The 56,550-nt window shown below is 72.7% G+C and carries 51 protein-coding genes (2 of these 51 only partly in view); 37 read left to right on the top strand and 14 right to left on the bottom strand.

Annotated features, from left to right (window positions below; translation table 11 throughout):
• The 7 genes from rplT to ACGF2Y_RS09725 all read left to right on the top strand — a co-directional run.
• Positions 1–141, top strand: partial view of a 50S ribosomal protein L20 gene (gene rplT, locus ACGF2Y_RS09755; RefSeq protein ID WP_007457565.1) — the 3' end only. The gene continues 243 nt to the left of window position 1, outside the view; 141 of the gene's 384 nt are visible here — the last part of the coding sequence; the start codon falls outside the window, past its left edge; its stop codon occupies positions 139–141.
• A 127-nt stretch (positions 142–268) separates the two neighbouring features.
• Positions 269–1,114 (top strand): TrmH family RNA methyltransferase, encoded by an 846-nt coding sequence (locus tag ACGF2Y_RS09750; RefSeq protein ID WP_392944645.1) that lies wholly within the window; start codon positions 269–271, stop codon positions 1,112–1,114.
• 207 nt (positions 1,115–1,321) lie between these two features.
• Positions 1,322–2,464 (top strand): ATP-binding protein, encoded by a 1,143-nt coding sequence (locus ACGF2Y_RS09745; protein ID WP_392944643.1) that lies wholly within the window; start codon positions 1,322–1,324, stop codon positions 2,462–2,464.
• Between the two features lie 206 nt (positions 2,465–2,670).
• Positions 2,671–3,810 carry a phenylalanine--tRNA ligase subunit alpha gene (pheS, locus tag ACGF2Y_RS09740; RefSeq protein WP_392944641.1) on the top strand — a complete coding sequence of 380 codons (1,140 nt, stop codon included), beginning with the start codon at positions 2,671–2,673 and terminating at the stop codon, positions 3,808–3,810.
• Positions 3,810–6,323, top strand: coding sequence for a phenylalanine--tRNA ligase subunit beta (gene pheT, locus ACGF2Y_RS09735; protein WP_392944639.1), 2,514 nt, complete (start codon positions 3,810–3,812; stop codon positions 6,321–6,323). The genes pheS and pheT overlap by 1 nt, the downstream gene beginning before the upstream one ends.
• Before the next feature lie 420 nt (positions 6,324–6,743).
• Positions 6,744–8,093 (top strand): transcriptional regulator, encoded by a 1,350-nt coding sequence (locus tag ACGF2Y_RS09730; protein ID WP_392944637.1) that lies wholly within the window; start codon positions 6,744–6,746, stop codon positions 8,091–8,093.
• A gap of 86 nt (positions 8,094–8,179) precedes the next feature.
• On the top strand, positions 8,180–8,710 hold the full coding sequence (locus ACGF2Y_RS09725) for an NUDIX domain-containing protein (protein ID WP_392944635.1): 531 nt from the start codon (positions 8,180–8,182) through the stop codon (positions 8,708–8,710).
• 164 nt (positions 8,711–8,874) lie between these two features.
• On the opposite strand, the gene ACGF2Y_RS09720 is transcribed toward ACGF2Y_RS09725, so the two are convergent.
• Entirely contained in the window at positions 8,875–9,735 is an 861-nt protein-coding gene (locus tag ACGF2Y_RS09720; RefSeq protein ID WP_392944633.1) for a 3-hydroxybutyryl-CoA dehydrogenase, read from the bottom strand.
• A 234-nt stretch (positions 9,736–9,969) separates the two neighbouring features.
• On the opposite strand from ACGF2Y_RS09720, the gene ACGF2Y_RS09715 reads away from it, so the two are divergent.
• Positions 9,970–11,244 (top strand): glycoside hydrolase family 10 protein, encoded by a 1,275-nt coding sequence (locus ACGF2Y_RS09715; RefSeq protein ID WP_392944761.1) that lies wholly within the window; start codon positions 9,970–9,972, stop codon positions 11,242–11,244.
• A 114-nt stretch (positions 11,245–11,358) separates the two neighbouring features.
• Here ACGF2Y_RS09715 and ACGF2Y_RS09710 read toward each other — a convergent pair whose 3' ends face one another.
• Positions 11,359–11,565: a DUF1918 domain-containing protein gene (locus ACGF2Y_RS09710; RefSeq protein WP_392944631.1), complete on the bottom strand. Its 207-nt coding sequence runs from the start codon at positions 11,563–11,565 to the stop codon at positions 11,359–11,361.
• A gap of 47 nt (positions 11,566–11,612) precedes the next feature.
• Positions 11,613–12,641 (bottom strand): DMT family transporter, encoded by a 1,029-nt coding sequence (locus ACGF2Y_RS09705; RefSeq protein WP_392944629.1) that lies wholly within the window; start codon positions 12,639–12,641, stop codon positions 11,613–11,615.
• Between ACGF2Y_RS09705 and ACGF2Y_RS09700 the strand changes: the two genes are divergently transcribed.
• The 5 genes from ACGF2Y_RS09700 (at position 12,640) to ACGF2Y_RS09680 (ending at position 17,418) form a co-directional block, all read left to right on the top strand.
• On the top strand, positions 12,640–14,094 hold the full coding sequence (locus ACGF2Y_RS09700) for a PLP-dependent aminotransferase family protein (RefSeq protein WP_392944627.1): 1,455 nt from the start codon (positions 12,640–12,642) through the stop codon (positions 14,092–14,094). The genes ACGF2Y_RS09705 and ACGF2Y_RS09700 overlap by 2 nt on opposite strands.
• Before the next feature lie 140 nt (positions 14,095–14,234).
• Positions 14,235–14,810, top strand: a complete 576-nt coding sequence (locus ACGF2Y_RS09695) for a histidine phosphatase family protein (RefSeq protein WP_392944625.1) — start codon at positions 14,235–14,237, stop codon at positions 14,808–14,810.
• A 127-nt stretch (positions 14,811–14,937) separates the two neighbouring features.
• Entirely contained in the window at positions 14,938–16,107 is a 1,170-nt protein-coding gene (locus tag ACGF2Y_RS09690; protein WP_392944623.1) for a serine hydrolase domain-containing protein, read from the top strand.
• 75 nt (positions 16,108–16,182) lie between these two features.
• The gene (locus ACGF2Y_RS09685; protein ID WP_392944621.1) at positions 16,183–16,680 is read left to right on the top strand and encodes a peptidylprolyl isomerase; all 498 of its coding nucleotides are present in this window, start codon (positions 16,183–16,185) and stop codon (positions 16,678–16,680) included.
• 198 nt (positions 16,681–16,878) lie between these two features.
• The gene (locus ACGF2Y_RS09680; RefSeq protein ID WP_392944619.1) at positions 16,879–17,418 is read left to right on the top strand and encodes a hypothetical protein; all 540 of its coding nucleotides are present in this window, start codon (positions 16,879–16,881) and stop codon (positions 17,416–17,418) included.
• 24 nt (positions 17,419–17,442) lie between these two features.
• Here the strand turns inward: ACGF2Y_RS09680 and ACGF2Y_RS09675 are convergent, their stop codons facing one another.
• Positions 17,443–17,862: a DUF5997 family protein gene (locus ACGF2Y_RS09675; RefSeq protein ID WP_392944617.1), complete on the bottom strand. Its 420-nt coding sequence runs from the start codon at positions 17,860–17,862 to the stop codon at positions 17,443–17,445.
• 58 nt (positions 17,863–17,920) lie between these two features.
• On the opposite strand from ACGF2Y_RS09675, the gene ACGF2Y_RS09670 reads away from it, so the two are divergent.
• Entirely contained in the window at positions 17,921–18,736 is an 816-nt protein-coding gene (locus ACGF2Y_RS09670) for a LysR family substrate-binding domain-containing protein (RefSeq protein ID WP_392944615.1), read from the top strand.
• Between the two features lie 232 nt (positions 18,737–18,968).
• Complete coding sequence (locus ACGF2Y_RS09665) at positions 18,969–20,264, top strand: hypothetical protein (protein WP_392944759.1); 1,296 nt, start codon at positions 18,969–18,971, stop codon at positions 20,262–20,264.
• Between the two features lie 201 nt (positions 20,265–20,465).
• On the opposite strand, the gene ACGF2Y_RS09660 is transcribed toward ACGF2Y_RS09665, so the two are convergent.
• A complete protein-coding gene (locus tag ACGF2Y_RS09660) occupies positions 20,466–21,074 on the bottom strand; it encodes a GPP34 family phosphoprotein (protein ID WP_392944614.1) in 609 nt (202 codons plus the stop codon).
• Positions 21,075–21,625: 551 nt separating this feature from the next.
• Here ACGF2Y_RS09660 and ACGF2Y_RS09655 point away from each other — a divergent pair.
• From ACGF2Y_RS09655 to ACGF2Y_RS09630, 6 genes are all read left to right on the top strand, one after another.
• A complete protein-coding gene (locus ACGF2Y_RS09655) occupies positions 21,626–21,970 on the top strand; it encodes a hypothetical protein (RefSeq protein ID WP_392944612.1) in 345 nt (114 codons plus the stop codon).
• Between the two features lie 155 nt (positions 21,971–22,125).
• Positions 22,126–23,154, top strand: a complete 1,029-nt coding sequence (gene argC, locus ACGF2Y_RS09650; RefSeq protein ID WP_392944610.1) for an N-acetyl-gamma-glutamyl-phosphate reductase — start codon at positions 22,126–22,128, stop codon at positions 23,152–23,154.
• Positions 23,151–24,305: a bifunctional glutamate N-acetyltransferase/amino-acid acetyltransferase ArgJ gene (gene argJ, locus ACGF2Y_RS09645; RefSeq protein WP_392944608.1), complete on the top strand. Its 1,155-nt coding sequence runs from the start codon at positions 23,151–23,153 to the stop codon at positions 24,303–24,305. Before argC ends, argJ begins: the two co-directional genes overlap by 4 nt.
• 154 nt (positions 24,306–24,459) lie before the next feature.
• Positions 24,460–25,428: an acetylglutamate kinase gene (gene argB, locus ACGF2Y_RS09640; protein ID WP_392944606.1), complete on the top strand. Its 969-nt coding sequence runs from the start codon at positions 24,460–24,462 to the stop codon at positions 25,426–25,428.
• The gene (locus ACGF2Y_RS09635; protein WP_392944604.1) at positions 25,425–26,630 is read left to right on the top strand and encodes an acetylornithine transaminase; all 1,206 of its coding nucleotides are present in this window, start codon (positions 25,425–25,427) and stop codon (positions 26,628–26,630) included. Before argB ends, ACGF2Y_RS09635 begins: the two co-directional genes overlap by 4 nt.
• Before the next feature lie 25 nt (positions 26,631–26,655).
• Positions 26,656–27,192 carry an arginine repressor gene (locus ACGF2Y_RS09630; protein ID WP_019764598.1) on the top strand — a complete coding sequence of 179 codons (537 nt, stop codon included), beginning with the start codon at positions 26,656–26,658 and terminating at the stop codon, positions 27,190–27,192.
• Positions 27,193–27,197: 5 nt separating this feature from the next.
• Here the strand turns inward: ACGF2Y_RS09630 and ACGF2Y_RS09625 are convergent, their stop codons facing one another.
• The 3 genes from ACGF2Y_RS09625 to ACGF2Y_RS09615 all read right to left on the bottom strand — a co-directional run bounded on the left by ACGF2Y_RS09625 (position 27,198) and on the right by ACGF2Y_RS09615 (position 28,740).
• Positions 27,198–27,899 (bottom strand): L,D-transpeptidase, encoded by a 702-nt coding sequence (locus ACGF2Y_RS09625; RefSeq protein ID WP_392944602.1) that lies wholly within the window; start codon positions 27,897–27,899, stop codon positions 27,198–27,200.
• Positions 27,900–27,982: 83 nt separating this feature from the next.
• Positions 27,983–28,309, bottom strand: coding sequence for a HEAT repeat domain-containing protein (locus tag ACGF2Y_RS09620; protein WP_392944757.1), 327 nt, complete (start codon positions 28,307–28,309; stop codon positions 27,983–27,985).
• Positions 28,216–28,740: a hypothetical protein gene (locus ACGF2Y_RS09615; protein ID WP_392944769.1), complete on the bottom strand. Its 525-nt coding sequence runs from the start codon at positions 28,738–28,740 to the stop codon at positions 28,216–28,218. Before ACGF2Y_RS09615 ends, ACGF2Y_RS09620 begins: the two co-directional genes overlap by 94 nt.
• A gap of 337 nt (positions 28,741–29,077) precedes the next feature.
• Here ACGF2Y_RS09615 and ACGF2Y_RS09610 point away from each other — a divergent pair, with 337 nt between their 5' ends.
• From ACGF2Y_RS09610 to ACGF2Y_RS09600, 3 genes are all read left to right on the top strand, one after another.
• Positions 29,078–30,271 (top strand): argininosuccinate synthase, encoded by a 1,194-nt coding sequence (locus ACGF2Y_RS09610; protein ID WP_392944600.1) that lies wholly within the window; start codon positions 29,078–29,080, stop codon positions 30,269–30,271.
• 132 nt (positions 30,272–30,403) lie between these two features.
• Positions 30,404–31,831: an argininosuccinate lyase gene (gene argH / locus ACGF2Y_RS09605; protein ID WP_392944599.1), complete on the top strand. Its 1,428-nt coding sequence runs from the start codon at positions 30,404–30,406 to the stop codon at positions 31,829–31,831.
• 112 nt (positions 31,832–31,943) lie between these two features.
• Complete coding sequence (locus ACGF2Y_RS09600) at positions 31,944–32,915, top strand: aldo/keto reductase (RefSeq protein WP_392944596.1); 972 nt, start codon at positions 31,944–31,946, stop codon at positions 32,913–32,915.
• A gap of 18 nt (positions 32,916–32,933) precedes the next feature.
• On the opposite strand, the gene helR is transcribed toward ACGF2Y_RS09600, so the two are convergent.
• A complete protein-coding gene (gene helR / locus ACGF2Y_RS09595; protein WP_392944594.1) occupies positions 32,934–35,099 on the bottom strand; it encodes an RNA polymerase recycling motor ATPase HelR in 2,166 nt (721 codons plus the stop codon).
• A gap of 161 nt (positions 35,100–35,260) precedes the next feature.
• On the bottom strand, positions 35,261–36,688 hold the full coding sequence (rox, locus tag ACGF2Y_RS09590) for a rifampin monooxygenase (protein WP_392944592.1): 1,428 nt from the start codon (positions 36,686–36,688) through the stop codon (positions 35,261–35,263).
• Between the two features lie 255 nt (positions 36,689–36,943).
• Here rox and ACGF2Y_RS09585 point away from each other — a divergent pair, with 255 nt between their 5' ends.
• Together ACGF2Y_RS09585 and ACGF2Y_RS09580 are read left to right on the top strand one after the other, a co-directional pair.
• The gene (locus ACGF2Y_RS09585) at positions 36,944–37,495 is read left to right on the top strand and encodes a TetR/AcrR family transcriptional regulator (RefSeq protein ID WP_392944591.1); all 552 of its coding nucleotides are present in this window, start codon (positions 36,944–36,946) and stop codon (positions 37,493–37,495) included.
• The gene (locus ACGF2Y_RS09580) at positions 37,492–39,036 is read left to right on the top strand and encodes an MFS transporter (protein ID WP_392944589.1); all 1,545 of its coding nucleotides are present in this window, start codon (positions 37,492–37,494) and stop codon (positions 39,034–39,036) included. The genes ACGF2Y_RS09585 and ACGF2Y_RS09580 overlap by 4 nt, the downstream gene beginning before the upstream one ends.
• Positions 39,037–39,211: 175 nt before the next feature.
• On the opposite strand, the gene ACGF2Y_RS09575 is transcribed toward ACGF2Y_RS09580, so the two are convergent.
• Positions 39,212–39,883 (bottom strand): lysophospholipid acyltransferase family protein, encoded by a 672-nt coding sequence (locus tag ACGF2Y_RS09575; protein WP_392944587.1) that lies wholly within the window; start codon positions 39,881–39,883, stop codon positions 39,212–39,214.
• A 264-nt stretch (positions 39,884–40,147) separates the two neighbouring features.
• On the opposite strand from ACGF2Y_RS09575, the gene ACGF2Y_RS09570 reads away from it, so the two are divergent.
• The 3 genes from ACGF2Y_RS09570 to ACGF2Y_RS09560 all read left to right on the top strand — a co-directional run bounded on the left by ACGF2Y_RS09570 (position 40,148) and on the right by ACGF2Y_RS09560 (position 42,554).
• On the top strand, positions 40,148–41,323 hold the full coding sequence (locus ACGF2Y_RS09570) for a glycerophosphodiester phosphodiesterase (RefSeq protein ID WP_392944585.1): 1,176 nt from the start codon (positions 40,148–40,150) through the stop codon (positions 41,321–41,323).
• Between the two features lie 135 nt (positions 41,324–41,458).
• On the top strand, positions 41,459–42,004 hold the full coding sequence (locus ACGF2Y_RS09565) for a sigma-70 family RNA polymerase sigma factor (RefSeq protein ID WP_392944583.1): 546 nt from the start codon (positions 41,459–41,461) through the stop codon (positions 42,002–42,004).
• Positions 42,005–42,050: 46 nt separating this feature from the next.
• On the top strand, positions 42,051–42,554 hold the full coding sequence (locus ACGF2Y_RS09560; protein WP_392944582.1) for a GNAT family N-acetyltransferase: 504 nt from the start codon (positions 42,051–42,053) through the stop codon (positions 42,552–42,554).
• Between the two features lie 37 nt (positions 42,555–42,591).
• On the opposite strand, the gene ACGF2Y_RS09555 is transcribed toward ACGF2Y_RS09560, so the two are convergent.
• Complete coding sequence (locus ACGF2Y_RS09555) at positions 42,592–43,032, bottom strand: hypothetical protein (protein ID WP_392944580.1); 441 nt, start codon at positions 43,030–43,032, stop codon at positions 42,592–42,594.
• 1 nt (position 43,033) lies between these two features.
• Complete coding sequence (locus tag ACGF2Y_RS09550; protein ID WP_392944578.1) at positions 43,034–43,393, bottom strand: hypothetical protein; 360 nt, start codon at positions 43,391–43,393, stop codon at positions 43,034–43,036.
• 633 nt (positions 43,394–44,026) lie between these two features.
• Between ACGF2Y_RS09550 and ACGF2Y_RS09545 the strand changes: the two genes are divergently transcribed.
• The 8 genes from ACGF2Y_RS09545 to ACGF2Y_RS09510 all read left to right on the top strand — a co-directional run bounded on the left by ACGF2Y_RS09545 (position 44,027) and on the right by ACGF2Y_RS09510 (position 55,400).
• On the top strand, positions 44,027–45,139 hold the full coding sequence (locus ACGF2Y_RS09545; RefSeq protein ID WP_392944576.1) for a methionine ABC transporter ATP-binding protein: 1,113 nt from the start codon (positions 44,027–44,029) through the stop codon (positions 45,137–45,139).
• Positions 45,136–45,807 carry a methionine ABC transporter permease gene (locus tag ACGF2Y_RS09540; RefSeq protein ID WP_392944574.1) on the top strand — a complete coding sequence of 224 codons (672 nt, stop codon included), beginning with the start codon at positions 45,136–45,138 and terminating at the stop codon, positions 45,805–45,807. The genes ACGF2Y_RS09545 and ACGF2Y_RS09540 overlap by 4 nt, the downstream gene beginning before the upstream one ends.
• Before the next feature lie 84 nt (positions 45,808–45,891).
• Positions 45,892–46,761, top strand: a complete 870-nt coding sequence (locus ACGF2Y_RS09535; RefSeq protein WP_392944572.1) for a MetQ/NlpA family ABC transporter substrate-binding protein — start codon at positions 45,892–45,894, stop codon at positions 46,759–46,761.
• A 102-nt stretch (positions 46,762–46,863) separates the two neighbouring features.
• Positions 46,864–47,550 carry a GNAT family N-acetyltransferase gene (locus ACGF2Y_RS09530; RefSeq protein ID WP_392944570.1) on the top strand — a complete coding sequence of 229 codons (687 nt, stop codon included), beginning with the start codon at positions 46,864–46,866 and terminating at the stop codon, positions 47,548–47,550.
• Positions 47,551–47,659: 109 nt separating this feature from the next.
• Positions 47,660–48,898 carry a precorrin-6y C5,15-methyltransferase (decarboxylating) subunit CbiE gene (gene cbiE / locus ACGF2Y_RS09525; RefSeq protein WP_392944568.1) on the top strand — a complete coding sequence of 413 codons (1,239 nt, stop codon included), beginning with the start codon at positions 47,660–47,662 and terminating at the stop codon, positions 48,896–48,898.
• Positions 48,899–49,231: 333 nt separating this feature from the next.
• The gene (gene cobT, locus ACGF2Y_RS09520) at positions 49,232–52,954 is read left to right on the top strand and encodes a nicotinate-nucleotide--dimethylbenzimidazole phosphoribosyltransferase (protein ID WP_392944566.1); all 3,723 of its coding nucleotides are present in this window, start codon (positions 49,232–49,234) and stop codon (positions 52,952–52,954) included.
• A gap of 274 nt (positions 52,955–53,228) precedes the next feature.
• Positions 53,229–54,512 carry a uroporphyrinogen-III C-methyltransferase gene (gene cobA, locus ACGF2Y_RS09515; RefSeq protein WP_392944564.1) on the top strand — a complete coding sequence of 428 codons (1,284 nt, stop codon included), beginning with the start codon at positions 53,229–53,231 and terminating at the stop codon, positions 54,510–54,512.
• Between the two features lie 69 nt (positions 54,513–54,581).
• Positions 54,582–55,400: a TrmH family RNA methyltransferase gene (locus ACGF2Y_RS09510; protein WP_392944562.1), complete on the top strand. Its 819-nt coding sequence runs from the start codon at positions 54,582–54,584 to the stop codon at positions 55,398–55,400.
• Positions 55,401–55,428: 28 nt separating this feature from the next.
• Here ACGF2Y_RS09510 and ACGF2Y_RS09505 read toward each other — a convergent pair whose 3' ends face one another.
• Positions 55,429–56,550: the 3' portion of a protein kinase gene (locus ACGF2Y_RS09505; protein WP_392944560.1), read on the bottom strand. 234 nt of this gene lie beyond the right edge of the window; 1,122 of the gene's 1,356 nt are visible here — the last part of the coding sequence; its start codon lies beyond the right edge, outside the window — the gene reads right to left on this strand; the stop codon is at positions 55,429–55,431.

The following is a 56,550-nucleotide window of genomic DNA, read 5'->3' as shown; positions in this document are numbered from 1 at the left end:
GGTCTGAAGGCCGCCAACATCGAGGTGGACCGCAAGATCCTGGCCGAGCTCGCGGTCAACGACGCCAACGCGTTCGCCGCCCTCGTCGAGGTCGCTCAGAAGGCCCTCCCGAGCGACGTCAACGCCCCGAAGGCCGCCTGATCCAGGCACCCCCTTCCAGGTAGCGAACCGGACCCGCAGGCGCACGCCGTCTGCGGGTCCGGTGCGTTGACCCGCCGACGCACCCCCACACCGCCACAGCCGTACGCAGAGAGGCTCGCCGCCGACCATGGGCACCCCCGAACTGATCTCCCCGCGTTCCCCCCGTGTCGCCGCCGCCCGCCGGCTGGCCCGCCGCAACTTCCGCGGCAAGGAGCGCAGGTTCATCGCCGAGGGGCCCCAGGCCGTACGCGAGGCCGCCGCGCACCGGGGCGGCGACGGCGAGCCGACCCTCATCGAGCTGTTCGCCACCCCCGAGGCCGCCGACCGGTACGCCGACATCGTCGAGGCCGCCCACACGGCGGGCGCCCGGGTGCACCTGGCCGACGACGACGTCCTCGCCGACGTCTCGCAGACCGTCACCCCGCAGGGCCTCATCGGCGTCTGCCGCTTCCTGGACACCCCGTTCCAGGAGATCCTCGCCGCGAAGCCCACACTGGTGGCCGTTCTGGCCAACGTACGCGACCCCGGGAACGCCGGTACCGTACTGCGCTGCGCGGATGCCGCGGGCGCGGACGCGGTGATCCTGACCGACGCCTCCGTCGACCTCTACAACCCCAAGTCCGTACGCGCCTCGGTCGGTTCGCTCTACCACCTGCCCGTCGCCGTCGGCGTCCCCGTCGAACAGGCCGTGCAGGGCCTCCGCGAGGCCGGGGTGCGCATCCTCGCCGCCGACGGGGCCGGGGCCGACGACCTGGACGACGAGCTCGACGCGGGCACCATGGGCGGCCCCACCGCCTGGGTCTTCGGCAACGAGGCCTGGGGGCTCCCCGAGGAGACCCGCGCGCTCGCCGACGCCGTCGTCCGCGTCCCCATCCACGGCAAGGCGGAGAGCCTCAACCTCGCCACCGCCGCCGCCGTCTGCCTCTACGCCTCCGCCCGCGCGCAGCGCCCGCGGCGCGCCCCCGACGCGTAGGGCTGTCGGGTGACCTCGGGGCGGACAGCCTCTGACACCGCACCTCTCCCACGGCCCGTCAGCACATGATCCCGGCCATTCCCGCGCCCTTCCCACCGGCGCACTCCTCTCCGCGCCCCCGCAGGGTGTCGCCGGTTCGCCGCCGCCTAGTAGGGTGACGAACTCGGGGGCCCACTGCACCGGTTCGAGAGGTGGGGATACGGGAAGATGGCTGTCGGCATGAGCTCGCCGCGACCGGCGCACAGCACCGCACCACACGCTGCGGGCGAGGAGCCGGACGGTCCGGCGGCCGGCCTCGGCCTCGACCCGGACGACCTTCCCGACGGTCTCGTCGTCGCCGACGAGAGCGGCCACGTCATCTGCTTCAACGCCGCCGCCGCCCGCATCACCGCCACCCCGCGCGCCGAAGCGATCGGCCGCCCGCTGGAGGCCGCCCTCCCGCTGGAGGACCTCAAGGGCAAGCGCTGGTGGACGCTGACCGACCCGTACGGCGGTCTCGCCACCCGCGGCGGCCAGCCCGAGCGCAACCTGCTGCTGCCCGGCGGCAGCGAGGTGCTGGTCTCCGCCCGGTACGTCCGTGAGCATCCGCTCGGCCCGGTGCGCCGGGTCGTCGTCTCGCTGCGCGGCACCGAGGCCCGTCGGCGTACCGAACGCAGCCACGCCGAGCTGATCGCCACCGTCGCCCACGAGCTGCGCTCCCCGCTGACCTCGGTCAAAGGGTTCACCGCGACCCTGCTCGCCAAGTGGGAGAGGTTCACCGACGACCAGAAGCGGCTGATGCTGGAGACCGTCGACGCGGACGCGGGCCGGGTCACCCGGCTGATCGCCGAGCTGCTCGACATCTCCCGGATCGACTCCGGCCGGCTGGAGCTGCGCCGCCAGCCGGTCGATGTCTCCGCCGCCGTGGCACGGCACATCCAGGCGCTCATCACGGGCGGCCAGGCCCCCGAGCGTTTCCACGTCCGCGCCCGGGGGCCCCTGCCCGCCCTGTGGGCCGACCCCGACAAGGTCGACCAGGTCCTCGGGAACCTCCTGGAAAACGCGGTGCGCCACGGCGAGGGAACCGTCACCATTGAGATCGCCCCCGCACCCGCGCCGGGTGCGTGCGACGAGATGGGAACGGCGGTCACCGTGAGCGACGAAGGCCCCGGCATCCCCGAGGAGTCGATGGGCCGCGTCTTCACCCGCTTCTGGCGGGGAAGCAAGCGCGGCGGCACGGGCCTGGGCCTCTACATCGTCAAGGGCATCGTCGAAGCGCACGGCGGCACGATCACGGTCGACCGGGGACCCGGCGGCGGAGCCGAGTTCCGATTTATTCTGCCTGTGAGCATGCCCGCCTATCTGAGCTAGGGGCTGTCCCGCCAGGGATGACGGGACAGCCCTTGGAGGGGTTTGCGCAGCAATCAGGCAGGGTGGCGCGGTGGGCGACGGGAGGGCTGAGCTGCCCACAGGCTCCTCGACCGTCCTGCGGCCTTTAGACTCGACCTTTGGCACCTTTGCGTCCTCCAGTCGTCGAGCGGGGTCGCGCCATCAGCCAATCGGAAGCACGGGAAGAGATGTCGGCACCGAACAAGTCGTACGACCCAGTCGAGGTCGAGGCACTGAAACCGGAAGAGATCGAGCGCCTGCGGGACGAGGCGTTCGCCGCCTTCGCCGCCGCCGGTGACCTCGACGCGCTCGCCCAGGCGAAGACCGCGCACACCGGAGGTACCTCGCCGCTGTCCCTCGCCAACCGCGAGATCGGCGCCCTGCCCCCGCAGGCCAAGGCCGAGGCGGGCAAGCGCGTGGGCCAGGCCCGCGGCGCCGTCTCCAAGGCGCTGGCCGTCCGCCAGGCGGAGCTGGAGGCCGAGCGGGACGCCCGGGTGCTCGTCGAGGAGGCCGTGGACGTCACACTGCCCTACGACCGCATCCCGGCCGGCGCCCGCCACCCCCTGACGACCATCATGGAGCGCGTCGCGGACGTCTTCGTGGCCATGGGCTACGAGATCGCCGAGGGCCCCGAGGCCGAGGCGGAGTGGTTCAACTTCGACGCCCTGAACTTCGTGCCCGACCACCCGGCCCGCCAGATGCAGGACACCTTCTTCGTACAGGGCACCACGCCCGACGGGAAGGCGACCGAGGGTGACGAGTCCGGCGTCGTGCTGCGTACGCACACCTCGCCGGTCCAGGCCCGGTCGCTCCTGGAGCGCAAGCCCCCCGTCTACGTGGTCTGCCCCGGCCGGGTCTACCGCACCGACGAGCTGGACGCCACGCACACCCCGGTCTTCCACCAGATCGAGCTGCTCGCCGTCGACGAGGGCCTCACCATGGCCGACCTCAAGGGCACCCTCGACCACATGGTCCAGGCGCTCTTCGGACCGGACATGAAGACCCGGCTGCGGCCGAACTTCTTCCCGTTCACCGAGCCGTCCGCCGAGATGGACATGGTCTGCTACGTCTGCCGCGGCGAGTCCGTCGGCAACCCGGACCGTCCCTGCCGCACCTGCGGCAGCGAGGGCTGGATCGAGCTCGGCGGCTGCGGCATGGTCAACCCGAAGGTGCTCACCGCCTGCGGCGTCGACCCCCAGAAGTACAGCGGATTCGCCTTCGGGTTCGGCATCGAACGGATGCTGATGTTCCGCCACAACGTCGAAGACATGCGAGACATGGTCGAGGGTGACGTCCGGTTCACCCGGCCGTTCGGGATGGAGATCTGATGCGCGTCCCGCTTTCCTGGCTGCGGGAGTACGTCGACCTGCCGGCGACGGAGACCGGCCGTGACGTACAGGCCAAACTCGTCTCCGTCGGCCTTGAGGTCGAGACCGTCGAGCAGATCGGCGCGGGCCTCAAGGGCCCCCTGGTCGTCGGACAGGTCCTGACCAACGAGGAGCTGGAGGGCTTCAAGAAGCCCATCCGCTTCTGCACGGTCGACGTCGGCACGGCCAACGGCACCGGCGAACCGCAGGAGATCGTCTGCGGTGCCCGTAACTTCTCGGTCGGCGACAAGGTCGTCGTGGTCCTCCCGGGCGCGGTACTGCCCGGCGACTTCGCGATCGCCGCCCGCAAGACGTACGGCAAGACCTCGCACGGCATGATCTGCTCCACCGACGAGCTGGGCATGGGCGACGACGGCACGCACGGCATCATCGTGCTGCCGCCGGAGCACGAGGTCGGCACCGACGCGATCGAGCTGCTCCAGCTCGTCGACGAGGTCCTCGACATCGCCGTCACCCCGGACCGGGGCTACTGCCTGTCCATGCGCGGCGTCGCCCGCGAGACCGCCATCGCGTACGGGCTGCCGCTGCGCGACCCGGCGCTCCTGGACGTGCCCGCGCCGAACGCGTACGGCTACCCGGTCAAGATCTCCGACCCGTCCCGCTGCGACCGCTTCACCGCGCGCACCGTCACCGGTATCCAGCCGGAGGCCCGCTCCCCGATCTGGATGCGCCGCCGCCTCCAGAAGGCCGGGATGCGGCCCATCTCGCTGGCCGTCGACATCACCAACTACGTGATGCTGGAGCTGGGCCAGCCCCTGCACGTCTACGACCGCACCCGGGTCGAGGGAGCGATCGGCGTGCGCCGCGCCGCGCAGGGCGAGAAGCTCACCACGCTGGACGGCACCGTGCGCGTGCTGGACGCCGAGGACCTGGTCATCACCGACGACCGCGGGCCGATCGGCCTCGCGGGCGTCATGGGCGGCGCCAACACCGAGATCGCCGACGCGGACGGCGAGCACGCCCTCACCACCGAGGTCGTCATCGAGGCCGCGCACTTCGACGCGATCTCGATCGCCCGCACCGCGCGCCGCCACAAGCTGTCCTCCGAGGCGTCCAAGCGCTTCGAGCGCGGCGTCGACCCGCAGGCCGCCGCGGCAGCGGCGCAGCGGACGGTGGACCTGCTGGTCCTCCTCGCGGGCGGCACCGCCGAGGCCGGGGTCACCGAGATCACCGCGCCCTCCGCGCCGCGCACCATCGCGATGCCCGCCGACCACCCGGACCGGGTCGCCGGTGTGGGCTACGGCCGCGAGACCGTCGTCCGCCGCCTCCAGCAGGTCGGCTGCGACGTCTACGGGCAGGACGAGCTGATCGTCACCGTCCCGTCCTGGCGGCCCGACCTGAACGAGCCGAACGACCTCGCCGAAGAGGTCATCCGGCTGGAGGGCTACGAGAACCTGCCCTCCACCCTGCCGACGCCCCCCTCCGGCCGCGGTCTCACCGACCGCCAGCGGCTGCACCGCCGCATCGGCCGGGCGCTGGCCGGAGCCGGTTACGTCGAGGCGCTCAGCTACCCGTTCATCGGCGACGCGGTCCTGGACCAGCTCGGCCTGGAGGCGGACGACGCCCGCCGCCGTACGGTCAAGCTGGTCAACCCGATCTCCGACGAGGAGCCGGCGCTGCGCACCACGCTGCTGCCGGGCCTCCTCGGCGCACTGCGGCGCAACGACGGCCGCGGCAGCCACGACCTGGCGCTCTTCGAGACCGGTCTCGTCTTCAGGCCGACCGGCCAGGAGACGCCCGCGGTCCGGCTGCCCGTCGACCGCCGGCCCACCGACGAGGAGATCGCCGGACTCGACGCGGCCCTGCCGCGTCAGCCGCGCCGCGCCGCCGTCGTCCTCGCGGGCGCCCGCGAGCAGGCCGGCTGGTGGGGCAAGGGCACCCCGGCGACCTGGGCGGACGCCGTCGAGGCGGCCCGCTCGATCGCCGCGGAGGCCGGTGTGGAGGTCATCGTCCGCGCCGACCAGCACGCCCCGTGGCACCCGGGCCGCTGCGCCGCGCTGTACGTCACCGTGAACGGCGAGGAGACCCTCTTCGGACACGCGGGCGAACTGCACCCCCGGGTGATCAAGGCGCTCCACCTGCCCGAGCGGACCTGCGCCGCGGAGGTCGAGCTGGACGTTCTGGAGCGGGCCGTCGACGGAGCGCTCCAGGCGCCCCGGATCTCCGCCTTCCCGGTGGCCACCCAGGACGTCGCGCTCGTCGTCGCCGGGGACGTCCCGGCCGCCGACGTGGAGCGGGCGCTGCGCGAGGGCGCGGGTGAACTCCTCGAATCGCTGCGGCTGTTCGACGTCTTCACCGGCGAGCAGATCGGCGGGGGCAACAAGTCCCTGGCGTACGCGCTGCGCTTCCGCGCCGCCGACCGCACGCTGACCGTCGAGGAGGCCTCGGCCGCCCGCGACAGCGCGGTGGCCCTGGCCGCCGAGCGCACGGGCGCGGTGCTGCGAGGCGCGTAGCACCTGCGACAGCGTTGAGAAAGGGCGTATCCGGCCACCGGATACGCCCCTTCTCCGTCCCCGCCGAGCGACGGAGGGACCACACGCCGGACCCGGAGCGGAACCGGGAGGAACGCGGTTCCGGCCTCCGTTCCGCAGCCACCCTCCTTCGTCGTCGGTCAGTGGGCTGTGCGGTCCGGGCGCCGTCCGCGCCGCCTCGGAGTGTCGGGCAGGTCAGCAGCGCGGACGGCGCGGGTGCGGGTCGTGGGCCGTTTACGAGGGGGAGCCGACGACCCGGGCCGCCCTCTTGCGGGGAAGCTCATTCAACCGGCCCCGGGACCCGCGCGGCAGAGCGCACAGCAGGAGGGTTCGGGCCTTTTGTTCACACCCCGTGTGAACCGTGCTCCACTAGGCTCGTTCCGACACGCACCTGGGGGGACGATGGAGCCCAATGTCCTGCTCGAAGCTCTGATCGAGGAGGCCGGTGTGTCCCGTGCGGGCCTCGCCGGTCACGTCAACCGGGCGGGTCTGGTCCGCGGGCTGAGCCTGCGCTACGAACACACGGCGGTCTCCCGCTGGCTCAAGGGCCAGCGCCCGCGCGGGCAGGTGCCCGACCTGATCTGCGAGGTGCTGGCCGGCCGGCTGGGGCGTCCCGTCGGGCTCGACGACATCGGGATGGGCGCCTTCGCCGCCCCGGGGACGGAGGCCGGCGCCGGGGGCGGCTCCCTCTCCGGGTTCGTCGAGCGGGCCACCGCCCTGTGGCGCTGTGACGAACAGCGGCGCCCGCACCTGGCCACCGTGCCCGCCGTCACCGGCACCCCGGCGGTGATGCCGGTCTGGGAGTGGGAGAACCCGCCGGAGGACACCGACGTCTCGCGGCCGGGACCGGGCCGGGTGAGCGCGGCCGACATAGCGATGCTCAAGGCGGCCCGCGACCACTACGAGCAGATGTACCGCAAGGCGGGCGGCGTCGCGACCAGGTCCCGGATCGTCCGCTTCCTCAACGCGGAGGCCGCGCCGCTGCTGCGCGGCGGCCACAGCGACGCGCTCGGCCGGAGCCTGCACCGGGCGACCGCCGGGCTGGTGGCGGTGGCGGGCATCTGCGCCTATGACTCCGACGCCCACGGACTCGCCCAGCGCTACTTCCACCAGGCGCTGCGGCTCGCCAAGTCCAGCGGGGACCGGGGGCTCGGCGGCTATGTGATCGCCCTGCTGGTCACCCAGTCGCTGTTCCTCGGCGACCACCGCCGCTCCATCGCCTTCGCCGAGGCCGCGCTGCGGGCCGCCGGAGGCCACATCACCCCCGCGCTCGCCGCCGATCTGCACGCCATGCAGGCCAAGGCGTACGCCCGGCTCGGCGACGCGGCGAGCGCGCGGGCCTGTATCGGGCGGGCCGAGGCCCAGGCGGGCCGGATCCACACCGGCCGGGAGCCGGACGAGACGGGGTACGTCCAGCCGGGCCTGGTCGACGTCCAGGTGGCGGAGGCGCTGCTCGGTCTCGGGGATCTGCCGGCCGCCCGGGAGCACGCGGCCTCCGCGGTGCGCGCCCCGGCGCACGACCGGGGGCGCGTGCACCGTCTCGCGATGCTGAGTCATATCGAGCTGCTTCAGGGCGAGGCGGACCGCGCGGCCGGTACAGCTGCCGAAATGGCGATGAGAGCCCGGGGAATGGAGTCCCAGCGGCTGCGCGACCGGCTGCGGCAGGTCCGGAGCGAACTGGCCGCGAGCGGGTGCGCCGACGCCGTGGGGACCACCGACCTCATCGACGAGGCGCTCCGCGTGCCTCTGTGAGCTCCGCCGACGCCCCGTCGTCCGTTCCTCCCGGCAGCCGAGCCTGCTGACATGTTGACCCCAACATGTCGAAAGGCGGCACAACCGTGCAGTGGACGAACCTAAGCGAACAGAATGTGTATCAGAACCCGTGGTTCCGGGTGAATCTGGCGGACGTCCAGCTCCCCGACGGCAGCCATCTCGACCACTTCGTCATCCGGCTGCGCCCCGTCGCGGCCGCCACCGTCGTCAACGGGGCGAACGAGGTGCTGCTGCTCTGGCGGCACCGGTTCATCACCGACAGCTGGGGGTGGGAACTGGCCGCGGGCGTCGTCGATGACGGCGAGGACATCGCGGCGGCCGCCGCCCGCGAGATGGAGGAGGAGACCGGCTGGCGCCCCGGCGAACTGCGCCCGCTGCTCACGGTGGAGCCGTCGAACGGCCTCACCGACGCCCGCCACCACCTGTACTGGTCCGACGAGGCGCACTGGACCGGGCACCCCAGGGACGCCTTCGAGTCCTCACGCCGCGAGTGGATACCGCTCAAGGTGATCCCGGACATGATCGCCCGGGGCGAGGTGCCCGCCGCGAACATGGCGGCCGCCCTGCTGATGCTGCACCACCTGAGACTGGGCTGACCCCGGCCCCGTACGAGCGGCCCCGTACAGGTGCCCTGTACGCGCGAGGAGCCGGCCCCGGGGTGGCCGGGACCGGCTCCTGACAGCGAAAGGCACGTACGGACCCAGCCGTACAGGACTCAGCCCTACGGATCTCGGCCCTACGGATCTCAGGCGTACTGATCTCAGGCGTACGGGTAGAAGCCCGACCCCGTCTTACGGCCGAGGCGCCCCGCGTCCACCATCCGCTGGAGCAGCGGGGGAGCGGCGTACAGCGCCTCCTTGTACTCGGCGTACATCGAGTCCGCGACCGAGGCCACGGTGTCCAGGCCGATCAGATCGGCCAGCTTGAGCGGACCCATCGGGTGGGCGCAGCCCATCTCCATGCCGTTGTCGATGTCCTCGCGGCTGGCGATGCCCGACTCGAACATCCGGATCGCGGAGAGCAGGTACGGGATCAGCAGCGCGTTCACGACGAAGCCGGACCGGTCCTGGGCGCGGATCGGGTGCTTGCCGAGCACGTCCTGCACGACGGCCTCGGCGCGCGCGATCGTCTCGTCCGAGGTGGTCAGCGCCGGGATCAGCTCGACGAGCTTCTGCACCGGGGCCGGGTTGAAGAAGTGGATGCCGATGACCCGGTCCGGGCGCGAGGTGGCGACGGCCAGCTTCACCAGCGGGATCGAGGAGGTGTTGGAGGCCAGGATCGCGTCCTGCCGGGTCACCACCTGGTCGAGCACCTGGAAGATCTCGGTCTTGACCTGCTCGTTCTCCACGACGGCCTCGATGACGAGATCGCGGTCGGCGAACTCCCCGAGATCGGTCGTGAAGCTCAGGCGGCCAAGGGTCTCGTCCCGCTCCTCCGCGCTGATCTTGCCGCGCTCGGCGGCCTTCGAGAGGGAGTTGTGCAGACGGGTGCGGCCGATCTCCAGCGCTTCGCCGGTGGTCTCGGCGACCTTCACTTCGAGGCCGCTGCGCGCGCACACCTCCGCGATACCTGCGCCCATCTGGCCACAGCCCACCACTCCGACGCGTGCAATGTCGGCCATAGAGTCCGTCACCTCGTGCCTTTCGCTGTTCTCCGTATCGCAGGGTCCCGTGTGATTCCGGTGCCCGCCTCGACCCCACGACGTTACTCCGAATGCCGACGCGGACGTCCCGCGGGTCAGGACGGCCACGGACGGGCATGATGCGATGACACAGAGCTATCGAACTCGGGTGCGGGATGTGATGGAGAGAGGTGGACCAGGATGCGGCGAACGGGCGTGGCGAGAAGGGTGTTCGTGCTGAGCGCGGCCGGGCTGCTGGCGGCGATGACGACGGCCGGTGACGCGGTCGCCTCCCCGGTGGCGGGGAGAGCGAAGGGCGGCGGGCGGCCGGAGGCGGCGCCGGGGCGGGTGCGCGGCATGTGGATCGCCACGGTCGCCAACCTGGACTGGCCGTCCGCGCCGGGACTCACGGCGGCGCGCCAGGAGGCCGAGCTGTTCGCGTATCTGGACCGGGCGGTCGAGCTGCGGCTCAACGCGGTGGTGCTCCAGGTCCGGCCGACCGCCGACGCCCTGTGGCCCTCGCCGTACGAGCCGTGGGCCGCCTGCCTCACCGGGACCCAGGGCGAGGACCCGGGCTGGGACCCGCTCGGCACGGCGGTGCGCGCGGCACACGACCGGAGCCTGGAGCTGCACGCCTGGTTCAACCCCTACCGGGTGGCGAACCACACGGACCCCGGCCGCCTCGTCGCCTGCCACCCGGCCCGGCTGAACCCGGACTGGGGCGTGCCGTACGGCGGGAAGCTCTACTACAACCCCGGGCTGCCGGAGGTCCGCCGCTTCGTCCAGGACGCGATGCTGGACGCGGTGCGCCGCTACGACATCGACGCGGTGCACTGGGACGACTACTTCTACCCGTATCCGGTGGCCGGGCGGTCCTTCGACGACGACGCCGCGTTCGAGCGGTACGGCGGCGGCTTCGAGGACCGGGCGTCCTGGCGGCGCGACAACATCGACCGGCTCGTGCGCGAGACGGGGCAGCGGATCCGGCGGATCAAGCCGCACGTCCGCTTCGGCATCAGCCCCTTCGCGGTCTGGCGCAACGCGGCGACCGACCCGCGGGGTTCGGACACCCGGGCGGGCGTGCAGACCTACGACGACCTGTACGCCGACACCCGTAAGTGGATCAAGGAGGGGTGGATCGACTACATCTGCCCGCAGATCTACTGGCACATCGGCTTCGCCGCCGCCGACTACGCCAGGGTCCTCGCGTGGTGGAGCGAGACCGTCCGGGGCACGGGCGTCGACCTGTACGTGGGCGAGGCGCTGTACAAGGCGGGCGACCCCGCCCAGCCGGACCCCTGGCAGGACCCGGCGGAACTCTCCCGCCACCTCACCCTCGCCCGGGAGCACGAGGAGGTGGGAGGCCATGTCTTCTTCTCCGCGAAGAGAGTGATGGCCGACCGGATCGGCGCGATGCGGCGCGTGGTGGCCGATCACTACACGGGCCGGGTCCGGCTCTACCCGGACCGGGGCCGCACCTATCCGCACCGCGGCCGCCCTTCGGGGTGAGCCGGCGCCCGGCCGCCGGGCGGCGGCGACCCGCACGGGGGAGGCGGGCCGGGGCGGCGGCCGAGCGGCGCGGGGGCCGGAACCCGGGCGTGCGGTCCCGGCCCGGCGCTCGTACTACGGCTGCTCGTCCTTCGGCGCGTCCATGTGCTGGACGACGCTGTCCGGGCCCGGTGCCATCAGGTGTTCGTGTCCGTCGTCGAAGCGGAGCCGGTACGGGGGAGCGCCCCCGTCACCGAGCACCTCGATGATCTCGGCGACCCGGTCGTGCTGTCCCACGGTCCTGCCGTGCATCAGCAGCCGGTCGCCCGTGTGTGCCTCCATCGGGAGCGACCTCCTCACAGGGGAGACGGTGATCCGTGTCGACAAGTCTATGACCGTACGGGCCGGGACACCCCCGCTGCGCGGCGACCGGCCCGCTGAGTGGCGGCGATACAGACCAGCACGGCCACCGCCGCGACCGGGGCGGCGGCCGACATCTCCTCGCCGAGCAGGAGGAAGGACCACACGAGCGTCAGCAGCGGCTGGGCGAGCTGGAGCTGACTGGCGCGGGCGACCCCGATCGCCGCCATGCCCCGGTACCAGACGTACAGCCCGAGGAAGGCCGACCCGGCGGCGAGCCAGAGCAGGCCGATGACGCCGTGGGCGTTCAGGTGCACGGGTTCGAGCGGCAGGGCCACCAGGCTGCCCGCCAGCGCGAGCGGCAGGCACAGGACCAGCGCCCAGCCGATCACCTGCCACCCCGGTATCGTCCGGGCCAGCCGGCCGCCCTCGGTGTACCCGGCCGCGCACACGAGCAGCGCGCCGAACAGATACAGGTCGCCGGAGGCGAGGGCCCCGCCGCTCTGCCGCACGGTGAAGGCGATCACCACGGCCGCCCCGGCGAGAGCCGCGATCCAGAACGCGCGCGCGGGCCGTTCGCCGGTGCGCAGGGAACCCAGCACCGCCGTGGTCAGCGGCAGCAGGCCCACGACCACGGCCGCGTGCGAGGTGGTGGACGTCTGCAGGGCCAGCGTCGTCAGCAGCGGGAAGCCCACCACCACCCCGCCCCCGACGACCGCGAGCCCGGCCCAGTGCCGGCGCTCGGGCAGCGGCACCCGCGCGGCCAGCAGCACACTGCCCGCGATCAGGGCGGCGAGCACGCTGCGCAGAGCGACCAGGGACCAGGGGCCGAAGCTCTCCAGACCCCAGGCCGTGGCCGGGAAGGTGAGCGAGAACGCCACGACGCCGAGCCCGGCGAGCACGGTGCCGCCCCGGGCGGCCGGGGCCCCCGGCGCGGCCCTGTGCCCCGGCGTGTTCCCGGCCGCTGTCCGGGTGATCGCGGGGGCGGCCTGCGAGGTGACGCCCGGACCGGCGACCGCTATCGAAGAAGGCGTAGTAGCGCTATCCTGTACTCTCATGCAAGAGCGTAGCAGCGTCGCGGAACTGGTCACTTCCCTGCGGGTCGAGCTCAACCGCTACTCACCCGGTGGAAAGCTGCCGTCCAGCCGTGCGCTCGTCGAACGGTTCCGGGTCAGCCCCGTCACCGTCTCCCGCGCCATCGCCCGGCTCGCCGCCGAAGGGCTGGTCGTCACCCGGCCAGGCTCCGGCGCCTTCCGTGCGCATCCCCGCGCCGCCCTGCCCGCGCCGGGCGACACGTCCTGGCAGGAGGTGTCGCTGAGCGGCGACGGCGGGCCCGAGGTGGTGCCCCGTACCGTCGACGCCTCCGGGGTGCTGGTCACCCTCGCCGCACCGCCGCCCGGCGTCATCGAGTTCAACGGCGGCTATCTCCACGCCTCGCTCCAGCCCGAGCGGGCGCTCTCCGAGGCCCTGGCCCGCGCGGGCCGCAGACCGGGCGCCTGGGGCCGCCCCCCGACGGACGGACTGCCCGAACTGCGGTCCTGGTTCGCCCGCGAGATCGGCCCCGCCGTCTCCGGCACCGACGTCCTGATCACCGCGGGCGGCCAGAGCGCACTGGCCACCGCGCTGCGCGCGCTCGCCCCGCCCGGCGCCCCGGTCCTCGTGGAGTCGCCCACCTACCCCGGGATGCTCGCCGCCGCCCGCGCCACCGGACTGCGCCCCGTCCCCGTGCCGATGGATACCGACGGGGTGCGTCCCGAGCTGCTCGCCGACGCGTTCCGGGCCACCGGCGCCCGGGTCTTCGTCACCCAGCCGCTCTTCCAGAACCCCACCGGGGCCACGCTCGCACCCGCCCGCCGCCCCGAGATCCTGGCCATCGCCCGTGCGGCCGGCGCGTTCGTGGTCGAGGACGACTTCGCCCGCCGGCTCGTCCACGACGACGCCGGACCGCTCCCCGTGCCGCTGGCCGCCGAGGATCCCGACGGTGTCGTCGTCCACGTCTGCTCGCTGACCAAGGTCACCTCGCCCAGCCTCCGGGTCGGCGCCCTGGCCGCCCGCGGACCGGTGCTGGAGCGCCTGCGGGCGATCCAGGTCGTCGACAGCTTCTTCGTACCCCGGCCGCTCCAGGAAGCCGCGCTGGAACTCGTCGGCTCCCCGTCCTGGGGCCGCCACCTGGCCGCCGTCGCCACCGAGCTGGGACACCGCCGTACGGTCATGGCGGCCGCCCTGAGCAGCGAGCTGCCGGAACTCACGCTGCCGCACCTCCCGGCGGGCGGCGGCAGCCTCTGGCTCCGGCTCCCGGGCAGCGGCGCGGGAACGGGCACCGACGAGCCGGCCGTCGTCTCCGCCGCCCTGCGCGCCTCGGTCGCCATCGCCCCCGGCCGCCCCTACTTCTGCGCCGAACCCCCGGCCGGACACGTCCGCCTCAGCTTCGCGGCGGTGTCCGGAGCGCCCGAGATCGCGGAGGGCGTGCGCCGCCTCCGTACCGCCTTCGACGGCCTCCGGGGCTACTGAGGGCGTCCGGGACACGGGCGGCCTCCAGGCTGCTGAGGGCCTCCGGGGCTGCTGAGGGGTGGCCGTCCCGGGGGCCGTCCGTTCGGGCCGGGCTTGCGTGCCCCCTTGACCAGACAGGCGTTCGGCCCCACGATCCCGCCATGACGCTTCGGGTCTCCTTGGTCGCGGCGGCGCGCAGCTCCTCCCGGCTGGCCGAACGCTTCGACGACGACCGGCCGCTCGATCAGGCCGGCCGGCACGAGGTGTGGCTCGCCGCCCACACGCTCGTCCCGCTCGGCGCCGCCGAGCTGCGCTACTGCTCGCCCACCCCGCGCAGCCGTGCCACCGGGGACGCCCTCGGCTTCGCGCCGATGGCGCAGCCGGCCCTGCGCGACTGCGACATGGGCCGCTGGCGTGGGCTGACCCTGGGCGAGGTCACCGCCCGGGAGCCGGCCGCCGTGGACCTCTGGCTCACCGACCCGCGCAGCGCCCCGCACGGCGGTGAGTCGATGCTCGGCTTCATCGGGAGGGTGGGCGGCTGGCTGGACACCCGCCCGGCCGCCGACGGCCTCGTCGTCGCGGTCGCCGAACCCGCCGTGATCCGGGCGGCCCTCGTCTACGCCCTGAACGCCCCGCCCTTCGCGTACTGGAACGTCGACGTCCGCCCGCTGTCCACCATCACGCTGACCGGCCGTCCGGGCCGCTGGAGCCTGAGCCTGGAGGCGGGCATCCGCTGACCCGGGAGGGAACGGGGGAGCCGAGCCAATGGCGCCACCGACTCTTCCCTCCGGTCCGACCAGTCGGTACGTTGCGGGGGCATCCGGTTCCGATGCCGGACCCGCGCCCGCGACGAGGGAGGCCCCCGTGCCGCAGATCCACGGCCACTGCGACGACCGGTACGCCGGGGTCCGGGACGCCTTCGAGGAGAACTTCGCGGACCGCGGCGAACTGGGCGCGGCGGTGACCGTCCTCGTCGACGGCGAACCGGTGGCGGACCTGTGGGGCGGCTGGGCCGACGCGGCCCGCACCCGCCCCTGGGAGCGGGACACCCTGGTCAACGTCTGGTCCACCGGCAAGGGCCCGACCGCGCTCTGCGCCCATGTCCTGGCCGACCGGGGGCTGCTCGACCTGGACGCCCCGGTCGCCGCCTACTGGCCGGAGTTCGCCAGGAACGGCAAGGAATCCGTCCTCGTACGCCACCTCCTTTCGCACCGCTCCGGAGTGGCCGGGCCCGACACCCCGCTCATCCTGGAGGAGCTGTACGACTGGGAGACGGCCTGCGCCCGGCTCGCCGCCACCGCGCCCTGGTGGGAGCCGGGCACCCGCTCCGGCTACCACGCGATCAGTTACGGATTCCTCGTCGGCGAAGTGGTCCGCCGGATCACCGGGCTGCTGCCCGGGGCGTTCCTCCGGCAGGAGATCACCGGACCGCTGGGCATCGACTTCACCTTCGGCCTCCCGGAGAGCGAGACCCACCGGCTCGCCGAACTCGTCCAGGAACGCCCCGACCGGGCCGCCCAGGCCGCCCTCCTGAACCGGATGGCACCGGTCGCCGTCGCCTCCCTGCTCAACCCGCCCACCGGTCTGGCCGCCGCCAACACCCCCGCCTGGCGGGCCGCGGAGATCCCCGCCGCCAACGGCCACGGCACCGCCCGCGCGGTCGCCGCGCTCTACGGGATCCTGGCCGGTCGTGGCAGTCTCGACGGCCGCCGGATCCTCTCCGAGAAGGCCGCCGCCCGGGTCGGCGAAGGGCAGGGAGCCTGCCGCGACCTCGTCCTCGGCGACGGCTTCGCACACGAGACGGAGATCGGCCTCGGCCTCTGGCTGAGCGGTGCGAACCGCTCGTACGGCCCCGACCCGCGCGCGCTGGGCCACGACGGCGCGGGCGGCTCCTGCGGCCTGGCCGACCCGGATGCCTCAATCGCCCTCGGATACGTCATGAACCGGATGGGCTCCCGGCTCGCCGACGACCCGCGCAAGACGGCCCTGGTGAACGCCGTCTACGCGGCCCGCGGGGAGACCGCCGGGAGGTGAGCGGAACAGGACATCCGACGTACCGACCCAACCCCGGGTTTCACCTGCGGTTGCCAGGAATGTGAGGATGTCACCATGACAACCAAGGTCTACTTCGACATCACCATTGACGACGCGCCCGCAGGGCGGATCACGTTCAACCTGTTCGACGACGTCGTCCCCAAGACGGCGGAGAACTTCCGCGCGCTCGCCACCGGCGAGAAGGGCTTCGGCTACGCCGGCTCGTCCTTCCACCGCGTCATCACGGACTTCATGCTCCAGGGCGGTGACTTCACCCGCGGTGACGGCACCGGCGGCAAGAGCATCTACGGCGAGAAGTTCGCCGACGAGAACTTCAAGCTCAAGCACGACCGCGTCGGCCTGCTCTCGATGGCCAACGCCGGACCGAACACCAACGGTTCGCAGTTCTTCGTCACCACGGTGCTCACCCCGTGGCTGGACGGCAAGCACGTGGTCTTCGGCGAGGTCGCCGACGACGACAGCATGGCCCTGGTCCGCAAGATCGAGGCGCTCGGCTCCCAGAGCGGCAAGACCAGCGCCAAGGTCACCATCGCCGAGTCCGGCGCTCTCTGACCTGCCCGGCAGCCTGCTGACCGATCAGACAGCCCGCTGACCGACCGGACAGCCCGACGGGCCCGCGGCGGGCCGTTTCCACCGACGTACGCGTCGGCGGTGCGGCCCGGCCGCGGGCCCGTGGCATGTGCCCGGCCGTTTCCCTGACACGGGCCCCGCGGTCGGGCAGAATTTGAGGTGTCCACGGCGGGGGAAGCGATGCGACGTACCGAAGCCGCACGAGGACTCGGCGGAGTCGTCCGCGAGCACCGCACCGACGGCGGCAGACGCCTGCGGTTGGCCGGGGTCCTGCTGGTCGTGGGCGCCGTCGGCTTCGCCTTCGGCGTGCCCGTGACCATCGCCTCCATCGGCACCACCAACGGTGCGCCCGAGCTGGCGGGACTGCTGCTCGGGGTGGGGCTGGTCGGGCTGGGCCTCGGGGCGTGGCGGCTGACGCAGGCCCGGCGCACACGGGAACAGTGCTTCGACGTCCACGAGCGGGGGCTGACCCACCGGGTGGCGGGAACCGCCACCCTGATCCCCTGGACGGACATCGTGCGGGTCGGGGCCGCCTCGGCCGACGACGGACGCCCGATGGCCGAGGCCCGGGGGATGGGTTTCGGCTTCGCCATCGAACTGCGGAGCGCCCGGAAGATCCGGGTGGACACCTTCACCGAGGACGCGCGGGAACTGGCCGCGACGATTCACCGCGCGGTCAGCCTGGGCGAGTTTCCGCGGGGCCGAGGCCGCCGGCCCTGACGCCCCCCGCTCCCGCGGCGGAACTCAGGCGCTCGGCTCGCCGGACTGCTGGTCGCCGGAGTGCGCGGCCCGCTCGGCGTTGCGCTCCTTGATGCGAGCGGCCTCCTTGCGCACCTCGGCCTGCGTGGCGCGCTCCTTCTGGAGCCACTCGGGCATCTCGTCCTTCAGCGCGTCGATCTGCTCGGTGGTGAGCGCCTCGGTGACCCCGCCGCGGGCGAGCCCCGCGATGGAGATGCCGAGCTTCGCGGCGACGACCGGGCGCGGGTGCGGACCGGTGCGGCGCAACTCCACCAGCCAGGCGGGCGGGTCGGTCTGGAGGGCGTTGAGCTCGGTGCGGGAGACGGCACCCTCCTGGAAATCGGCGGGGGTGGCCTGGAGGTACACACCCAGCTTCTTCGCCGCCGTGGCGGGCTTCATGGTCTGGGCGGTCTTGTGCGACGTCATGGGTCCAGGGTATCGACCATGGGACATACCTCCGACCACCGACCGGTAGCCTGGTTCCGTGACAGGCTCGGACATCCCCTCATCCTTCAGGCTCGCGTACGTTCCCGGCGTGACGCCCACCAAGTGGGTGAGGGTCTGGCACGAGCGGCTGCCCCGCACCTCCCTGGAACTCGTCCGGGCCACCGCCGCCGAGGCGCCGGAGCTGCTGGCGGGCGGCGGCGCCGACGCCGGTCTCGTACGGCTCCCGGTCGACCGGAGCGTCCTGAGCGCGATCCCCCTCTACACCGAGACGACCGTCGTCGTGATCCCCAAGGACCATGTCGCGACCGCCGCGGAGGAGGTGTCGCTCGCCGAGCTGGCCGACGAGATCGTGCTGCACCCGCTGGACGACCTCCTCGACTGGGAGACCCTGCCCGGCCGCCCCGCCGTCGAGCGCCCGGCGACCACGGCGGACGCGGTCGAGCTGGTGGCGGCGGGCGTGGGCGTCCTCCTCGTCCCGCAGTCCCTGGCCCGCCTCCACCACCGCAAGGACCTCACCTACCGTCCGGTCCCGGAAGCCCCCGGGTCGCGCGTCGCCCTGTCCTGGCCCGAGGCGGAGGTCACCCCCGACCTGGTGGAGGAGTTCATCGGGATCGTCCGGGGACGCACCGTCAACAGCACCCGGGGCCGTGCGGCCACTCCGCCGCGCCCGACGGCGAAGGACCAGGCCAAGGAGAAGGGCAAGGGCGGAGACAAGGCCAAGGGCAAGCGGGTCGGCGCGGGCGGCGGGCCGGGCGGCGGCGCCCGGCACAAGCCCGCGGCAGGCAGGAAGCCCCAGTCGGGCGGCCGGGCCGGCGGCCAGAGCGGCAAGCGCGGAAAGCCGCGGGGCCGGTAGCGCACCGGTCCGACGGCGCGACGCCACCCCACGCCGGTTGTCTCGTTGATGGGACAACCGCCGTATGCAGGGGAGCGTCCGTCCGATGCCCAACACCCACAGGCCGTTGTGGAAGACCCACTGGCCGTCGCGCAACATCCACTGGCCGTCGCGGAGCGTCCACTGGCCGTCGCGCAACATCCGCGGGCTGTCGCCGAGCACCCGCAGAACCCAGCACCTCGGCCTCATCGGGATGCTGCTCATCGCCGTGGCCTTCGCCGGACTCCAGCTGACGGCGGTCACCGGACGGGCCTCGCCCGACACGAAGAACTACCTCTCCTACGCCCTGAGTCTCAGCGGCGAGAGCCGCCAGGAGGCGGGCCGCCTGGCCATCGCCTACTCCTGTGCCAGCGGGCAGCACGCGCCCCTGGACTCCATCCCCTGGACCAGTAGGAAGGCACCGGGCGAATCGGAGGAGCAGTGCGTGCGCCGGCTGAACGAGTCAGTCGCGTACTGGTCCCGCCACGGCAGCACCTCGGGGATGACCGCGCCGTTCGCCAACCAGCGGTTCATGGCCATCTTCGAGGCGAGGCCCGGCTATCCGCTGTTCCTGGTCCCCTTCGTGACCGCCTTCGGCGCCACCTGGGGCCTCTGGCTCGCCGGGCTGGTCGTCGCGCTGGCCGCGAGCTTCTGCGTCCTGCTCACCCTCCGTATCGCGGGCGCTTCCTGGCGCGCCGCTCTGGCCGGGCAGGCCCTGTACCTCGCCCTGCCCACCGGCACCGTCGCCATGAACCCCCTGAGCGACGGGCTCTCCCTGGCGCTCGGCATGGCGGTCGTCCTCGGCTGCACGCTGCTGCTGCGGGACCGGCCCCGTACCGGAGCGGCGCTCGTCGCGGGCGGCCTCGCCCTGATGTTCCTCGTCCGCTACTCGCAGGCACTGCTGCTGGCGGCCGCTCTCACGGGCGTCTTCCTGCTCCGGTCCGGGTGGCTGCGCCTGAAGCGGCGGCAACCCGCCCCCGTACTCCGGGCGGCCGGGCTGTGCGGTGTGCTGGCGGTGCTCATCTACGCCGGGGCGCACCTCCTGTCCTGGCCCATGGGCGAGGACAGCGCCCAGGACCTGCTGACCCACCACTACCAGCGCCCCGATCGGCCCGACCCCTGGCCCGAGTTCTTCGTCCAGGAGCAGGTCTTCTGGACGGCGTGGCTCCAGCGCCAGGCCACCTACCCGGCCCTTCCTGCCCTGCTCGCGCTCTCGGCCTGGGCGCTGCTGAGACGGCGCTCCGTGGTGCTGCCCGTCGCCCTGGCGGCAGGGGCGGCGGGCCTCCTCAACCAGGCGGGCCACCCGAACCTGGACCAGCTGCTCGGCTACCGCCTCATCGTCTTCGTCTGGCTGCTGCCCGTCCTGGCGGTTCCGCTGCTCCTGGACCGGCCGGCGGCCCCCGCGTCCGGGGGAGGTCCCTCTCCCGATGTCGCGCAGCCGAAGAACGTACGCCGAGGCCGGAGCGACGGCGCGGTCCGTGTCGTGGGGCGGCTCCCCGGGGGCACGTGAGGCACCCGCCCCACCGCCGGAGCCGCCCCGGGCGCACGGCCGGACGGACGGCCGCCCGCCAACGTTCGGAGCGCTCGTACTGAGTCCGTGCAGAACCGTGCCGGGTCAGAACGGTTCCAGACCAGAACCGTGCCGGGCCAAAGCAGTGTCAAGGCCACAGCCGTGTCAAGGCCGAACCGGAGCGGCCGGGGCCGCCCCGGCTCACGGTCCGCGCCAGACGTTCGCGAAGGCCGTGTTCTCGATGGTCCGCCTCTGACGGACGGACTCCAGCTCCATCACCGCTTCGTGGACGGTGGCGACCACGGTCGTCACCGTCTCGTCGTCGAGGCGGGGTTCGTCGTCGTCGGATCGTCCCCCACCGATGCCCACGACCGATGCGAGGGCGGCCAGGACGGGTTCCGCCTCCTCCCGGCGGGCGACGGCCCGGCGCCGGGCGGGTGTGTCGACCAGCTCCACGCGTTTGGGGCCGAAGGGCAACCGGCCGCTTCTCTTCTGCGTGAGCTCGCCGTCCTCCTCCAGCGCGTCCTGGTAGGTGGCCGAGAGGTCGCGGCCACGTCGCCAGAGCCAGTCCTCGATCCGCTCGTAGGGCGGTTTCCGGGTGATCCGCGCAGCGGCCTCGCCGAGAAGCCGGTCGTCCGGCACCGTCGACCCGCCCGGCACGATGAGGTCGCCGTCCACGGCGATGGCCCCCGCCCCGACGAGATCGAGGAGTTCGGCTCCCGCGAGTGCGAGCGACAGGTCGCCCTGGCCCACGGTGTGCTCCGGCTCCGGGGCCATGGCGATGATGAACAGGTCTTTCGCCGTGGTCATGAACGGCTCCTCTCAGAGACATCGACAAGGCGGCCCCCACCGGCCCGGCCCCGGCCAGGAGCCGGTCCGCCGGCAGGGCGACTGCCACGACCAGTATCGCCTTCGCCCGTCCCGGGTCCGCTGTCACATGTCGTCTGCCGGGCAGCTGTTCTGATCGAGAGCCGCCCGGCACGCACCTGTCGTCGGCATGTCCGGCACGCACCTGTCGGCATGTCCGGCACGCTCCTGTCGGCACGTCGCGGTCTCCTCGTCGGCGCGGACCTCCGTGGAGGAGACGGCGGCTGACGTACGCGCGGCGCGGCGGCTCACCGGTCGCCGAGGCGCTCGTACGCGGTGATGTGCCGTAGTGCGTGACGGATCCGGCTCCGGATCATGGGTGGTCGCTTTGTGTGCCACCATATGTGCGCAGCGTAACTGTCGCTGTCGCCTCGGTGACCCTCGCGCGGAAGATCTCGCACACGTTCCCGCGCGTGGCCTCACTCGCAGCCCGTTCTGCCCACCGGGAGGAACGGGTCATGGCAACACCCCTATTCACCAGAAGGATTTCACCCATGCGCTTTCGCTCCACCTTTCCGGCCGTTCTCGGTGCCGCTCTGCTTCTCGCCGCCATCCCCTCCTCCGCCTCGGCCGCCGAGGGGCAGTTCCGCTACGACTACGTGACGGTCGAGGGGTACGAGGCGACCGGCTTCCTGAACAGCCCGCCCAGCGGCCGGTGCATCGATCTCCCGGGTGTCGGCGCGGAGAACCCCCAGCCCGGCCACTCTCCGAAGAACCGCACGGACGCCTGGGCGCAGGTCTTCACCGGCACTGACTGCGCGGGTGACTCCTTCCTCCTCCGCCCGCACACCGGCGGGGCCTCGGAGCGGCTGAAGGTGCGTTCGGTCCTCTTCTTCTGACGTACCGCTTCTTCTGGCGGTAGCGCCCGATCCCGGGCCGAGTGCGTCACTGTTCCCGCCGGTCAGGGGCCCCGGGGCCCGCCGCCCGCCGATAAGCACATTGCATAAAAGTGCGTAGATGCGTATAGTCATGCCATCGATCAGGAGGGTTACCGATGGTGGTACGAGCAGCAGTGGCAGGGGCGAGCGGATACGCCGGCGGGGAGCTGCTCCGCCTTCTGTCGGCGCACCCGGAGGTCGAGATCGGCGCCCTCACCGGGCACTCCAACGCCGGGCAGACGCTCGGATCGCTCCAGCCGCATCTGAGGCCCCTGGCCGACCGGGTGCTGGAGCCGACCACCGCCGAGGTGCTCGCCGGGCACGACGTCGTCTTCCTGGCGCTCCCGCACGGGCAGTCCGCCGCCGTCGCCGAACAGCTCGGTGAGGAGGTCCTCGTCGTCGACATGGGGGCCGACTTCCGGCTGAAGGACGCCGGTGACTGGGAGACGTTCTACGGGTCCCCGCACGCCGGTACCTGGCCCTACGGGCTGCCCGAGCTGCCGGGCGGGCGGGCCGCGCTCGCCGGGGCGCGGCGGATCGCGGTGCCCGGGTGCTACCCGACCGCCGTGTCCCTCGCGCTCTTCCCCGCGTACGCGGCCTCCCTCGCCGAGCCCGAGGCCGTGATCGTCGCCGCGTCGGGCACCTCCGGTGCGGGCAAGGCGGTCAAGCCGCATCTGCTCGGCTCCGAGGTGATGGGCAACATGACCCCGTACGGCGTCGGCGGCGGACACCGTCACACGCCCGAGATGATCCAGAACCTCAGCGCCGCCGCGGGTGAGCCGGTCACGGTCTCCTTCACGCCCACCCTCGCGCCCATGCCGCGCGGCATCCTCGCCACGTGCAGCGCGAAGGCGAAGTCCGGCGTGAGCGCGGAGAGTCTGCGCGCGGTGTACGAGAAGGCGTTCGCGGACGAGCCGTTCGTGGACCTCCTGCCCGAGGGGCAGTGGCCCGCCACCGCCGCGGTGTACGGCTCCAACGCCGTACAGATCCAGGTCGCCCACGACGGAGCCGCCGGACGGATCGTGGTCATCTGCGCCATCGACAATCTCGCCAAGGGCACTGCGGGCGGCGCCCTGCAGAGCATGAACATCGCCCTCGGACTTCCCGAGGACACAGGTCTTTCGACGATCGGAGTGGCACCGTGAGCGTCACGGCAGCACAGGGGTTCTCGGCGGCGGGCATCGCCGCGGGAATCAAGGACAGCGGGAACCCGGACCTGGCCCTCGTGGTCAACAACGGGCCGCGCCGCGCCGCCGCGGGCGTCTTCACCTCCAACCGCGTCAAGGCCGCCCCGGTGCTCTGGTCGGAGCAGGTGCTCAAGGGCGGCGAGGTCACCGCCGTCGTCCTCAACTCCGGTGGCGCCAACGCCTGTACGGGACCCAAGGGGTTCCAGGACACCCACGCCACCGCCGAGAAGGCCGCCGAGGTGCTGGAGGGCCACAGCGCGGGCGAGATCGCCGTCGCCTCCACCGGGCTGATCGGCCTCCTGCTTCCCATGGACAAGCTGCTCCCCGGCATCGAGCAGGCAGCCGCAGCCCTCAGCGAGCACGGCGGTGAGAAGGCCGCCATCGCCATCAAGACCACCGACACCGTGCACAAGACGGCCGTCGCGGGCGGCGAGGGCTGGACCGTCGGCGGCATGGCCAAGGGCGCGGGGATGCTCGCCCCGGGCCTGGCCACCATGCTCGTCGTTCTTACCACTGACGCCGACGTCGAAGCCCCCGTGCTGGACGCCGCGCTCCGTGACGCCACCCGCACCACCTTCGACCGGATCGATTCCGACGGCTGCATGTCCACCAACGACACCGTGCTGCTGCTCGCCTCCGGCGCCAGCGGAATCACCCCGGAGCAGGGAGAGTTCGCCGAAGCCGTACGGGCCGTCTGCGCGGACCTCGCCCGGCAGCTCATCGGCGACGCCGAGGGCGCCTCCAAGGACATCCGCATCGAGGTGATCAACGCGGCCTCGGAGGACGACGCCGTCGAGGTGGGCCGGTCCATCGCCCGTAACAACCTCCTCAAGTGCGCCATCCACGGAGAGGACCCCAACTGGGGCCGTGTGCTCTCCGCCATCGGCACGACGAAGGCCGCCTTCGAGCCGGACCGGCTCAACGTCGCCATCAACGATGTCTGGGTGTGCAGGAACGGATCCGTCGGAGAGGACCGCGACCTCGTCGACATGCGCTACCGCGAGGTCCGCATCACAGCGGACCTCGCGGCAGGTAAGGCTGTGGCGACGATCTGGGCGAACGACCTGACGGCCGACTATGTCCATGAGAACAGCGCGTACAGCTCTTGACGTGCTCGCCCGAAGGCGAGTCTCACCGTCACCGGTGAGGCTTCCTGTTTCAAGGGCGGCAGCCGGTTCGGACGCATCCGACTCGGTCTCACGTCGCCTCCGCAGGCCAACACCGCCCGCCCGGCGGCTGGTCACAGCCTCTAGGAAGCCGAGGATGACCGTCAATCACTCAGACGGGGGAACGCAGAGCCCCGCCAGGAAGCACACCGCCCTGCCCAAGGCGCAGATCCTCATCGAGGCGCTGCCCTGGCTGACCCGGCACAACGGCAAGACCGTCGTCATCAAGTTCGGCGGCAACGCCATGATCGACGAGGAACTGAAGGCCGCCTTCGCCCAGGACGTCGTCTTCCTGCGCCACGCCGGTCTCAAACCCGTCGTCGTGCACGGCGGCGGCCCGCAGATCAGCGCCCAGCTCGACAAGCAGGGACTCGTCAGCGAGTTCAAGGCCGGGCTGCGGGTCACCACCCCCGAGGCGATGGACGTCGTAAGGATGGTGCTCGCCGGACAGGTCCAGCGCGAGCTGGTCGGGCTCCTCAACCAGCACGGCCCGCTCGCCGTCGGCATGACCGGCGAGGACGCCCACACCATCACCGCCACCCAGCACCGGCCCACGATCGACGGCGAGCTCGTCGACATCGGCCGGGTCGGCGAGATCACCGCCATCGACACCGGGGCCATCCAGGCGCTGCTGGACGACGGTCGCATCCCGGTCGTCTCCTCCATCGCCCGCTCCGCCGACGACCACCACGTCTACAACGTCAACGCCGACACCGCGGCCGCCGCGCTCGCCGCCGCCCTGAACGCCGAGACGCTGATGGTCCTCACCGATGTCGAGGGGCTGTACGAGGACTGGCCCAACAGCGACGACGTGATCAGCCGGCTCACCGCCGGTCAGCTGGAGAAGCTGCTGCCCGAGCTGTCCAGCGGCATGGTCCCCAAGATGCAGGGCTGTCTGCACGCCGTGCGCAACGGCGTCGAGACCGCCCGCGTCATCGACGGCCGGGTCCAGCACTCGATCCTGCTGGAGATCTTCACCGACGAGGGCATCGGCACGATGGTCGTGCCGGACGCCCCCATCGACGTACGAGCAGCCGACGGACACCAGCAGCAGGGGGAATCATGACCGGCACCGGAGCCGAAGGGCTCACCGCGCGGTGGCAGGGCGCGTTGATGGACAACTACGGCACGCCCCGCCTGCCGCTCGTCCGCGGTGAGGGCGCCCACGTCTGGGACGAGGACGGCACCCGCTACCTCGACTTCGTCGGCGGCATCGCGGTCAACGCGCTCGGCCACGCCCATCCCGCCGTCGTCGAGGCCGTCTCCACCCAGATCGCCTCCCTCGGCCATGTGTCGAACCTGTTCATCGCCGAGCCGCCCGTCGCGCTCGCCGAGCGGCTGCTCCAGCTCTTCGGCCGTCGCGGCCGGGTCTTCTTCGCCAACTCCGGCGCGGAGGCCAGCGAGGCCGCCTTCAAGATCGGCCGGCTCACCGGGCGCACCCACATGGTCGCGACCGACGGCGGCTTCCACGGCCGGACGATGGGCGCGCTCGCCCTGACCGGCCAGCCGGGGAAGCAGGCGCCGTTCCGGCCGCTGCCCGGCGATGTCACGCATGTGCCGTACGGGGACGCCGACGCGCTCAGGGCCGCGGTGAGCACCGACACCGCGCTGGTCGTCATCGAGCCGATCCAGGGCGAGAACGGTGTCGTCGTCCCGCCCGAGGGCTATCTGGAGGCCGCTCGTGAGATCACCCGGGCGACCGGGACGCTGCTCGTCCTGGACGAGGTCCAGACCGGCATCGGCCGCTGCGGCCAGTGGTTCGAGCACCAGGCCCACCACGGCGTGGAACCCGACCTCGTCACCCTCGCCAAGGGCCTCGGCGGCGGTCTGCCGATCGGGGCGACCGTCGCGTTCGGTCCGGCCGCCGACCTGCTGAAGCCGGGGCACCACGGCACCACCTTCGGCGGCAACCCGGTCGCCTGCGCCGCCGGACTCGCCGTCATCGACACCCTCGCGGCCGACGGCGTGCTCGACGACGTCAAGCGGCTCGGGGAGAAGATCCGCGCCGGAGTCGAGGCGCTGGGACATCCGCTGGTCTCCCATGTCCGCGGCAGTGGCCTGCTGCTGGGTATCGTGCTCACCGGACCCCTCGCACCGCAGGTGCAGCAGGCGGCCCAGGGAGCCGGCCTCCTGGTGAACGCGCCCGCCCCCGATGTCGTACGGCTCATGCCGCCGCTGATCATCGGTGACGCGGAGGTGGACGCGTTCCTGGAGATCCTGCCGAGCGCTCTCGACGCGGCACACGGGGACGGACGATCCGGAGCATGACCCTCCGGAGAATGAGGCGACGACGATGACCGAGGCGCAGGAAACCGAGCACGGCGGGCCGTCCGTGCCGCAGACCCGCACCGCCCGCCACCGCCGGATCGTGGACATCCTGAACCGGCAGCCGGTCCGCTCGCAGAGCCAGCTGGCCAAGCTCCTCGCCGACGACGGGCTGAGCGTCACCCAGGCGACGCTCTCCCGCGACCTCGACGAGCTCGGCGCGGTGAAGATCCGCAACACCGGCGGCGAGCTGATCTACGCGGTGCCGAGCGAGGGCGGATTCCGCACCCCGCAGGCGCCGCTGGGCGGCTCGGCCAAGGAGGAGCGGATGCGCCGGCTCTCGGCCGAACTGCTCATCTCGGCGGAGGCCTCGGCCAACCTCGTGGTGCTGCGTACGCCGCCGGGCGCGGCCCAGTTCCTCGCCTCGGCCATCGACCAGGCCGAACTGCACGACATCCTCGGCACCATCGCGGGCGACGACACGCTGATGCTCATCAGCCGCGACCCGAACGGCGGTCAGGCGCTCGCCGACCACCTGCTGAGGCTTGCTCAGAACGACCGCTGAATTCTTCAGTAGCGTGTGATCGCGGTCGGGCCCGAAACGGTCCCGACCGCGATGTGCGGTCCGCGCTCCGGGTCCGCCCAGGCGAGGATCTCCGCCATGGCGTCGGCCGGCACCGAGACGCACCCGGCCGTCGCCCCGCGCCCGTTCACATGGAGGAAGATCCCCGCGCCCCGGCCGCGTACCGGCCGGTCGTAGTTGAAGCCGATCACCAGCGCCCGTGCGTACTGCGTGCCGTAGGAGACCAGGTGCTCGGCCTCCGCCGCCCGGCAGTGCGCCGGGCGCGGTTCCACCCAACGGTTGTACGCGCGCGAGGCGTTGTCCTGGCACCACCAGGAGTCCTCGGTGACCTCGCGGTACGGATACGTCGTCCCCGCCGGGGCGTCCTCGATGCCGAAGGCGTACGGCAGGTCGTACAGCCCGGTCGGCGTGGTGCTCGTGCCCTGCTCGCGGGTGGCGCCCTCGGCCAGCCCGTTCGCCCCGAACCGCGCGGGGGCGGACCCGGCCTCCGCCCACCGGCCCCCGCGCCGCTCCCACCAGGTCACCGTGCCGGTCGTGGAGCCGCTGTCCGGGGCCTCGGCGGTGATCAGCTGGGAGCCGCCGCCCGTGTCCGCCAGCCGGTACGGCAGGGGAGGGGCGTCGGCGGGTGCGGCCGCCAGGGAGCCGGCCAGGGCGAGGAGTACGGCGGCGGTCACCCGTGATCTGCGCATGCTCCGGACCGTACGGCGGCCCCGGGGCACGCCCCACCGGACCTGCTCCGTACGGCCCAGCGGCTCACCCCGGACAGGACTTCTCACGGGTGCGGACGGGGCAGGTTCACTCCGCCGCCCCCGAGCGCTGGTGAGCAGGGCGTTCTCAGTAACCGGGCGCCGGCCCGCGGTGCCGCTTCCGCCACCCGCACCGCGCGCGGCCGGTCCGGCGCGGTCCGCTCGCGCAGCAGGGGCCCCGGAATCCCGGCGGCCGCCGGCAGCAGGGCCCGGGTCGCCGCCCGCACCACGGCCGGGCTCGGGTCGTCCAGCAACGGCGTCAGCCGATCCCGTACCGCGTGATCCAGCGCGCGCAGCCCGGTGATCGCGTGCAGCCGCACGGCGGGCAGCGGGTGCTCCAGGAGGGCCCGCAGCGTCCCGGCGTCCGTCGCGCGTTCGCCGCATTCGCCGAGCCCGGCGGCGGCTCCCGGATGCGCGGCGGGATCGGCGCACAGCTCCGGTGGGCCGTCAGCGCCGGCACATCCGCCGCCGGGCCCTCCCGCAGCGCGTCCTCCAGCAGGGCACGGGCGAAGCCGCCCCGGGCCCGCCGCGACAGCGGCGGGATCAGTTCGGCCAGCGGGATCAGGGCGCTCCCGGGCAGTTCGGCGAGCAGTGTCCGGGAGCGCTCGCGCACCGGAGGAACCCAGTCCGCGCACCGCACCACCAGGAGCGGGCGCAGCTCCGGGGCGGCGCGGACCGCGTCCGGGGCCGCCTGCCGGATCCGCCCGTCCGCGTGGCCAGGGCGGTCGCGGGTGGCGTCCCGACCGGCCGTCCCGGCTCCTCGGGCGGGCGGGGCGGCAGCCATGGTCGGTCGCTTACGCCGGCGTCGAAGGCCACCCACGCCTGGGCCGATGCGCTGTCCGCCGCCTCGTCCGGCGAAGCTTCCCCGCCCGCCCGCACCAGGGCTCTCAGCGTCTCCCCGTCACTGCCGTTCATCACGGCCCCCCTCCCCGTCGTCGGATGCCGATGCCAAGGGCTGTGCCGCCAGGGATGACGGGACAGCCGAGCGGCGTTCCGGCCCAGGAGCATCGGCATTCTCCGTCCGTACGGCCAATTTCACCGCTCTGACCTGCCGTTTTGACAAACAATACGGAGGACCGCATAGTTATACCCATCAGTGATTGCACCGTAAGGAGAAACCCGTGACCGAGCGCGTCGTACTCGCCTACTCGGGCGGCCTGGACACCTCCGTCGCCATCGGCTGGATCGCCGAGGAGACGGGCGCCGAGGTCATCGCCGTTGCCGTGGACGTCGGCCAGGGCGGCGAGGACCTGGACGTCATCCGCAAGCGCGCGCTCGCCTGCGGTGCCGTCGAAGCCGAGGTCGCGGACGCCAAGGACGAGTTCGCCGAGGAGTACTGCCTCCCGGCGATCAAGGCCAACGCCCTCTACATGGACCGCTACCCGCTGGTCTCGGCCCTCTCCCGGCCGACCATCGTCAAGCACCTCGTCGCCGCCGCCCACAAGCACGACGCCGGGATCGTCGCCCACGGCTGCACCGGCAAGGGCAACGACCAGGTCCGCTTCGAGGCCGGCATCTCGGCGCTCGGCCCCGACCTGAAGTGCATCGCCCCGGTCCGCGACTACGCGATGACCCGGGACAAGGCGATCGCCTTCTGCGAGGACAAGAACCTCCCGATCGCGACCACCAAGAAGTCCCCGTACTCCATCGACCAGAACGTCTTCGGGCGCGCCGTCGAGACGGGCTTCCTGGAGGACATCTGGAACGCGCCGATCGAGGACATCTACGAGTACACCGAGAACCCCGCCACCCCGCGCGAGGCCGACGAGGTCGTCATCTCCTTCAAGGAGGGCGTGCCCGTCGCCATCGACGGCCGTCCCGTCACCGTCCTCCAGGCGATCCAGCAGCTCAACGAGCGGGCCGGAGCGCAGGGCATCGGCCGGATCGACATGGTCGAGGACCGGCTCGTGGGCATCAAGTCCCGCGAGGTGTACGAGGCGCCCGGCGCGATCGCGCTGATCACCGCCCACCAGGAGCTGGAGAACGTCACCGTCGAGCGCGAGCTGGCCCGCTACAAGCGGCAGGTCGAGCAGCGGTGGGGCGAGATGGTCTACGACGGCCTGTGGTTCTCCCCGCTCAAGCGGGCGCTCGACGGCTTCATCAACGAGGCCAACCAGCACGTCACCGGCGACATCCGGATGACCCTGCACGCCGGCCGCGCCGTCGTCACCGGCCGGAAGTCCAGCGAGTCCCTGTACGACTTCAACCTCGCCACCTACGACTCGGGCGACACCTTCGACCAGTCCAAGGCGCAGGGCTTCATCGAGATCTTCGGTCTCTCCTCGAAGATCGCCGCGAAGCGCGACCTCGGCTGACCCTCCTTCGTTGTACAGCCGCCTCCCCGTCGTCACGCGGCAGGGAGGCGGCCGCATATCCGCACCTTCCGCCCTGGCCTTCTGTCCCGGCCTTCCGCCCTGGCCTCGGCCTTTGCCCTTGAGGAGCACGCAGTGAGCAGCAACAACGGTGACGTCCGGCTCTGGGGCGCGCGTTTCGCCGACGGACCGGCCGAGGCGCTGGCCAAGCTGTCGGCCTCCGTCCACTTCGACTGGCGGCTCGCGCCGTACGACATCGCCGGCTCCCGCGCCCACGCCCGCGTCCTCAAGAAGGCGGGCCTGCTCAGCGAGGATGAGCTGACCCGGATGCTCGACGGGCTCGACCGGCTCGAAGCCGACGTCGCCGACGGCTCCTTCACCGGCACGATCGCCGACGAGGACGTCCACACCGCCCTGGAACGCGGACTCCTCGAGCGCCTCGGCGCGGACCTCGGCGGCAAGCTGCGGGCCGGCCGGTCCCGCAACGACCAGATCGCCACGCTCTTCCGGATGTACCTGCGCGACCACGCCCGGACCATCGGCGGCCTGATCGCCGACCTCCAGAGCGCGCTGGTGGGCCTCGCCGAGGCCCACGCGGATGTCGCGATGCCGGGCCGGACCCACCTCCAGCACGCCCAGCCCGTCCTCTTCGCCCACCATGTGCTCGCCCATGTGCAGTCCCTCTCCCGGGACGCCGAGCGGCTGCGCCAGTGGGACGGGCGCACGGCCGTCTCCCCGTACGGTTCCGGGGCGCTCGCCGGGTCCTCGCTCGGGCTCGACCCGGAGGCGGTCGCCGCCGACCTGGGATTCGAGCGCGGCTCGGTCGCCAACTCCATCGACGGCACCGCCTCGCGGGACTTCGTCGCGGAGTTCGCCTTCATCACCGCGATGATCGGCGTCAACCTCTCCCGGATCGCGGAGGAGGTCATCATCTGGAACACGAAGGAGTTCTCCTTCGTCACCCTGCACGACGCCTTCTCCACCGGCTCCTCGATCATGCCGCAGAAGAAGAACCCGGACATCGCGGAGCTGGCCCGGGGCAAGTCCGGCCGCCTCATCGGCAACCTGACCGGCCTGCTCGCCACGCTCAAGGCGCTCCCGCTCGCGTACAACCGCGACCTCCAGGAGGACAAGGAGCCCGTCTTCGACTCCTGCGACCAGCTGGAGGTCCTGCTGCCCGCCTTCACCGGCATGATGGCCACCCTCACCGTCAACCGCGAGCGCATGGAGGAGCTGGCCCCGGCGGGCTTCTCGCTCGCGACCGACATCGCGGAGTGGCTGGTCAAGCAGGGTGTCCCCTTCCGGGTGGCGCACGAGGTGGCCGGCGCCTGCGTCAAGGAGTGCGAGCGGCACGGCATCGAGCTCGACCAGCTCAGCGACGAGCAGTTCGCCGGGATCTCCGAGCACCTCACCCCCGAGGTCCGCACCGTCCTCCATGTGCGGGGTGCCCTCGCCTCCCGCGACGGCCGGGGCGGAACGGCCCCCTCCGCCGTGGCCGTCCAGCTCGCCGAGGTGAAGGAGGACCTCGCCGCTCAGCACGCCTGGGCGACCGCCCGCCCGTAGGAAGCGCCGGGCAGGTGCGCGTGGCCGTGGCGCCGCACCGGATGGCCGAAGGGTGTCGCGGTCCGCGTTCATCGGGGTAGGAGTATCCGAAACCCGACCCGAGGAGCCCGCGATGCCCTTCGCCGCCCTGGCCGCCGCGACGACCCCGACCGCCCACATCGGGCTGGGCCTGGCCGCCGTGGGAAGGCCCGGCTACATCAATCTGCACCGAGACCGGGACCTGCCCGCCGACCGGGGCGTCGACGCCCTGCGCACCCGTACCTACGAACTGCTGGACGCCGCCTACGCCCAGGGCGTCCGGTACGTCGACACCGCCCGCTCCTACGGCCGCGCCGAGGAGTTCCTGGGCGAGTGGCTGGACGCCCGGCCCTCGTTCACCGACCTCGTCGTCGGCAGCAAGTGGGGTTACACCTACACCGCCGACTGGAGCGTCGAGGCCGAGGAACACGAGGTCAAGGACCACGGCCTCGCCACCTTCGAGCGCCAGTACGCCGAGACCCGGGACCTCCTCGGCGACCGGCTGAGCCTCTACCAGGTCCACTCGCTCACCCCGGACAGCCCGGCCCTCGCCGACAAGGAGCTCCACGAACGCCTGGCCGCACTCGCCGCCGACGGCGTCACCGTCGGCTTCTCCACCAGCGGGCCCGCCCAGGCCGACGCGATCCGGGCCGCCCTCGCCGTCACGGTCGACGGCGAGCCCCTCTTCCGTACGGTCCAGGCCACCTTCAACGCCCTGGAGACCTCGGCCGCGCCCGCGCTCGCCGAGGCCCACGACGCCGGCGTCACCGTGATCGTCAAGGAGGCCATGGCCAACGGGCGGCTCGCCGGGGACGAGGCCCCCGCCGTGTTCCGGGAGATCGCCGCCGGCGCGGGCGTGGGCGGCGACGCGGTCGCCCTCGCCCTGGTCCTGCACCAGCCCTGGGCGGGCGTCGTGCTCTCCGGAGCCGCCACGGTGGGCCAGCTCTCCGGCAATCTGCACGCCGCCGTCGTCGACCTGGACGACGAGCAGCGGGCCCGCCTCGACGCCCTGGTCGAGGAACCGGAGGCCTACTGGCGGCATCGCGCCGGTCTGCCCTGGCACTGAAGCCCGCCCCGCCGGCGCTCAGGAACGCGTCAGGACGACGAGTTCCCGGGTCGCCCGGGTCATCGCGACATAGCGGTCCACCGCCCCCTCGACGCCCTCGCCGAACTGCTCCGGGCCGACGAGGACGACCAGGTCGAACTCCAGGCCCTTCGACAGCTCCGGCGTCAGCGACCGCACGCGGGGCGTCGCCCGGAACGCGGGGTCGCCGATGACACAGGCGATCCCGTCGTCGTGCGCGGCGAGCCAGTCGCCGAGGATCCTGTCCAGGTCCTCGGCGGGGCCGTGCGTGACGGGGATGCCGCCGCTGCGGACGGAGGCCGGCACATTGGCGTCGGGGAGCACGGCCCGGACGACCGGCTCCGCCTCCGCCATGATCTCCTCCGGCGTCCGGTAGTTGATGGTCAGGGAGGCCAGGGTGATCCGGTCGAGCCCGACCCGCTCCAGCCGCTCCCGCCACGACTCGGTGAACCCGTGCCGGGCCTGCGCACGGTCCCCGACGACGGTGAAGCTCCGGGACGGGCACCGCCGGAGCAGCATCTGCCACTGGGCGTCGGTCAGTTCCTGGGCCTCGTCCACGACGATGTGCGCGAAGGGTCCGGCCAGCAGGTCGGGTTCGGCGCCGCTCGGCCGGCCGGCGGTCGCCAGCGACTCCCGCAGGTCGCCCCCGCGCAGCATCATCAGCGCGCCCTCGCCGTCCGCGTCGGCGTCGACCAGGGTCTCGTCGGCGAGCAGGCCCTCGATGACGTGGTTCATCCGCTCGCGTTCGGCGGCGGCTGCCGCCTCCTGACGGCGGGTGCGGCGGGACGCCTCCGGGTCGCCGAGCCGCTGCCGTGCCGCGTCCAGGAGAGGCAGGTCGGACACCGTCCACGTCCGGGCGTCCGCGCGCTGCAGCCGCCGGACCTCCTCGGAGGTCAGCCAGGGGGCGCACTTGCGCAGGTACGCGGGTACGGACCAGAGGTCGCCGACGAGGTCGGCCGCCTCGATCAGCGGCCAGGCGCGGTCGAAGAGGGCGAAGAGCTCGCGGTTCTGCCGCAGGGAGGCGCGCAGCGCTTCCTCCGGGGCGTCGCCGTCGTGCTTGTCCACGAGGATCGTGAGCAGCTCCTCCCAGATCTGCTCGCGCGCCTCGTTGTGCGGAGTGCCCGGGTCCGCCGCCCCGAACGCCGAGGCCCAGTCGGTGGGGCCGAGCCAGATGTCGGACCAGTGCGTCTCCACGCGTACGCCCTCGGCGGGTGGCTCCTCGTAGAAGCGGACGGCCGGCTCGACCGCCTTCACCAGCTCCGCCGACGCCTTCAGGCGGGCCACCTCCGGATCGGTCTCGGCCCCCGCCGCCGCGCCCTCGGCGACCAGGTCCCGCAGGGTGCACGTCTGCACGCCCTCCTCCCCGAGGCTGGGCAGGACATCGGCGACGTACCCCAGATAGGGCTCGTGCGGTCCGACGAACAGCACACCGCCCCTGCGGTGGCCGAGGCGCGGGTCGGAGTACAGGAGATAGGCGGAGCGGTGCAGCGCGACGACGGTCTTCCCGGTGCCCGGCCCGCCGTCGACGACGAGCGTGCCCCGGGAGCCCGCCCGGATGACGGCGTCCTGGTCGGCCTGGATGGTGCCCAGCACATCGCGCATCCGGGCCGACCGGTTGCCGCCCAGACTGGCGATGAACGCGGACCGGTCGTCCAGCGCGGCATGCCCGGCGAACCCTTCCGGGGCGAACACCTCGTCCCAGTAGTCGCTGATCCGGCCGCCGGTCCAGCGGTAGCGTCGGCGGCTCGCCAGGCCCATCGGGTCGGCATGGGTGGCCCCGAAGAACGGCTCGGCCGCGGGGGAACGCCAGTCGAGCAGCAGGCGGCGGCCGGTGCTGTCGGTCAGCCCGAGCCGTCCCACGTACAGCGGCCCGGAGCCGTCCGCGGCGACCATGCGCCCCAGGCACAGGTCCAGGCCGAACCGGCGCAGGGCGCGCAGCCGGGCGGTCAGCCGGTGGATCTCCACGTCCCGGTCCATCGCCTGTCGGCCCGGCCCGCCGGGCGCCCTGCGTGCGGCCGAGAGCCGGTCGCTCAGCTCGGCGACCGACTGTTCCAGGCAGTGGGCGATGTCCGCGAAGTGCTGCTCGTCATCGGCGATCAGCGCCGGGTCGGCCTTGGAGGAGAGGCGGTCGGGGAGGTCGAACGCGCTGGTGGTCAGGGAATTCACGTAGTCGGTTCCGATCTGCGGTGCGTACGTACAGGGGTGGCGTTCCCTCGGGCGGGATCGAGCGGGATCGGGGGAGATCGGGCGGGCGCGGCGGCCGGGAGCTCGGGGGAGGCGTGGCGTCCGGTCCGGCGGTCCGCCGGTGTGCGGTGTGCTGTGCGTGGTCAGGCGGCGGGTGCCCCGAACCACCGGGCCATCGCGTCGAGCAGCTCCGCCCCCTCCTGTCCGGCCCAGGCCACATGGCCGTCCGGCCGCAGCAGTACGGCGGGGGCGTCGAGGCCCTCGGCGACGTCGACGACATGGTCGACCCGGTCCGCCCAGCCCGCCACGGACAGCCGGCCGGTGCTGTCGAGCAGCAGCCCGCGGCCGTCGTGCGTGAGGTCGTAGAGCCGGCCCCGCTTCAGCGGCAGGTCCCGCATCCGCCGGCCCAGCAGATCGTGGCCCTCGCCGAAGTCGTAACGGACGTCGACCGCGGTGACCATCCCGGTCATGTACGCGTTGACCTCCTCGAAGTCCATCAGCCGGGAGAGCAGCTCCCGCAGCGCGACCGCGCCCGGAGAGGTGCCCAGCAGCGTGATCTGGGCCCGGGTGTTGTCCAGGACGCGCGCGCCCACCGGGTGCCGCTCGGCGTGGTAGCTGTCCAGCAGCTCTTCCGGCGCCCAGCCGTTGACCGTCGCGGCCAGCTTCCAGCCGAGGTTGAACGCGTCCTGCACCCCGAGGTTGAGCCCCTGCCCGCCGGTCGGCGGGTGGATGTGCGCCGCGTCGCCGGCCAGCAGGACCCGGCCGACCCGGTAGCGCTCGGCCTGCCGGGTGGCGTCGCCGAACCGGGACAGCCAGCGGGGCGAGTGGACGCCGAAGTCGGTGCCCGCGACGGCCCGCAGCCGCTGCCTGAACTCCTCCAGGGTCGGTGCCGTCGCCCGGTCGCCGGACACTCCTTCGGCGGGCACGATCACCCGGAAGGTGCCGTCGCCGTTGGGGACGGTGCCGAACCGCAGCTGCGTTCTGCGGACCTCCTCGACGACGGCGGCGACCTTCGCCGGGTCCTCGGTCATCTCCATGTCGCCGAGCAGCGTCTCGACCGTGGCGGGCTGCCCGGCGAAGTCGACGCCGAGCTGCTTGCGCACCGTGCTGCGCCCGCCGTCGCACCCGACGACGTACCGCGAGCGCAGGCGCGTGCCGTCCACCAGCTCGACGGTCACTCCCTCCGCGCCCTGGCTCAGCCGGGCCACCTCGCAGCCGCGCCGGATCTCGGCGCCCAGCTCGACGGCACGTTCGCGGAGCAGTCGCTCGGTCACCGGCTGCAGGGTGGAAAGGCCGTACGGATGCGCGGTGTCCAGGCGGTCCGGCCACGGTTTCTGAATGCCGCCGAAGAATCCGCCCGCCTGGAATGTCTCACTGACCGCGAGGAACCGGTCCAGCAGCCCGCGCTGGTCCATCACCTCGACGCTGCGCACATGCAGTCCGCGCCCCCGGGACTCCCTGGTCGGTTCCGCCAGCTTCTCCAGCACGACCGTGTGCACTTTGGCCAGCCGCAGCTCGGCGGCCAGCATCAGGCCGGTCGGCCCCCCGCCGACGACGATCACGTCGATCATCACCATTCCCCCTTCGTCGACGTCGAACGAGCCTGAACACGGGAATTCGACTTCCTGGATTCGGGCTTCGGCGGACGATTCTGCGGGATATGGGGGGCCTTGCCGCAAGGCCCCCCATGCGCTATAAGTTAGGAGTGGCAAGGAGTGGTGTTACCTCCTGCCTCTTTCTTTTTTCTCCCCGTTCTTTCCTTCCCTCCCGGCACCCTCACACCCTTCGATGAGACGAGCATGTCTCATATGGGTTATGGTCGTCTCATGACTCTCGACCGTGAGCAGGTGCTGCGCAGCGCCGCCGCCCTGCTGTCCCGCAAATCGACCGCCACCATGGACGAGGTCGCCAAGGCGGCGGGCATCGGCCGGGCCACCCTCCACCGCCACTTCGCCGGGCGCGACGCCCTGGTGAAGGCGCTGGAGGATCTCGGCATCCAGGAGTTCGAGGCGGCCCTGGACGCCGCCCGGCTCGACGAGAGCACGTCCGAGGAGGGGCTGCGCCGCCTCATCGCGGCCGTCGAGCCCAGCGCCGGACTGCTGTCCTTCCTCGTCAACGAGAGCCAGCTCTTCGAGGGCGACGAGGTCAACGAGGGCTGGAACCGGGCCGACGCCCGCGTCTCCGCCTTCTTCCGCCGTGGCCAGGAACGCGGCGAATTCCGTATCGACCTCACCCCCGCCTGGCTGACGGAGGCCCTCTACGGGCTCATCGGCACCGGCGCCTGGGCCGTCCAGGCGGGACGGGTCGCCGCACAGGATTTCCAGCACATGATCGTCGAGTTGCTGCTCGGCGGAGCACGCCGGAGCGTGGAGCAATGACCAGCATCGACCAGAACCCGGACACCATGGACGCGGTACGCCGCCCGGGGCGGTGGGTCGCGCTCGCCGTCCTCGTCCTCGCCGTGCTGCTGGTGGCCGTGGACGCGACCGTCCTCGGTCTCGCCACCCCGTTCCTCAGTGAGGACCTCGAACCGACCGGTACCCAGCTGCTCTGGATCGGTGACGTCTACTCCTTCGTCATCGCCGGTCTGCTCGTCTCGATGGGCAGCCTCGGCGACCGCATCGGCCGCAAGAAGCTGCTGCTGGTCGGTGCCGTCGCGTTCGGCGCGGTCTCCGTGCTCAACGCGTACGCGACCACGCCGGAGATGATGATCGTGGCCAGGGCGCTGCTCGGTGTGGCGGGCGCCACCCTGATGCCGTCCACCCTCGCCCTGATCCGCAACCTCTTCCACGACCCGCGCGAGCGCAGCCTCGCCATCGGTATCTGGGGAGCGATGGCCTCGGCGGGAGCGGCCGTCGGCCCGGTCGTCGGCGGGTTCCTGCTCGAACACTTCTGGTGGGGTTCGGTCTTCCTCATCAACCTGCCCGTGATGGCCGTCCTCGTCGTCGTCGGCATCAAGCTGATCCCCGAGTCCAAGAACCCGGCCCCCGGCCCGTGGGACCTGCTCAGCGTGGTGCTCTCCCTGGTCGGCATGATCGGTGTCGTGTACGCGATCAAGGAGGCGGCCTCGCACGGGATGAGCTGGGAGGCCGGGGCGGCGGCCGTCCTCGGCGCCGGCGCGCTCGCCTGGTTCGTCCGCAGGCAACTGCGGCTGCCCGCGCCCCTGCTGGACATGCGGCTCTTCCACCACCGGGGGTTCTCCGGCGCGGTCCTCGCCGACCTGCTGACCATCCTCGGCCTGTCGGGCCTGGTCTTCTTCCTCTCCCAGTTCCTGCAACTGGTGCAGGACCGGGGCCCGCTGGAGGCCGGACTCGCCGAACTGCCCGCCGCGATCGGCGCGGTGACCGCCGGTCTGCTGGCCGGATTCGCCGCCCGCCGCTTCTCGGTCCGCTCCGTCGTCTCCGGCGGCCTCGCCGCGGTCGGCCTCGCTCTGGGCAGTGTGACCCTGCTCGACCAGCACACCGGCTATCCGCTGCTCGGCGCCATGCTGCTGGTCGTCGGCGTCGGCGCCGGCTTCGCCTTCACCGTCACCGCCGACGTGATCCTCTCCAGCGTCCCCAAGGAGCAGGCGGGCTCCGCGTCCGCCGTCTCGGAGACCGCGTACGAACTGGGCGCGGCCCTCGGCATCGCCCTGCTCGGCTCCATCGTCACCGGCGTCTACCGGGGCTTCCCGACCCCGTCCGGCATCCCCGCCGACGTCGAGTCGGCCGCCCACGAGTCGCTGGGCGGGGCGGTGGAGGCCGCCGGGGCACTGCCCGCCGCCCAGGCGGGGCCGCTGGTCTCGGCGGCCCAGGAGGCGTTCGTCGACGGACTGCGGTCGGCTGCGGGCGTCGGCTCGGCGGTGCTGCTGGCGGCGGCCGTCGCCGCCTGGTTCCTGCTGCGGGGCCAGAAGCTGGAGGACGGCGTCGAGCACCCGTAGAGCCTGCGACCGTACGGCGAAGGGCCCGCATCCCCCCACGCGGGGGGTGCGGGCCCCTCGGCGCGAAGCGCCGTACGGACCGGGCCGCCTTCTCGTTCGCCGAGCTTCGTCAGCCGCCTCGGCCTTCGTAGCCGCGCTTCGTCGGACGGCCTTGGCTTTTGGTGGTCGCGCCAGGTCAGGCGGCCTTGGCCTTCGTCGCGTACATGTCCACGTACTCCTGGCCGGACAGCCGCATCACCTCGGCCATCACCGAGTCCGTCACCGCCCGCAGCACATAGCGGTCGCGGTCCATGCCCTCGTACCGGGAGAACTCCATCGGCTCGCCGAAGCGCACCGTGACCTTGCCCGGCCGGGGCAGGCCCGCGCCGCCCGGCTGCAGCTTGTCGGTGCCGATCATCGCGAAGGGGATCACCGGCGCGCCCGTCATCAGCGTCAGCCGCGCGATGCCCGTACGGCCCCGGTAGAGCCGGCCGTCGGGGGAGCGGGTGCCCTCCGGGTAGATCGCGAAGGCCTTCCCCTCCTCCAGCACCCGGCGGCCCGTCATCAGCGCCGCGACCCCGCCCCGGCCGCCGTCCCGGTCCACCGGGATCATGCCGGAGCCGGTGAAGAACCAGGCCATCAGCTTGCCCTTGAGGCCCTTGCCGGTGACGTACTCGTCCTTGCCGATGTAGAACACCGGCCGGTCGCAGCAGATCGGCATGATCATCGAGTCGATGAACGTGAGGTGGTTGCCCGCGAGGATCACCGGCCCGGTCCCGGGAATGTTCTCGGCGCCTTCCACCTGCGGGCGGAACATCAGGCGCAGAATCGGTCCGAGCACTGCCTTGATGACCGTGAGACGGGACAACGGTTCCTCCGGTGTCGTGGCCGGGCCGGCCGCGGTGGATCGGGGTCCACCGGGCGGTGGCCTGTGCCGACGGATGATGGTCGGTGCAGGTGAGGACGATACTCGCGGGTATGTGCTGATCGCACATCGGGTTCACGAAGCGGATACGCGGTGTTGACGTGTGTTTCCGCCATGTTGGCCGAAGGGCCGTCCTCCCGTACGCCTCCCAGCCTACGATCGGGCCTCGCTCGACCGGTCCCGGACATCACCAAGCGAGGAGCAGTCATGACGGAGCCTGCATGGACGACCCCCGGCCGGCGGACCCTTCTGGGCGCCGCGGCCCTCGGCACCGCCGCCCTGGGCCTGCCCGCCGCCGCCCAGGCCGCCGAGCGGGGCCGCGGTCACGGCGGCGGTCACGGTCACGGCCGCGGCCACGGATCGCTGCGCGATCTGCCCGTACCGACGGTGATCGGCCACCGCGGGGCCAGCGGCTACCGCCCCGAGCACACCCTCGGCTCCTACCAGCTGGCCCTCGACCTGGGCGCGCACATCATCGAGCAGGACCTCGTGCCGACCAAGGACGGGCATCTCGTCTGCCGCCACGAGAACGACATCACCGCCACCACCGACGTCGCCGACCACCCCGAGTTCGCCGGCCGCAGAACCACCAAGAGCATCGACGGACACTCGCTGACCGGCTGGTTCACCGAGGACTTCACCCTCGCCGAGCTGAAGACCCTGCGGGCCAAGGAGCGGATCCCGGGCAACCGTCCGGACAACACCCTCTACGACGGCCGCTGGACGATCCCCACCTTCGAGGAGGTCCTGCGCTGGGCCGAGAAGGAGGGCCGCAAGCGCGGCAAGCCCGTCTGGCTGTACGTCGAGACCAAGCACCCCACCTACTTCCGGGGGCTCGGCCTCGGCCTGGAGGAGCCGCTCGCCCGGCTGCTGCGCCGCTACGGCCGGGACCGCAGGAACTCCTCGCTCATCCTCCAGTCCTTCGAGCCGAGCTCCATCCAGCGCCTCGCACGCCTCGTCGGCACCCCGCGCATCGTCCTGCTCTCCGGCCCGAAGGCGCGCCCCTGGGACTTCGTCGAGTCGGGCGACCCGCGTACCGTCGCCGACCTGGTGAAGCCCGCCGGGCTGCGTTGGATGGCCTCCTTCGCGCAGGGCATCGGACCCACCCTCGACCTCGTCATTCCCAAGGACGCCTCCGGACGGCTCACCACCCCGACCACGCTCGTACGGGACGCGCACGCCAAGGGCCTGGTGCTGCACCCGTACACGATGCGCAACGAGAACAGCTTCCTGCCCGCCGACTTCCGGCGCGGCACCGATCCCAACGCCTACGGGGACGTGTTCGGCGCCTACGCCGCGTACTTCGCCACCGGCATCGACGGCGTCTTCGCCGACCAACCGGACACGGCGCTGCTCGCGGCGGCGGACCACGACGGTCGCTGACCCGGTACGGAGATGTCCCGTACGCGGCTGACGGCGGCCCGGACCGCCGTCAGCCACGTGCCCCGGCGTGCCCCGGTCGGGTGGTGCCGGGGCTCCGGGGCAACCGGTGGCCGTCACCGGCACGTCCGCCGGGACATGACGCTTCTCGATCATGACCGCGACCCGGCCGCTTCCACCGCCCTCGTCGTCCGCGCCTTACAGCCCCTGGTCCGCGCGGAGGCGAGGGCGGAGGCCCCGGCCGCCGGGCTCGACCCCGCCGACCTCGAACAGAGCGTCTGGGTACGGCTGCTGGAGCGCCCCGCGGCGGCCGTACCACCCGCCGACGCGGCCCGCTGGGTGCGCGACACCGTACGGGCCGAGGCCCGCCGCGGACGCCGCACGGCCCGGCGGGAACGCCCGTACACCGGTACGGAACCCGCCACCGGTCCGGCCGACTGTCCGGAACGCGCCGCCCTCGGGGCCGCCGAACGCCGGGCGCTGCGCTCCGCGATGGCGCGTCTGCCCGGACGCTGCCCCCGGCTGCTGGAGGCGATGCTCGCCCCCAGCGACCCGACCTACCGGGAAATCGCAGGGGAGTTGGGTATGTCACAGGGGAGCTTGGGCCCGATCCGTTCCCGTTGCCTTGGATGTCTGCGCAGAATGCTGGCTGCGGAGGTTGTCGCCCCATCCGTGCGGGGATAGGGAGCGGTAGGCAACCGGCGGACAGGTGAGCGGGAGGCGTGCACACATGGGCATGAGCGTGACCATCTCGGCGGCGACGGCACAGGACGTCGAGCAGATCTTCAGACTTCAGTACCTCTGCTTCCAGCGCGAGGCGGAGCTGTACGACAACTACCGGATCGACCCGCTCGTCCAGAGCCTCGCATCGCTGCGCGCCGAAGTCGCCGACGACCTGGTGTTCGTGGCCCGGCTCGGGGACGAAGTCGTCGGCTCGGTCCGGGGATTCACCGAACCCGACGGCACGGGCCTCATCGGCAAGCTCTGCGTCCACCCCCGGCTCCAGGGCCACGGCCTCGGCGCCCGGCTGCTGCTGGCCGCCGAGTCGGCGCTCTTCGCCGAGCGGGCGGCGACCCGCTTCCGGCTGCACAGCGGACACCGCAGCGAGGGCAATCTGCGGCTCTACCGGCGGGCCGGATACGCCCAGGTCGGGGACGTCACCGGAGCGGACGGCGTCCGGATGGTCCTGCTGGAGAAGGACGCCGCCGACCGGGACTACGTGGCCAGCGCCTGACCGTGCGCCGCGCGCGGCGGGCCGGAACGAGAGGCCCTCAGACCGCTACCGTCTTCGCGCGGCGCAGCCAGATCATCCCCGTGACCGGCAGGATCACCGGGATGAAGAGGTAGCCCATCCCGAAGTCCGACCACACCGTCGAGTCCGGGAACGCGGCCGGCTCGGCCAGCGTCCACGCGCCGACGACCAGCACGCCCAGCAGCTCCCCGGCACAGCACACCAGCGCCGCCCGGCGGGCCTTCTCCCCGCCGCGCACCAGGGAGTACGCGATGAAGCCGTACACCAGCGCCGCGACGGCCGAGAGCGCGTACGCCAGCGGCGCCCGGTCGAAGCCCCTGGCCATCTCGACGATCGTGCGCGAGGCCGCAGCGACCGTGAACACCCCGTAGAACCAGACCAGGACCCGGCCGGGACCGGTGCCCAGGTCGAAGGAACGTTCGGGGGTCGTCGCCACCTCGGGGCGGTCGGTGTCGCTCACGTCAGTTTCCCCAGATGTCATGGAGCCGGACTTCCAGAACCGCCAGCACGACCGCGCCCGCCGCCACCGTGACCGAGCCCCAGCGGGTCCGCTCGGTCAACGACAGGACTCCGGCCGAGGGCACGGCGGCGAACGAACCGGCCAGATAGGCGATGAACACCGCCATCCCCTGCTCCGGCCGCTCCCCGCGCGCCAGCTGCACCACGCCCACCACCAACTGGGCCAGCGCCAGCACGGAGACGACCGCCATCCCGATGAAATGCCAGTCCTTCGTCGGCTGGTCCCGGTAGGCGGCGTGTCCGCACCAGGCGGCAAGGGCGAGCGCGGCCACGGCGACCGCGACCGTCAGGGCGTCAAGCATGAGTCGAGGGTATTACGGACGGAACGCCCGCCCGCGTGCGGCCCCGGCCACGACGGACCGGGCCGGAAGCGGGCCGGGAAGGGCCCCGCGGGCGATGGCCGCCCCTCGCGGCGAGCATCGTGGCCTTGGCCACAACCGGCGGAGGGAGTTCCGCTCCCCGGATGTCCGGACGCCCTGGAACGTACCCCCGCAATACCCTTGTCCCCGCTGGTCACAGACGTGTGCCGACAGTGGGGCAGTGGAACCGGAACATGACCGTCCAACCGTCCAGCGCTGTCCGCTATGCGGACAGCCGGGATCGCCGAGGCGTTACGTCTGTTTTACTTGGCCCATGACCACGACGAGCAGCCGCACCCTTGCGACCGAGGCGATCAGCACGCCCGGTGCTCGTTGTATGTGTCGAATGCGCGCCTTCTGAGGGCCCCCGCCTGAGCCTCGCGCCCCGAAGCGAGACCGAGCCTGCCGCCGTCCGCACCCTGCGGAACGAGCGCGCCCGCGCATGTGCTGCCCCCCGGCCGACCGCCGCGTACAGCCATGCCGAGACCCCGGCCGAACAGCCCGAACAGTCTCTTCAGACGAATGCCCCGTGCCCGGCGGACACCGCGCCGCGCACTCGACAGTGACGGAAACCCTGTGATCACCACGACGGGCCTCACGAAGGTCTACCAGTCGCGCGACCGTGAGGTCACCGCACTCGACGGCGTCGACCTGCACGTCCGCGAAGGCGAGGTGTACGGCGTCATCGGACAGAGCGGCGCCGGAAAATCCTCCCTCATCCGCTGCGTCAACCTCCTGGAACGCCCCACCTCCGGCACCGTGACGGTGGCCGGAGCGGACCTCACCGCCCTCGCCGGCCGCGGCCGGCGGGCGAGTGCGGAGCTGCGCCGGGCACGTACCCGCATCGGCATGGTCTTCCAGCACTTCAACCTGCTGGACTCCCGCACCGTCCTGGACAACGTGGAACTCCCGCTGGAGATCCTCGGCGTCTCCGGCCAGGAACGCACCCGTAAGGCCAAGGACCTCCTGGACCTGGTCGGCCTCGCCGACAGGGCGAAGTCCTACCCCGGTCAGCTCTCCGGCGGCCAGAAGCAGCGCGTGGGCATAGCCCGCGCCCTGGCGGGCGACCCCCGGGTGCTGCTCTCGGACGAGGCGACCTCCGCGCTCGACCCCGAGACCACCCGCTCCATCCTCCAGCTGCTGCGCGACCTCAACCAGCAGCTCGGCCTGACCGTCCTGCTCATCACGCACGAGATGGACGTCGTCAAGACCATCTGCGACTCCGCCGCCCTCATGCGGCGCGGCCGGATCGTCGAGTCCGGGACCGTCGGCGAACTCCTCGCCACCCCCGGCTCCGAACTGGCCCACGAGCTGTTCCCGGTCGGCGGGACCGCCTCCGGCCCGGACCGTACGGTCGTCGACGTCACCTTCCGGGGGGAGTCGGCCTCCCAGCCGGTCATCTCCCAGCTCTCCCGTACGTACAACATCGACATCTCGATCCTCGGCGCCGCGATGGACACCGTCGGCGGCAAGCAGATCGGCCGGATGCGCATCGAGCTGCCCGGCCGCTTCGAGGAGAACGTCGTCCCCATCGGCTTCCTGCGCGAACAGGGCCTCCAGGCCGAGGTCGTCGACGACGAGACCGCCCCGCAGCCCCCCGCCGCGACCGACCCGACCGCCGCCGACGACGCCGATGTCGTCGTACCGGCACAGACGCCCGCCCCGCTCACCAAGGAGGCCGTCAAGTGACCTGGTCCGAAATGCAGCCGCTGCTCACCCAGGGCACCGTCGACACCCTCTACATGGTGCTGTGGTCCGCGCTCGTCACCGTCGCCGGCGGACTGCCCCTCGGCGTCCTGCTGGTCCTCACCGACAAGGGCGGACTGCTGCGGAACACCGTGGTGAACAAGGTCATCGGCGTGATCGTGAACATCGGCCGCTCGCTGCCGTTCATCATCCTGCTGATCGCCCTGATCCCCTTCACCACCTGGATCGTCGGCACCTTCATCGGCCCCACCGCGATGATCGTGCCGCTCGCCGTCGGCGCCATCCCGTTCTTCGCCCGGCTCGTCGAGACGGCGATCCGCGAGGTCGACCACGGGCTCGTCGAAGCGGTGCAGTCGATGGGCGGATCGATCCCCACGATCGTCCGCAAGGTGCTCCTCCCGCAGGCCCTGCCCTCGCTCGTCTCGGGTGTCACCACCACCCTCATCGTGCTCATCGGCTACTCCGCGATGGCCGGTGCGGTCGGCGGCGAAGGGCTCGGCTCCAAGGCCGTCACCTACGGATTCCAGCGCTTCGACAACCGGTTCATGCTGATCACCGTCGCGCTGCTGATCGTCATCGTCACCGTGATCCAGCTGATCGGCGACCTCACGGTCCGGCTGCTGGCCCGCCGCGGCCGCACCGCCTCCTGAGGCCACCGCCCCCGGACTTTCCTCCCCACCGAGCCCGAACTCCTTGTCCGGGCGCACCACCACCACAAGAAAGAGGCACTTTTCGTGCGCAAGAACATCAAGATCACCGCAGCTGTCGCTTCCGCCGCCGCCCTCGCCCTGGGCCTCGGCGCCTGCGGTACGGACTCCGACCCGGCCTCCGCCAAGAGCGGGACCGGCGCGAACGCCGACACCTCCAAGGCCCTGGTCGTCGCCGCGTCCCCGACCCCGCACGCCGACATCCTGAACTTCGTCAAGAAGAACCTGGCGGCGAAGGAGGGCCTCAAGCTGGAGGTCAAGGAGTTCACGGACTACGTCCTGCCGAACACCGCCACCCAGAACGGCCAGGTCGACGCCAACTTCTTCCAGCACAAGCCCTACCTGGACGACTTCAACGCGAAGCAGAAGACCACCATCGTGCCCGTCGCCGACGTGCACCTGGAGCCGCTCGGCCTCTACTCCAAGACGGTCGAGGACCTCAAGGACATCAAGGCCGGCCAGACCATCGCCGTCCCCAACGACACCACCAACGGCGGCCGCGCCCTCCAGCTGCTCGCCGAGAACGGCCTGATCACCCTCAAGGACGGCGTCGGCACCAGCGCCAAGCTGAGCGACATCACCGACCGGAAGGGCCTGGAGTTCAAGGAGCTGGAGGCCGCAACCGTGCCCCGCGCCCTGGACGACGTGGACGCCGCCGTCATCAACGGCAACTACGCCATCGAGGCCGAGCTGAAGCCCGGCCAGGACTCCCTCGCCCTGGAGAAGGCCGAGGGCAACCCGTACGCCAACTTCCTGGCGGTCAAGGACGGCAACGAGAAGGACCCGCGCGTCGAGAAGCTCGCGAAGCTCCTCAACTCCGACGAGGTCAAGAAGTTCATCGAGGACACCTACCAGGGCTCGATCGTCCCGGCCTTCGGCGCCCCCGCCAAGTCCTGACCCCCGCCCGGCACTTGCCGACGGAGCCCCGCACTTCCCTCCCCGGAGGCGCGGGGCTCCGTCGTGCCGACCCGCCCATGCACAAGGCGGACCCGATGCTGCATGCTGTGCTTTTACCCGGTCCTCGGCATGGAGCTGCGCATGACTACCACCTTTCCGTCCATCTCCATCAGCACGGACAGGTTGGTGATGCGCCCCTTCGAGATGGCCGACATCCCCGCGTACACCGAGATGATGAACGACGAGACGGTCACCGCGTGGATGGACGGGCCGAACCCGTACACCCAGGTCGACGCCGAACGCTGGGTCCGCAGGATCGCTCCTGCCGAACGCACCTCGGGCCACGGCATCGCCCTCGCCGTCACCGAGTTCCTCACCCAGCGGCTCGTCGGCAGCGTCCGCCTCCTCAACACCGACTGGCGCACCCTGGCCACCGAGGTCCGCTACATCACCGCCCCCTGGGCCCGCGGCGAGGGGTACGCCACCGAGTCCGTGCTCGCCATAGCCGAATGGCTCTTCCGCGACCAGGGCTTCGAACGCATCGAGCTGCGCACCCCCGCCGACAACACCGCGTCCCAGCAGGTCGCCCAGAAGCTCGGCTGCATCAGCGAGGGCGTCCTGCGCAACGCCCGCGTCGCCCGCACCCGGACCGAGAACGGCACCGACGGCGGCTGGACCGACATCCGCACCGACCTGATCGTCTGGGGGCTCCTCCCCGAGGACCTCGAAGGTGTCGCCGAGCAGCTCGCCGACGCCGGCGGCTACGGCACGTACAACGACTGGAAGTAGAGCCCGCAGGCCCCCGAGGGGCCAGGGCCCCCACCGGGTACTCTCACCCCTGCCCCGCGCGCACGGGCACCCGCCCCGCTCCCTTTGACACCCCAGGAGACAGACGACGATGGCCGACCGGGTCACGGTGATCGGCTGGGACGGCTCGCCACTGACCAGAGCGGCCACGGCCGCGCTCTCGGCCGCCACGCTCGTCGCGGGCGCCGCCCACCACCTCGCCCTGCCGCAGGTGCCCCCGAACGCCGAACGCATCCGCCTCGGCAGTATCGACCTGGCCGCCCGCAGGATCGCCGGACACCGCGGCAGCGCCGTGGTCCTCGCCGACGGCGACCCCGGCTTCTTCGGCGTCGTCCGCACCCTGCGCGCCCGGGAACACGGCCTGGAGGTCGAGGTCGTCCCCGCCGTCTCCTCCGTCGCCACCGCCTTCGCCAGGGCCGGCATGCCCTGGGACGACGCCCAGGTCGTCGTCGCCCACCCCCGCACCCTGCGCCGCGCGGTCAACGTCTGCCGGGCCCACCACAAGGTCGCCGTCCTCACCTCACCGGGCGCCGGACCCGCCGAACTGGCCCTCCTCCTCGACGGCGTCCACCGCACCTTCGTGATCTGCGAGGAACTCGGCACCGACCGCGAGCGCGTCACCGTCCTCACCTCCGACAGGGCGGCCGACCACGCCTGGCGCGACCCCAACGTCGTCATCGCCATCGGCGGCGGCCCCGAGACCACCGCCGCCGGCGCCTGGATCGCCGGCCGCAGGCCCGCCTACCCGCAGGGGATACGGGGCTGGGCCCTGCCCGCCGAGGCCTACCGGGCCGCCGGGGCCGAGCGGACGCAGGAGCCCGGCGAGGGCGAGTTCCCCGGCCTGCGCGCCGCCCAGCTCGCCCGCCTCGGCCCCCGCACCGGCGACCTGCTCTGGGACATCGGCTCCGGCAGCGGCGCCCTGGCCGTCGAGGCGGCCCGCTTCGGCGCGGCCGTCCTGGCCGTCGACGCCGACCCGGCCGCCTGTGCCCGCACCGAGGCCGCCGCCCGCGCCTTCGGCGTCCCCGTCCAGGTCGTCCGCGGCCGCGCCCCGCACGTCCTGGAGCGGCTGCCCGAACCGGACGTCGTACGGATCGGCGGCGGGGGAGTGCCGGTGGCCATCGCGGTCGCCGACCGCCGCCCCGAACGCATCGTGACCCACGCCTCGACCCGGGACGAGGCCGAGGCCCTCGGTGCGGCGCTCACCGGGAACGGCTACACGGTCGCATGCGCACTGCTCCAGTCCGTCGACCTGGACACCACCGCCTGGACCGAGCGTGAGAGGTCGGTCGTGTTCCTGCTGTCCGCGCGCCGTTCGGACCTCGCCCCCTGACCCGTCCGGCCCGGTACGCGGGGTAGGCTGGCCGATTGTTGTACCGCGCCCGGACGTTCGTCGCTTCGTTCGTCAATGTCCGGAAAAGTGGACTGTTTTGGTCCGCACTGTGGTACGGCACAACCCGGGGGACGCGCAACGTGGCGCAGTCCACAGTGAGCCGTGGCAGAACTGCCTGTCGCGGCGGCGAACGGCCGCGAGAATAGGAAGCTCCGCGGGCGTCTCGTGCCGCACGGCGAGCCCGCTCGTTCTTGATGACGAGCACCGGCGTGCCGTGGTTCGGCGTCCCGGGCGAAGGGCCGAAGGAGCACTGACGATGGGCGAGGGGTACGCATGACTGACACCGGCCAGATCCCGGGCGAGGGACTGCCGGAGAACGCAGGCATGGTGGAGCAGCCGGGCATCCCCGCCCCGGACGCGCACACCTTCCTCGACCCCTCCGAGCACACCCCCGAGGACGACGACCTTCTGCTGATGCCGACCTCCCAGGGCGCCTGGAGCGACCCGCAGGCGGCCCCGGCCCCCGCGCAGGGCCAGCCGGCCGCTGCGGCGCGGCCCCTCGCGCCCGAGCCCGGCGGGCAGCAGCCCCAGCCGCAGGTTCTCGCGCAGCAGGGCCAGGCCGCCCCCGCCCCGGCGGAGCCGCACGGCACCCACGAGTCCGGTGGCCGCGACTCCGGCTCCGTGGACCTCAACGGCGTACGCGTCCCCGCGCCCGCACCGGTCGGCGCGCACGCGGCGGCCGCCCCCGCCCGCCGCCCCCTGCACCGGGGCCCCGCCTCCGCCGAGGCCCCGACGTACGGCGGTACGCAGGGGGGCGTCGTGCGCTCGCTGGCCGACCGCGGCCCCGCCGGAGCCACCCGGACCGCCGCCCCCGCACGCCACGCGGGCCCGACGACGGGCCCCGAGTACTTCGACGCTCCGTCCGATGGCCTCTCGACCCTGCCGGGCCCGCAGCTGGGCGAGATCCCGCCGCAGGCCGGCGCCCCGTGGGGGGCGCAGCCGCCGGAGCAGTTCGTCGCGGAGCCGGTGGCGGTGGCCGCCGAGGCGGCTCAGCAGCCGGAGCAGGCTGTCGAGGCCGGGCAGCCGGTGGCGGAGCAGCCGGTGACCGAGCAGCCGGTGGGCGAACAAGCGGTGGCGGAGCCTGCGGTGGCCGAGTCGCTGGTTGAGGAGCCTGCGGTGGCCGGAGCCGAGGCCGAGCAGGTGGTTCCGCAGGGTGAGCCGGCCGGGCCGGTTGCGGCGTCCGCCCCGGCGGTCGCGGTGGCCCCGGCGGTCGCGGTCGACCAGCCTGAGCACCCGAACCAGCCGGATCAGCCGGAGCACCCGAATCAGCCGGTGAGGTCCGCTGCTGTCGCGCAGCCCGAGGCCGAGCCCGCGCCCGCCCAGCAGCCCGCGCCCGCGCAGCAGGCTGAGCCCGCCCAGCAGGCCGTCCCGGCAGAAACGGTCGTTCCCGGACCGGCAGCCGTGGAGGTGTCTCCCGCCGCCCCGGCCGTCGTACCGGAGCCCGGTGCCGCCCAGCCGGAGATCCCGGCGGAGGCACCTGTTCAGCCCCCGGCCGATGAGGTGGCGGCCGCCCCCGATGCGCCGGTGGAGGTGGCGGTGGCGGTGCAGCACGGTGTGGCGGTGGCTCCGGAGCCCGAGGCGCAGGCCGTCGCGGTGCGAGCCGCTGCCCCCGAACCCCAGGACCCGGCACAGGTCCCGCCCGTCGCCGAGCCGGTGGTGCAGCCCGAGCAGGAGCAGCCTGTCGAGCCGGCCCCCGAGCCGGTCCCGGCCGCAGCGGTGACCGGGAACCCGGCAGCCGTCGCGGCTCCGGAGCCGGTCGCGGCGGAGCCCGTACATCCCGAGCCCGCCGCCGAGGAGCCCGCCGAGTCCGCTGAGCCCGTGGCGGCGGAAGCAAGGGGACCGGAGGGAGCGGACGCGCCGGAGCCGACGGCCCAGCAGCTCCCCGTAACGGAGCAGGAAGCCGCCCCGGCCCCGGCCCCCGAGCCCGCAGCGGCAACGGCGGCGGAAGTGGCAGAACCGGTAGAGGAAGCAGAAGCAGCAGAAGCAGCCCACGTGGTCGCGCCCGACGCCGAGGACGGCACCGGCCCCGAGGTCATCGAGACGCCGGAGCTTCCGGACCCGCTGGAGTCCGACCAGCAGCCACAGGCCGCCAACCAGCAGCCACAGGCCGAGGCACCGCAGCCACAGGCCGCCGCCCCGCAGACGCAGGCCGAGGCACCACAGGACACCGAGGCACCGCAGCCGATCGAGGCGCCGCAGAGCACCGATGCACCGCAGCAGGACGGGCCGGCACAGCAGCCCGAGGAGCCCGTCGAGGCGTTCACCCCGCCCGCCCCCGGCTACGACGACGCCGAACGGGAAGCGGTGCTCCGGGTCATGCGCGAGCGCCGGGACATCCGCAACGGCTTCCGCAGCGACCCGATTCCGCACGACGTCCTGCTCCGGGTGCTGGAGGCGGCGCACACCGCGCCGAGCGTCGGCCACTCGCAGCCGTGGGACTTCGTCGTCATCCGCTCGGCGGAGACGCGTCGCTCCATGCACGAACTGGCCCAGAGCCAGCGCGACGCCTACGCCAAGTCGCTGCCCAAGGGCCGGGCGAAGCAGTTCAAGGAACTGAAGATCGAGGCGATCCTCGACACCCCGGTCAACATCGTCGTGACCGCCGACCCCACCCGCGGCGGCCGCCACACCCTCGGCCGGCACACCCAGCCGCAGATGGCGCCGTACTCCTCGGCGCTCGCCGTCGAGAACCTGTGGCTCGCGGCCCGCGCCGAGGGCCTCGGCGTAGGCTGGGTCAGCTTCTTCGACGAGCGGGAGATGGTGCGGGCGCTGGGCCTGCCCGAGCACCTCGAAGTGGTGGCCTACCTCTGCGTCGGTTACGTCGACGAGTTCCCCGAGGAGCCCGAGCTCATGCAGGCGGGCTGGTCCAAGCGCCGCCCGCTGTCCTGGGTCGTCCACGAGGAGACGTACGGCCGGCGCGCGCTGCCCGGTGCCGAGCCGCACGACCTGCTCCAGGAGACGATCTCCGCGATCCGCCCGCTGGACGCGAAGGCGCTCGGCGAGGCGTGGGAACGCCAGAAGCGGATGACGAAGCCCGCCGGCGCGCTCGGCATGCTGGAGATCATCTCCGCCCAGCTGTCCGGGCTCTCCCGGATGTGCCCGCCGCCGATCCCGGAGCCCGCGGCGGTAGCGATCTTCGCCGGTGACCACGGGGTGCACGCCCAGGGCGTCACCGCCTGGCCGCAGGAGGTCACCGCCCAGATGGTGGCGAACTTCCTGGGCGGCGGAGCCGTCTGCAACGCGTTCGCGGCGCAGGTCGGTGCGGAGGTCTGCGTCGTGGACGTCGGCGTGGCCACGGACCTGCCCGCGACCCCCGGCCTGCTGCCCCGCAAGGTGCGGTCCGGAACGGCGGACTTCACCACGGGCCCCGCGCTCAGCCGCGAAGAGGTCCTCGCCGCGATCGAGGTCGGCATCGAGACCGCCCGCGATCTGGTGGCGGCGGGCAACAAGGCCCTGCTCAGCGGCGAGATGGGCATCGCCAACACCACCGCGTCGGCCGCGCTGATCTGCGTGTACACCGGGATCGATCCCTCCGAGGTGACCGGCCGGGGAACCGGCATCAACGACGAGATGCACGCCCGCAAGGTCGACGTCGTCCGCCGCGCCCTCGACCTGCACCGGCCGGACCCGGCCGACCCGATCGGCGTGCTCGCGGCGGTCGGCGGCCTGGAACACGCGGCGATGGCCGGCTTCCTCCTCGGCGGCGCCTCCCTGCGTACGCCGGTGATCCTGGACGGCGTGAGCGCGGGCGCGGCGGCCCTGGTCGCCCGCGCCATCGCCCCCGAGGCACTGGCCGCCTGCATCGCCGGCCACCGCAGCGCGGAGCCCGGCCACGTGGCCGCGCTCAACAAGCTGGGCCTGCGCCCGCTGGTCGACCTCGACCTCCGCCTGGGCGAGGGCACCGGCGCGCTGCTGGCGCTCCCGATCGTGCAGAGCGCGGCGCGCGCGATGCACGAGGTGGCGACGTTCGACTCGGCGGGTGTGACGGAGAAGTAGCCCCCGCCCAGCCTCTCCGGCCTCCGGCCTCCGGCCACGGCATTCCAGCCACTCCGGTGTCCGAGGAGCGGGGTCCGGGGGCGGAGCCCCGGTTTCGGGAAGGGGCGGGCAGGAGAGAGGCCCGCCGCAGGCACCCCCACCCCGGTCCAGGGCCCCACCCGCCCCCACCCCGTATCGTGTTCCCCACCCGGGAACCCCGCTTTCCGCACGTCACAGCCGCTCCACAGCCGCAGCGGCACGCAACGCAGCACCCGCACGAGGAGCCCGTACCGCCATGGCCGAGCACGCAGACCACGCCGACCACCCCGCGTACCCCGTCGGACTGCGCCTGCACGGCCGCCGCGTCGTCGTCGTCGGCGGCGGACAGGTCGCGCAGCGCAGGCTGCCGCAGCTCATCGCCACCGGGGCCGTCATCACGCTCGTCTCCCCGTCCGCGACGCCCTCCGTCGAGGCCATGGCGGACGCCGGGGAGATCCGCTGGGAGCGCCGCCGTTACCAGGACGGCGACCTCGCCGACACCTGGTACGCCCTGATCGCCTCCTCCGACACCACGGCCAACGACGCCGCGTCCGCCGAGGCCGAGCGCACCCGGACCTGGTGCGTCCGGGCCGACGACGCCGAGGCCGCGACCGCCTGGACCCCGGCCACCGGCCGCAGCGAGAACGTGACCGTCGCCGTCCTCACCACCACCTCCCAGGGCCGCGACCCCCGGCACTCCGCCGCCATCCGCGACGCCATCGTCGAAGGTCTGCGCGACGGCACCCTCGCCGCCCCGCACCACCGCACCCGCGCCCCCGGCGTCGCGCTCGTCGGCGGCGGCCCCGGCGACCCGGACCTGATCACGGTGCGCGGCCGCCGCCTCCTCGCCGAGGCCGACGTCGTCATCGCCGACCGCCTCGGCCCCCGCGACCTGCTCGACGAACTCCCGCCGCACGTCGAGGTGATCGACGCCGCGAAGATCCCGTACGGGCGGTTCATGGCCCAGGAGGCGATCAACCAGGCGCTGATCGAGCACGCCAAGGCGGGCAAGGCCGTGGTCCGGCTCAAGGGCGGCGACCCGTTCGTCTTCGGCCGCGGCATGGAAGAGGCCCAGGCGCTGGCCGCCGAGGGCATCCCCTGCACGGTCGTCCCCGGGATCTCCAGCACCATCTCCGTCCCCGGAGCGGCCGGAATCCCGGTCACCCACCGAGGCGTCGCCCACGAGTTCACCGTGGTCAGCGGCCATGTCGCCCCAGAGGACCCGCGCTCGCTGGTCGACTGGGAGGCTATCGCCCGGCTGCGCGGCACCCTCGTCCTGCTGATGGCCGTCGACAAGATCGGCGCCATCGCCGCCGCCCTGATCGCCCACGGCAAGGACCCGGCCACCCCGGTCGCCCTCGTCCAGGAGGGCACCACCGCCGCCCAGCGCCGGGTCGACGCGACCCTCGCGGACGTCGGCGAACGCGCGGTCGCCGAGGACGTGCGCCCGCCCGCCGTGATCGTCATCGGCGAGGTCGTCGCGGTCGGCCCGGACTCCGCACCGAAGTCCGGCCAGGACCGGCCGGGTGACCAGCGGTGAAGTAACCCGCGGTTACGTATCTCGATCCCAGGCGTTGGCACCACACACCGGACAAGGCAGTATCACCCTGTGGCAGACATCATCACCGTCGACGATCCCGACGACCCGCGCCTGAGCGACTACATCGGACTGACCGACGTCGAGCTGCGGCGACGGCGCGAGCCCGCCGAAGGCCTCTTCATCGCCGAGGGCGAGAAGGTGATCCGACGCGCCCGGCAGACCGGGTACGAGATGCGGTCCATGCTGCTCTCGGCCAAGTGGGTCGACGTCATGCGGGACGTCATCGACGAGGTCCCGGCCCCCGTGTACGCCGTCGCCCCGGATCTCGCCGAGCGCGTCACCGGCTACCACGTCCACCGGGGTGCGCTCGCCTCCATGCAGCGCAAGCCGCTACCCACCTCCGACGAACTGCTCACCACCGCACGCCGGGTGGTCGTCATGGAGTCGGTCAACGACCACACCAACATCGGTGCGATCTTCCGCAGCGCCGCCGCCCTCGGCATGGACGCCGTCCTGCTCTCCCCGGACTGCGCCGACCCGCTCTACCGGCGCTCCGTCAAGGTCTCCATGGGCGCGGTGTTCTCCGTTCCCTACGCCCGCCTCGAAGCCTGGCCCAAGGGGCTGGAGACGGTACGGGAGGCCGGCTTCCGGCTCCTCGCGCTGACCCCCGACGCCAAGGCCACCAGCATCGACGAGGCGGCCCCGCACCGACTGGAGCGGGTGGCGCTGATGCTCGGGGCCGAGGGTGAAGGGCTGACCACGAAGGCCCTGATGGCGGCCGACGAGTGGGTCCGCATCCCGATGGCGCACGGCGTCGACTCGCTGAACGTGGGCGCGGCGGCCGCCGTAGCGTTCTACGCGGTGGCCACCGGACGCCCGGAGAGCTGAGCACGCACAACCCCTGCCGGGCGCGACGTCAGGACGAAGGCGTCGGCCCCCGCACGGCCTGTACTCGCGCGGCCTGTGCTTGCGCCTGCGGCACCCGATTCGACTGATCGGTCCAGGCCCCGGTCCCGGTTTTCCCGCCCATCCCCCGCGCCGGCCCCTGGCAGCCCTGCGCCGCCGCGATGCCCAGCGCCACCAGCAGCGTCACCACGACGAACACCACCAACCGCTGGCGCAGCAGCCGCGGATTGGCCGGACGCCGCCCCGCCGAGGTCGTCCGGCCCCCGGAGCGGGTCCCGGGCCGGCCGTTCGTCCCGGCCGGGGCCCCCTGCCGCTTCCCACCCGAACGCGTCGTATGGCGCGCCGCCTGCTGCGGGCGCGAGCCCCCGGTGCGCGGCGGCGCCGGACGCGCGGGCGCGCCGCGCCTGCCCGGCTGGGGACGGGAGGCCGACGGACCCTCCGAACGGCGGGTGTGCTGCTCGGCGTACGGATCGGCCATCCGCCCGGTCGGCCGGTCGGCGTCCTGGACGGAGCGCTGCACGGGCGGCCGGCTCTCGTGCAGCCCCTGCGCCTCGCGCGCCGCGATCTCCTTGAGCCGCATGGACAGTTGCAGCGTGCTGGGCCGCTCCTCCGGGTCCTTCGCCAGACAGGCGCGCACCAGGGGGGCCAGCGCGTCGTGCACCTCGTGGAGCTGCGGCTCCTCGTGCACGACGCGGTACAGCATCACCTCGGAACTGCCGTGTCCGAAGGGGGAGTCGGCCATCGCCGCGTACGCCAGCGTCGCGCCGAGCGAGAAGACGTCCGTCGCGGGCGTCACCGCCGCGCCCCGGACCTGCTCGGGCGCGAGGAACCCGGGCGACCCCACCGCCGTACCGACATGGGTGAGCGTGCTCGCCCCGGTCGCCCAGGCGATGCCGAAGTCGATGATGCGGGGGCCCTTGGGGGAGAGGAGGATGTTCGACGGCTTCAGGTCGCGGTGGACCACCCCCGCCTCGTGCACCGCCACCAGCCCCTCGGAGAGCGCCGCCCCGATCGAGGCGACCTCGGCGGCGGCCAGGGGGCCCTCCTCGGCGACCTTGTCGTGCAGGGAGGGGCCGGGCACGTACTGCGTCGCGAACCACGGACGGTCCGCCTCCAGATCGGCGGCGACCAG

It is taken from the genome of Streptomyces sp. NPDC048142 (assembly GCF_043202835.1).
GTDB lineage: Bacteria > Actinomycetota > Actinomycetes > Streptomycetales > Streptomycetaceae > Streptomyces.
The sequence above is the reverse complement of the archived record's forward strand: the minus strand, read 5'-3'. Positions and strand labels throughout refer to the sequence as shown.

Coding starts and splice junctions, on each gene's coding strand:
- ACGF2Y_RS09695 (WP_392944625.1), top strand. CDS start 14,235: ATGACGCTTCGGGTCTCCTTGGTCGCGGCGGCGCGCAGCTCCTCCCGG.
- ACGF2Y_RS09600 (WP_392944596.1), top strand. CDS start 31,944: ATGCCCTTCGCCGCCCTGGCCGCCGCGACGACCCCGACCGCCCACATC.
- ACGF2Y_RS09560 (WP_392944582.1), top strand. CDS start 42,051: ATGGGCATGAGCGTGACCATCTCGGCGGCGACGGCACAGGACGTCGAG.
- ACGF2Y_RS09615 (WP_392944769.1), bottom strand. CDS start 28,740: ATGGCTGCCGCCCCGCCCGCCCGAGGAGCCGGGACGGCCGGTCGGGAC.
- ACGF2Y_RS09730 (WP_392944637.1), top strand. CDS start 6,744: ATGGAGCCCAATGTCCTGCTCGAAGCTCTGATCGAGGAGGCCGGTGTG.
- ACGF2Y_RS09680 (WP_392944619.1), top strand. CDS start 16,879: ATGCGACGTACCGAAGCCGCACGAGGACTCGGCGGAGTCGTCCGCGAG.
- ACGF2Y_RS09705 (WP_392944629.1), bottom strand. CDS start 12,641: ATGAGAGTACAGGATAGCGCTACTACGCCTTCTTCGATAGCGGTCGCC.
- ACGF2Y_RS09685 (WP_392944621.1), top strand. CDS start 16,183: ATGACAACCAAGGTCTACTTCGACATCACCATTGACGACGCGCCCGCA.
- ACGF2Y_RS09570 (WP_392944585.1), top strand. CDS start 40,148: ATGACGGAGCCTGCATGGACGACCCCCGGCCGGCGGACCCTTCTGGGC.
- ACGF2Y_RS09675 (WP_392944617.1), bottom strand. CDS start 17,862: ATGACGTCGCACAAGACCGCCCAGACCATGAAGCCCGCCACGGCGGCG.
- ACGF2Y_RS09565 (WP_392944583.1), top strand. CDS start 41,459: ATGACGCTTCTCGATCATGACCGCGACCCGGCCGCTTCCACCGCCCTC.
- ACGF2Y_RS09710 (WP_392944631.1), bottom strand. CDS start 11,565: ATGGAGGCACACACGGGCGACCGGCTGCTGATGCACGGCAGGACCGTG.
- ACGF2Y_RS09580 (WP_392944589.1), top strand. CDS start 37,492: ATGACCAGCATCGACCAGAACCCGGACACCATGGACGCGGTACGCCGC.
- cobA (WP_392944564.1), top strand. CDS start 53,229: ATGGCCGAGCACGCAGACCACGCCGACCACCCCGCGTACCCCGTCGGA.
- ACGF2Y_RS09625 (WP_392944602.1), bottom strand. CDS start 27,899: ATGCGCAGATCACGGGTGACCGCCGCCGTACTCCTCGCCCTGGCCGGC.
- ACGF2Y_RS09550 (WP_392944578.1), bottom strand. CDS start 43,393: ATGCTTGACGCCCTGACGGTCGCGGTCGCCGTGGCCGCGCTCGCCCTT.
- ACGF2Y_RS09655 (WP_392944612.1), top strand. CDS start 21,626: ATGCGCTTTCGCTCCACCTTTCCGGCCGTTCTCGGTGCCGCTCTGCTT.
- ACGF2Y_RS09530 (WP_392944570.1), top strand. CDS start 46,864: ATGCTGTGCTTTTACCCGGTCCTCGGCATGGAGCTGCGCATGACTACC.
- pheS (WP_392944641.1), top strand. CDS start 2,671: ATGTCGGCACCGAACAAGTCGTACGACCCAGTCGAGGTCGAGGCACTG.
- ACGF2Y_RS09665 (WP_392944759.1), top strand. CDS start 18,969: ATGCTGCTCATCGCCGTGGCCTTCGCCGGACTCCAGCTGACGGCGGTC.
- argB (WP_392944606.1), top strand. CDS start 24,460: ATGACCGTCAATCACTCAGACGGGGGAACGCAGAGCCCCGCCAGGAAG.
- ACGF2Y_RS09700 (WP_392944627.1), top strand. CDS start 12,640: ATGCAAGAGCGTAGCAGCGTCGCGGAACTGGTCACTTCCCTGCGGGTC.
- ACGF2Y_RS09635 (WP_392944604.1), top strand. CDS start 25,425: ATGACCGGCACCGGAGCCGAAGGGCTCACCGCGCGGTGGCAGGGCGCG.
- ACGF2Y_RS09720 (WP_392944633.1), bottom strand. CDS start 9,735: ATGGCCGACATTGCACGCGTCGGAGTGGTGGGCTGTGGCCAGATGGGC.
- rox (WP_392944592.1), bottom strand. CDS start 36,688: ATGATCGACGTGATCGTCGTCGGCGGGGGGCCGACCGGCCTGATGCTG.
- ACGF2Y_RS09630 (WP_019764598.1), top strand. CDS start 26,656: ATGACCGAGGCGCAGGAAACCGAGCACGGCGGGCCGTCCGTGCCGCAG.
- argC (WP_392944610.1), top strand. CDS start 22,126: ATGGTGGTACGAGCAGCAGTGGCAGGGGCGAGCGGATACGCCGGCGGG.
- cobT (WP_392944566.1), top strand. CDS start 49,232: ATGACTGACACCGGCCAGATCCCGGGCGAGGGACTGCCGGAGAACGCA.
- cbiE (WP_392944568.1), top strand. CDS start 47,660: ATGGCCGACCGGGTCACGGTGATCGGCTGGGACGGCTCGCCACTGACC.
- ACGF2Y_RS09745 (WP_392944643.1), top strand. CDS start 1,322: ATGGCTGTCGGCATGAGCTCGCCGCGACCGGCGCACAGCACCGCACCA.
- ACGF2Y_RS09750 (WP_392944645.1), top strand. CDS start 269: ATGGGCACCCCCGAACTGATCTCCCCGCGTTCCCCCCGTGTCGCCGCC.
- ACGF2Y_RS09660 (WP_392944614.1), bottom strand. CDS start 21,074: ATGACCACGGCGAAAGACCTGTTCATCATCGCCATGGCCCCGGAGCCG.
- pheT (WP_392944639.1), top strand. CDS start 3,810: ATGCGCGTCCCGCTTTCCTGGCTGCGGGAGTACGTCGACCTGCCGGCG.
- ACGF2Y_RS09585 (WP_392944591.1), top strand. CDS start 36,944: ATGACTCTCGACCGTGAGCAGGTGCTGCGCAGCGCCGCCGCCCTGCTG.